The organism is Enterococcus sp. AZ091 (assembly GCF_051714805.1).
Taxonomy (GTDB): Bacteria; Bacillota; Bacilli; order Lactobacillales; family Enterococcaceae; genus Enterococcus_D; species Enterococcus_D gallinarum.
Genome location: NZ_JBIOSO010000001.1, coordinates 1,555,888 through 1,602,500 on the forward strand (window position 1 = coordinate 1,555,888; position 46,613 = coordinate 1,602,500).

At 39.9% G+C, this 46,613-nt stretch carries 42 protein-coding genes, 1 tRNA gene, 1 rRNA gene and 1 other RNA gene (2 of these 45 only partly in view); 31 read left to right on the forward strand and 14 right to left on the reverse strand.

The features are described from left to right. The 7 genes from IGJ28_RS07800 to IGJ28_RS07830 all read left to right on the forward strand — a co-directional run. Window positions 1-5 carry the 3' end of a hypothetical protein gene (locus IGJ28_RS07800; RefSeq protein ID WP_252712345.1) on the forward strand. Its footprint begins 559 nt before the window's first position, so the window shows 5 of its 564 coding nt (coding positions 560-564); its start codon lies beyond the left edge, outside the window; its stop codon occupies window positions 3-5. Between the two features lie 3 nt (window positions 6-8). After that, complete coding sequence (eutD, locus tag IGJ28_RS07805; RefSeq protein ID WP_025478888.1) at window positions 9-641, forward strand: ethanolamine utilization phosphate acetyltransferase EutD; 633 nt, start codon at window positions 9-11, stop codon at window positions 639-641. 14 nt (window positions 642-655) lie between these two features. Further along, window positions 656-1,276: an ethanolamine utilization protein gene (locus IGJ28_RS07810; protein WP_103301292.1), complete on the forward strand. Its 621-nt coding sequence runs from the start codon at window positions 656-658 to the stop codon at window positions 1,274-1,276. Next, window positions 1,267-1,530 (forward strand): EutN/CcmL family microcompartment protein, encoded by a 264-nt coding sequence (locus IGJ28_RS07815; protein WP_002345851.1) that lies wholly within the window; start codon window positions 1,267-1,269, stop codon window positions 1,528-1,530. Before IGJ28_RS07810 ends, IGJ28_RS07815 begins: the two co-directional genes overlap by 10 nt. A gap of 13 nt (window positions 1,531-1,543) precedes the next feature. After that, entirely contained in the window at window positions 1,544-2,644 is a 1,101-nt protein-coding gene (gene eutH, locus IGJ28_RS07820) for an ethanolamine utilization protein EutH (protein ID WP_021149532.1), read from the forward strand. Between the two features lie 12 nt (window positions 2,645-2,656). Next, entirely contained in the window at window positions 2,657-3,100 is a 444-nt protein-coding gene (locus IGJ28_RS07825; protein WP_135172239.1) for an ethanolamine utilization protein EutQ, read from the forward strand. Between the two features lie 1,091 nt (window positions 3,101-4,191). Beyond that, on the forward strand, window positions 4,192-4,443 hold the full coding sequence (locus IGJ28_RS07830; RefSeq protein ID WP_005471992.1) for a hypothetical protein: 252 nt from the start codon (window positions 4,192-4,194) through the stop codon (window positions 4,441-4,443). 298 nt (window positions 4,444-4,741) lie between these two features. On the opposite strand, the gene ssrA is transcribed toward IGJ28_RS07830, so the two are convergent. Both ssrA and IGJ28_RS07840 read right to left on the reverse strand, forming a co-directional pair. Then, window positions 4,742-5,105, reverse strand: a transfer-messenger RNA (tmRNA) gene (ssrA, locus tag IGJ28_RS07835). Window positions 5,106-5,167: 62 nt separating this feature from the next. Then, a complete protein-coding gene (locus IGJ28_RS07840) occupies window positions 5,168-5,938 on the reverse strand; it encodes a Cof-type HAD-IIB family hydrolase (RefSeq protein ID WP_103301294.1) in 771 nt (256 codons plus the stop codon). A 143-nt stretch (window positions 5,939-6,081) separates the two neighbouring features. On the opposite strand from IGJ28_RS07840, the gene IGJ28_RS07845 reads away from it, so the two are divergent. Genes IGJ28_RS07845 through IGJ28_RS07855 form a run of 3 tightly spaced genes read left to right on the forward strand, consistent with a single transcriptional unit; the run spans window position 6,082 to window position 8,586 of the window. Continuing rightward, entirely contained in the window at window positions 6,082-6,432 is a 351-nt protein-coding gene (locus IGJ28_RS07845; RefSeq protein ID WP_252712344.1) for an SdpI family protein, read from the forward strand. Continuing rightward, complete coding sequence (locus IGJ28_RS07850; protein ID WP_252712342.1) at window positions 6,413-7,126, forward strand: response regulator transcription factor; 714 nt, start codon at window positions 6,413-6,415, stop codon at window positions 7,124-7,126. Before IGJ28_RS07845 ends, IGJ28_RS07850 begins: the two co-directional genes overlap by 20 nt. Then, window positions 7,126-8,586 carry a sensor histidine kinase gene (locus tag IGJ28_RS07855; protein ID WP_060815285.1) on the forward strand — a complete coding sequence of 487 codons (1,461 nt, stop codon included), beginning with the start codon at window positions 7,126-7,128 and terminating at the stop codon, window positions 8,584-8,586. The genes IGJ28_RS07850 and IGJ28_RS07855 overlap by 1 nt, the downstream gene beginning before the upstream one ends. Window positions 8,587-8,684: 98 nt before the next feature. Here the strand turns inward: IGJ28_RS07855 and IGJ28_RS07860 are convergent, their stop codons facing one another. The 3 genes from IGJ28_RS07860 to IGJ28_RS07870 form a co-directional block, all read right to left on the reverse strand. Beyond that, window positions 8,685-9,158 (reverse strand): hypothetical protein, encoded by a 474-nt coding sequence (locus tag IGJ28_RS07860; protein ID WP_021149538.1) that lies wholly within the window; start codon window positions 9,156-9,158, stop codon window positions 8,685-8,687. Further along, window positions 9,134-9,874, reverse strand: a complete 741-nt coding sequence (locus IGJ28_RS07865) for a hypothetical protein (RefSeq protein ID WP_252712341.1) — start codon at window positions 9,872-9,874, stop codon at window positions 9,134-9,136. The genes IGJ28_RS07860 and IGJ28_RS07865 overlap by 25 nt, the downstream gene beginning before the upstream one ends. Before the next feature lie 156 nt (window positions 9,875-10,030). Continuing rightward, window positions 10,031-12,112, reverse strand: a complete 2,082-nt coding sequence (locus tag IGJ28_RS07870; RefSeq protein ID WP_081131302.1) for an LTA synthase family protein — start codon at window positions 12,110-12,112, stop codon at window positions 10,031-10,033. Window positions 12,113-12,351: 239 nt separating this feature from the next. On the opposite strand from IGJ28_RS07870, the gene IGJ28_RS07875 reads away from it, so the two are divergent. The 3 genes from IGJ28_RS07875 (at window position 12,352) to ybaK (ending at window position 14,909) form a co-directional block, all read left to right on the forward strand. After that, window positions 12,352-13,521, forward strand: a complete 1,170-nt coding sequence (locus IGJ28_RS07875; protein ID WP_438845319.1) for a class I SAM-dependent rRNA methyltransferase — start codon at window positions 12,352-12,354, stop codon at window positions 13,519-13,521. 5 nt (window positions 13,522-13,526) lie between these two features. Next, entirely contained in the window at window positions 13,527-14,288 is a 762-nt protein-coding gene (gene aroD, locus IGJ28_RS07880; RefSeq protein ID WP_252712338.1) for a type I 3-dehydroquinate dehydratase, read from the forward strand. Between the two features lie 129 nt (window positions 14,289-14,417). After that, window positions 14,418-14,909 (forward strand): Cys-tRNA(Pro) deacylase, encoded by a 492-nt coding sequence (gene ybaK / locus IGJ28_RS07885; RefSeq protein WP_252712337.1) that lies wholly within the window; start codon window positions 14,418-14,420, stop codon window positions 14,907-14,909. Between the two features lie 83 nt (window positions 14,910-14,992). Here ybaK and IGJ28_RS07890 read toward each other — a convergent pair whose 3' ends face one another. Both IGJ28_RS07890 and IGJ28_RS07895 read right to left on the reverse strand, forming a co-directional pair. Then, window positions 14,993-16,030 (reverse strand): tagatose 1,6-diphosphate aldolase, encoded by a 1,038-nt coding sequence (locus IGJ28_RS07890; protein WP_003127836.1) that lies wholly within the window; start codon window positions 16,028-16,030, stop codon window positions 14,993-14,995. A 213-nt stretch (window positions 16,031-16,243) separates the two neighbouring features. Further along, on the reverse strand, window positions 16,244-17,515 hold the full coding sequence (locus IGJ28_RS07895) for an NAD(P)/FAD-dependent oxidoreductase (protein ID WP_252712336.1): 1,272 nt from the start codon (window positions 17,513-17,515) through the stop codon (window positions 16,244-16,246). A 162-nt stretch (window positions 17,516-17,677) separates the two neighbouring features. Between IGJ28_RS07895 and gdhA the strand changes: the two genes are divergently transcribed. The 3 genes from gdhA (at window position 17,678) to IGJ28_RS07910 (ending at window position 21,128) form a co-directional block, all read left to right on the forward strand. After that, the gene (gene gdhA / locus IGJ28_RS07900) at window positions 17,678-19,027 is read left to right on the forward strand and encodes an NADP-specific glutamate dehydrogenase (protein ID WP_005472006.1); all 1,350 of its coding nucleotides are present in this window, start codon (window positions 17,678-17,680) and stop codon (window positions 19,025-19,027) included. A 105-nt stretch (window positions 19,028-19,132) separates the two neighbouring features. Next, entirely contained in the window at window positions 19,133-20,479 is a 1,347-nt protein-coding gene (locus IGJ28_RS07905) for a glucose-6-phosphate isomerase (RefSeq protein ID WP_005472008.1), read from the forward strand. Between the two features lie 442 nt (window positions 20,480-20,921). Beyond that, window positions 20,922-21,128 (forward strand): hypothetical protein, encoded by a 207-nt coding sequence (locus IGJ28_RS07910; protein ID WP_113849956.1) that lies wholly within the window; start codon window positions 20,922-20,924, stop codon window positions 21,126-21,128. A 118-nt stretch (window positions 21,129-21,246) separates the two neighbouring features. On the opposite strand, the gene IGJ28_RS07915 is transcribed toward IGJ28_RS07910, so the two are convergent. The 4 genes from IGJ28_RS07915 to IGJ28_RS07930 form a co-directional block, all read right to left on the reverse strand. Then, on the reverse strand, window positions 21,247-23,049 hold the full coding sequence (locus IGJ28_RS07915; protein WP_103301304.1) for a glycerophosphoryl diester phosphodiesterase membrane domain-containing protein: 1,803 nt from the start codon (window positions 23,047-23,049) through the stop codon (window positions 21,247-21,249). Between the two features lie 126 nt (window positions 23,050-23,175). Next, window positions 23,176-23,775, reverse strand: a complete 600-nt coding sequence (locus tag IGJ28_RS07920; RefSeq protein ID WP_003127844.1) for a TVP38/TMEM64 family protein — start codon at window positions 23,773-23,775, stop codon at window positions 23,176-23,178. 249 nt (window positions 23,776-24,024) lie between these two features. After that, complete coding sequence (locus IGJ28_RS07925; protein WP_252712335.1) at window positions 24,025-24,498, reverse strand: threonine/serine exporter family protein; 474 nt, start codon at window positions 24,496-24,498, stop codon at window positions 24,025-24,027. Next, complete coding sequence (locus tag IGJ28_RS07930; protein ID WP_103301305.1) at window positions 24,495-25,253, reverse strand: threonine/serine exporter family protein; 759 nt, start codon at window positions 25,251-25,253, stop codon at window positions 24,495-24,497. Before IGJ28_RS07930 ends, IGJ28_RS07925 begins: the two co-directional genes overlap by 4 nt. A gap of 283 nt (window positions 25,254-25,536) precedes the next feature. Here IGJ28_RS07930 and IGJ28_RS07935 point away from each other — a divergent pair, with 283 nt between their 5' ends. From IGJ28_RS07935 to IGJ28_RS07945, 3 genes are all read left to right on the forward strand, one after another. Continuing rightward, the gene (locus IGJ28_RS07935; protein WP_005472096.1) at window positions 25,537-26,103 is read left to right on the forward strand and encodes a TetR/AcrR family transcriptional regulator; all 567 of its coding nucleotides are present in this window, start codon (window positions 25,537-25,539) and stop codon (window positions 26,101-26,103) included. Window positions 26,104-26,185: 82 nt separating this feature from the next. After that, window positions 26,186-26,273 (forward strand) — tRNA-Ser (locus tag IGJ28_RS07940). Between the two features lie 263 nt (window positions 26,274-26,536). Then, complete coding sequence (locus IGJ28_RS07945) at window positions 26,537-26,698, forward strand: hypothetical protein (RefSeq protein ID WP_252712334.1); 162 nt, start codon at window positions 26,537-26,539, stop codon at window positions 26,696-26,698. Window positions 26,699-26,793: 95 nt separating this feature from the next. Here IGJ28_RS07945 and IGJ28_RS07950 read toward each other — a convergent pair whose 3' ends face one another. Next, complete coding sequence (locus IGJ28_RS07950; protein ID WP_003127849.1) at window positions 26,794-26,943, reverse strand: hypothetical protein; 150 nt, start codon at window positions 26,941-26,943, stop codon at window positions 26,794-26,796. A 367-nt stretch (window positions 26,944-27,310) separates the two neighbouring features. On the opposite strand from IGJ28_RS07950, the gene asnB reads away from it, so the two are divergent. After that, window positions 27,311-29,206, forward strand: coding sequence for an asparagine synthase (glutamine-hydrolyzing) (asnB, locus tag IGJ28_RS07955; protein WP_003127850.1), 1,896 nt, complete (start codon window positions 27,311-27,313; stop codon window positions 29,204-29,206). 93 nt (window positions 29,207-29,299) lie between these two features. On the opposite strand, the gene IGJ28_RS07960 is transcribed toward asnB, so the two are convergent. Beyond that, window positions 29,300-30,103, reverse strand: a complete 804-nt coding sequence (locus IGJ28_RS07960) for a Cof-type HAD-IIB family hydrolase (protein ID WP_003127852.1) — start codon at window positions 30,101-30,103, stop codon at window positions 29,300-29,302. Window positions 30,104-30,370: 267 nt separating this feature from the next. Here IGJ28_RS07960 and IGJ28_RS07965 point away from each other — a divergent pair, with 267 nt between their 5' ends. Continuing rightward, the gene (locus IGJ28_RS07965; RefSeq protein ID WP_003127853.1) at window positions 30,371-31,810 is read left to right on the forward strand and encodes an NCS2 family permease; all 1,440 of its coding nucleotides are present in this window, start codon (window positions 30,371-30,373) and stop codon (window positions 31,808-31,810) included. A gap of 239 nt (window positions 31,811-32,049) precedes the next feature. Next, window positions 32,050-33,252, forward strand: a complete 1,203-nt coding sequence (locus IGJ28_RS07970) for a multidrug efflux MFS transporter (protein ID WP_005472097.1) — start codon at window positions 32,050-32,052, stop codon at window positions 33,250-33,252. Between the two features lie 47 nt (window positions 33,253-33,299). Here the strand turns inward: IGJ28_RS07970 and IGJ28_RS07975 are convergent, their stop codons facing one another. Further along, on the reverse strand, window positions 33,300-33,482 hold the full coding sequence (locus tag IGJ28_RS07975) for a YjzD family protein (RefSeq protein ID WP_003127855.1): 183 nt from the start codon (window positions 33,480-33,482) through the stop codon (window positions 33,300-33,302). A 149-nt stretch (window positions 33,483-33,631) separates the two neighbouring features. Between IGJ28_RS07975 and dnaE the strand changes: the two genes are divergently transcribed. From dnaE to IGJ28_RS08020, 9 genes are all read left to right on the forward strand, one after another. Next, a complete protein-coding gene (dnaE, locus tag IGJ28_RS07980; protein WP_438845320.1) occupies window positions 33,632-36,940 on the forward strand; it encodes a DNA polymerase III subunit alpha in 3,309 nt (1,102 codons plus the stop codon). A gap of 168 nt (window positions 36,941-37,108) precedes the next feature. Then, window positions 37,109-38,071 carry a 6-phosphofructokinase gene (pfkA, locus tag IGJ28_RS07985; RefSeq protein WP_003127857.1) on the forward strand — a complete coding sequence of 321 codons (963 nt, stop codon included), beginning with the start codon at window positions 37,109-37,111 and terminating at the stop codon, window positions 38,069-38,071. An 84-nt stretch (window positions 38,072-38,155) separates the two neighbouring features. After that, window positions 38,156-39,940 carry a pyruvate kinase gene (gene pyk, locus IGJ28_RS07990; RefSeq protein ID WP_438845321.1) on the forward strand — a complete coding sequence of 595 codons (1,785 nt, stop codon included), beginning with the start codon at window positions 38,156-38,158 and terminating at the stop codon, window positions 39,938-39,940. A gap of 197 nt (window positions 39,941-40,137) precedes the next feature. Continuing rightward, complete coding sequence (locus IGJ28_RS07995) at window positions 40,138-40,698, forward strand: YceD family protein (protein ID WP_005472104.1); 561 nt, start codon at window positions 40,138-40,140, stop codon at window positions 40,696-40,698. A gap of 56 nt (window positions 40,699-40,754) precedes the next feature. Continuing rightward, window positions 40,755-40,934 (forward strand): 50S ribosomal protein L32, encoded by a 180-nt coding sequence (gene rpmF, locus IGJ28_RS08000; protein ID WP_003127860.1) that lies wholly within the window; start codon window positions 40,755-40,757, stop codon window positions 40,932-40,934. A gap of 198 nt (window positions 40,935-41,132) precedes the next feature. Then, complete coding sequence (gene gndA, locus IGJ28_RS08005; protein WP_438845322.1) at window positions 41,133-42,554, forward strand: NADP-dependent phosphogluconate dehydrogenase; 1,422 nt, start codon at window positions 41,133-41,135, stop codon at window positions 42,552-42,554. 144 nt (window positions 42,555-42,698) lie between these two features. Beyond that, entirely contained in the window at window positions 42,699-43,385 is a 687-nt protein-coding gene (locus IGJ28_RS08010; RefSeq protein ID WP_003127863.1) for a response regulator transcription factor, read from the forward strand. 14 nt (window positions 43,386-43,399) lie between these two features. Next, window positions 43,400-44,899: a HAMP domain-containing sensor histidine kinase gene (locus IGJ28_RS08015; RefSeq protein WP_081132372.1), complete on the forward strand. Its 1,500-nt coding sequence runs from the start codon at window positions 43,400-43,402 to the stop codon at window positions 44,897-44,899. Window positions 44,900-45,613: 714 nt separating this feature from the next. Continuing rightward, window positions 45,614-46,613, forward strand: a 16S ribosomal RNA gene (locus IGJ28_RS08020); it runs 560 nt beyond the window's last position.

Here is a 46,613-nt window from a genome sequence, read left to right on the forward strand (position 1 = left end):
ACTAGGAGATGAACACATTGGATTCAATCAATGAAATTGTTGAAGAAGTTATCAAACGAATTCAACTACAAAATCACACATTTGAAGTAGAAGCTTCTGGACGTCACGTCCATTTGTCTCGTCGAGAAATCGATCATTTATTTGGATCAGGGTATCAGTTAACGAAAGTAAAAGATTTGTCACAACCTGGTCAATATGTATGTAAAGAACGAATCACTGTTGCAGGACCAAAAGGACTGTTCCAAAATGTCGTGATTTTAGGTCCTGAACGTAAGGAAGCACAAGTCGAAGTGTCAATGACAGATACCCGAATTTTAGGTATTAACGCGCCAGTTAGAGAAAGTGGAAAGATTGAAGGAACACCAGGGGTGACATTGATGAATGGCGCAACGACTGTTTCATTAGATCGCGGATTGATCGTGGCAAAACGACACATCCATATGACACCAGAAGATGCCCTAGCAAACAATGTGACTAACGGACAAATCGTCCAAGTAAAAGTACTAGGCACGCGACCATTGATTTTTGATGATGTAGTGATACGTGTCAGTCCTCATTTCGCGACGTATATGCATATTGATTATGATGAAGCAAACGCTTGTGGTTTATCAAAAGGTGTTCATGGTTACATCATTAAGTAAGAGGAGGTTGGACAATGAAAGTTTCTGAAATAGAAGAACTGGTTCAACAAATTACTGATCGTATCTGTCAGCAACTCCCAAAGCCTACCCTTGCTCTTGCTTTTTCGCAAGAGAAAAAAGAGATTCCTGCCGAATTATATACCCAGTTTCCCACTGTTCAGTGGAGAACCGGTGAAGATCAAGAGTCGGCTGGAATGATTGTGAAACAACTAACGATTTCTCAAATGTCCAGTATTGCTTTACTGCAAGAAAACGATCTATTGACCCGAAGAATACTTTCATTTTTGTTACAAGGAAAACCGATTCTTGTTTTAGAAACTTTGCCAGCAATTCCGAAAGAAACACCGCTTAAATATCAAGTGAAAAAGACAATTCAAGAATATCGAGACAAATGTCAGCAGTTTGGTCTGACATTCTATCGCTCCCCGCAAGACTATGCTGATTTTTGGAAATCCTGTCAGAAAAAATCAGTGCCTAAGGCATTGCCTAAGCGGACCTTCATCACCGAAAAACAATTGAAAAAAATGCTAGAATACCGCATTCCTCCAATAAAGAATGCGCAATTGACACCATTAGCACAAGATTATGCGCGCACTCAAAAGTTGCTTATAAAGGGGGAAAAAGCATGCTTTTAGGAAAAGTTACCGGCAGTTTGTGGTCTACAAGAAAAGACGAGAAATTAAACGGGTGGAAATTTATGATGGTAGACATTTTGAATCAAGAAGAACAAAAACAAGGCTTTATTATTGCAGCGGATAATGCTGGCGCAGGAATTGGCGATAAAGTATTGATCAGTCAAGGCAATGCTGCTCGAATTTCTGCTGAAAATCCAGAAGTACCTATTGACGCAATGATCGTTGGCGTCATCGATGCTGCAGAGGAAGAATAAGGAGGTTGAATCTATGAGCATTAATGAAATTATTATGTATATTATGGTTCTTTTTATGATCATTGGAGGCATTGATAAATGCATCGGGAATAAATTAGGACTTGGAAAACAATTTGAAGAAGGTATCATGGCGATGGGGTCTTTAGCGTTATCAATGGTGGGGATCATCACGTTAGCCCCGGTCTTGGCGAATCTTTTAAGTCCTATCGTTGTTCCCGTCTATGAATTGCTGGGTGCTGATCCGGCAATGTTCGCGACAACACTACTAGCAAATGATATGGGGGGATTTGCTCTGGCACAGCAATTAGCAAATGATCCCCAAGCAGGGTTATTTGCTGGAGCAATCCTTGGGGCTATGATGGGACCAACAATTGTTTTCACCATTCCTGTTGCGTTGGGGATTATTCAAAAAGAAGATCAACAGTTTTTAGCCACAGGGGTGTTAAGTGGAATTATTACCATTCCTTTCGGGTTATTGGCCGGTGGTTTAACCGCAGGAATGCCAATGTCTATGATCCTTCCTAACTTGCTACCTATCATTATCGTTGCTGCATTGATCATCGTGGGATTATGGTTGGCACCAAACGGTATGATCAAAGGATTCCAGATTTTTGGTCAAGGTGTTGTCATCGTTGCGATTATCGGTTTGATTGTCGGAGCGATTCAGTTACTTGTGGGAATTACAGTCATTCCTGACATTGCACCTGTTACAGAAGGAATCGAAGTCGTAGGGAGCATCGCATTGACTTTAGCTGGGGCATTTTGTTTGGTTGCTGTGATTACGAAAGTGTTTAACAAACCATTAATGAAATTAGGGAAAGTTTTAGGGATGAATGAAGTGGCTGCTGCCGGTATGGTGGCAACATTAGCAAATAATATCCCAATGTTCCAAATGTTGAAAGATATGGATAACAGAGGAAAAATCATCAACATTGCTTTCGCTGTTTCTGCATCTTTTGTTTTAGGCGATCACCTAGGCTTTACGGCTGGGGTAGCAAAAGAAATGATTTTTCCTATGATCATCGGTAAATTAGTCGGTGGGATAACTGCTATTTTTGTAGCGATTTTTATGGCTAATCGTATGTTAGGGAAACCAGAAATAGAAACAAAATAATGAGGTGAAAATATGACAGAGTTTAATCGTAAAATGATCGAAACTTTGGTTCGTCAAATCGTAACTGAACAATTGATGCCAACAAAACAAGTGGATCCTAGCGGTGTTGCATCGATCAAGCTACCAGAGATCACTGTTTCTGAAGAAGATCGTTTGGATACAGGGAACCCCAATGATATTGTTTATACAAAGGATTTGTTCTCACTCGAAGAGAGTCCTCGTCTAGGTTGTGGATTGATGGTAATGAAAGAAACAACATTTGACTGGGCGCTCGATTATGATGAAATCGACTATGTTATTTCTGGCAAATTAGATATTATTATTGATGGACGGAAAGTCTCTGCCAGTGCAGGTGAGCTCATTTTAATTCCTAAAAATAGCAAAATACAGTTTTCAGTCGCAGAAGAAGCCCGCTTTGTTTATGTCACTTTCCCGGCAGATTGGCAGAATCAATAAATTTGTTGAAAACAAGACACTATATATTTTCTTAAGTTGATACGCTACATCAGGTGTTCCTTTTATTTATAGGGATGCCTTTTTTTTAAAAGACCCTTTAGTTAATTAATATACGTTTTGAAGAAAAGATGTTTTTTACAAAGCATACGTGCCGATCTGTAGGATAAAAACGAAGTTCTATGTAAGTAGACAGGACAAAACAAAAAACAATTGAATGAGCAACTCGTATCTATTGTTCGAAATAGTTGCAAAAATGGTTTATTTCAAATATCTTTAAGGAGCAACATGCATTAATCATAGAAGAGTATTAGGACAAAAGGCTTGGGGAAGACTTTTTGTAGACACCTAATACTCTTCGTTTTTGTATTTTATCATGATATCAGCTAGTTTGTATTAAATGGACGAAATTTCGTCCACCATGTTTTGATAGGTTCCTCCCATGGTGAATTCTGGCGTGATCGTACAACTCAATGTTTGTTTTGTTCAGGCTGATACGTATCTTCGATCAGTGTGTGGTCAAGCTTTTCAGTCTAAATTCAATTGCTTCATCGTAATCATTTATGACAAGAGCAATATTTTGTTTCACGATTACTCTTCCTTTATAGCGATGCAAGTATCATTCTGAGCTAAAGCCAATTATTCGCCACAATAGCGGACTAAGGGAAATCTAAAAAATTATCACTAAATAAGCCAAATAATTTTATTTAACGAGGGATGTCAGCCTTAAAATAATAGCAAAATCACTAAAAATCGGCGGGATATAGTTAAAAATAAAATGGAGAAAAACTTGCCTGCTTTACGCTCGATCTCATATCTTCGATCATTTCTATCAGTTAAAACTCGGTTAGAAATCGAGCCCAAAATAGTCCGTTAGTAATTTTAAGTAAAAAAGCAAATAGTAATAAGAAAAGGGTTCCCCTAATAAAAGATACGATCACTCCCTCACAATCTGATGAGTAAGAGCAAATGCTTGCTCTGAAAAGTTTGTTTTATCGCTATCTGTACTATTAACCTTTAGTGAATCATTTAACTTGAAAATATTTAAGGATGATCGTAAGATAGTTTTATCAAATATATAAGGAGTGTTATCTATGGCAAACTATGAAGAAAAAGAATCAAAAGCATTGTTAAAAATCGGAGAAGTTTTGGACAAGTTAGATTCTAATTTAGCAGAATTGGATTCTCTAGAAGCAGATGCTAAAAAACATAGTATGAAGAAGTGGATTGTTGAGAAAAAAGCGATTCATGAAATCAAGAAGATCGCACACGAAGCAGGTAAATACGAAACGTATGATGAGAAAGAATTACAAAAAGAGTTGGACGAAGTAGAAAAATATATGTAAGGAAGAGACGTTTTCTTTTCGTTTTTTTCTCTTATTTTAGTTAAAATAAATTTCCAGCACACTAAGGATAAATTTGCTTGATCAAAGGGAAGCCCGCTTGCTTGTTTTGTGAGTAAGGAGGCTTCTTTGCTTATACAAGCGACTAAAAGAATGCATCTGTCGCGATGCTGGTCGGCTTGACTGTTAACTGATAATCTCAGAGAAGGCAGGTTAAAAATAAAAAAGAAGCAAGATGAACCTCGTAGAAACAAGGTTCATCTCACTTTGGAAAAACTACGAAAATCTTCTCGATTTTAGTCTATGGAGATGGCGGGAGTCGAACCCGCGTCCAAACATATTGCTACCTAAAAATCTACGCTCATAGTCAGCTCATTTAAGGATTCGCTTTACAGCTTGCCGAGTGACAGGCAGTCTGTATTGCTAGTCTGATGTTCTCTTTTTTAACTTGCAGACGGAAAGTTAAAACGTATCCCACTTAGAATAGGACCCTTACTCGAGCACATGGGCGATGCTGAGAGGATCTACGCTAACTGTTTTTAGGCAGCTAAAGCGTAAGAGTTTTCGTTTTTAGCAGTTATATTTAACTGTAACGTTTTAACGTAGACGTAACCTACGAAGCGCAATTCAGGCTCAACTATGCCTGTCGAATCCGTAACATCCCCCTGATAAAAGGGGTATCGCTACCAACCATTAGTATAACATAATTTGCGCTATATGCAAAGATTTAGATCAATTCAAAATGATTCAAGGCATGCACGATGCCGCCTTCAGTATTTTTAAGAGTAACAAAATCAGCAATCTCTTTTAGTTCTGGCAAGCCATTACCCATGGCAATTTTATAGTCGCAAGCTTCTAAAAGAGCGAAGTCATTGCTACCGTCACCAAAGCCAAATGTTGGCACATCTTTGAGATTTAGTAAGTTCACCAATGTCTTAATTCCCGTTCCTTTAGAGGTGCCGCTTTTCACGACATCAATTGAAAAAGGTGTATTGCGGTAGAAAGTCAATTCAGGGAACTGTTCTTTATAGACTGTTTCATTGGCGATACCTAATACGAGCATCATATTGATCCGGTCTTTTTCATAACGGAATGGATCGATTTCTGGAAGGGGGCTGCGGACATAATTGTAAGCCTCGATCATCTCATCATTGTGTCCAGTTGCCCAGTAACCGTTCTCGTTATAATATGAAAGTTCGTCGCCATGATCTCTCACGGCTTCCAACATCCGTGCGCAGAGATTTTTATCTAATGTGTCTGAAAACACTTCTTTGCCATCGATACGAATGAATGCCCCATTCATGACAATATTTGAGGTGATCCCAGCAGCCTTGCGAATAGCAAGAACTTCTGTTTCCGTTCTGCCGGTTGCAATGATTGGTAAAACATCATTTTGGCGTAGGCGATGCATGGCCTCAGAAATTTCGGGGGTGATCTGGGAGTGTTCATCTAGTAGTGTGCCATCTAAATCAAAAAATGCTAAAGCTTTATAATTCATACAGTTTTCTCCTACTCTTATTGACAGTTACAAAATCAATCTTAACAAAGATTGCTAAAAACGCAAACCTTTATGAAGAAACCGTGAAGTTGTTGGTAGATAGGAGGTTTTCGAGTATACTAGAGAAAGAATGGAGTGGGAATATGATTTTTTTAGTGATTGGAGCGATTTTCTTTTTGATCGGTTTTGTTTTTTTGATTCTCCCTTCAAAGAAAATCAATTTTATCTACGGCTATCGTTCTTATTTAGCAAAACAGAATGAACGAAATTGGCAGTATGCACAAAAGATCTGTACGCGGTATTTTCTGCTGTTTGGGGGAGTCATGACATTGATAGGAATCCTACTGAAGTGGCAGGGATGGACCAATTTCTTTCTCTTAGAAATGATTGCAATTCCTTGGTTTATTGTACCGATTTTTGGTTTGATCGAAGAAAAGCTGCAACAATTTGATGAACAACATAGGGGTGAAAACAATGAATATTCTAATGATTGAAGACAATGAATCTGTTTCAGAAATGATGCAAATGTTTTTTTTGAATGAAGGTTGGGATGCGACTTTCAAATATGATGGCAAAGAGGGACTGGAAGCTTTTGCCGAAACTCCAGAAAAATGGGATATGATCACGCTGGATTTAAATTTGCCTACCATGGATGGAATGATCGTTGCCAGAGAGATTCGCAAGATTTCTAATACAGTGCCCATTATTATGCTGACTGCCCGTGATTCAGAAAGTGATCAAGTGATTGGGCTGGAAATGGGCGCGGATGATTATGTGACGAAACCATTTAGTCCATTAACATTGATTGCTCGTATCAAAGCCCTGCATCGACGGAGTGAAATTGCTGAGAAGGCAAGTTCTGAGACTTCAGACACGACATTTGATATCGTTACCGATCACTTTAAAATGAATACCAAGACTCGGGAGGCTTATTTGAACGGCAAATTGATCGGTGGTCTGACGCCCAAAGAATTTGATTTGCTTTATACATTAGCGAAAAAACCGCGACAAGTCTTTTCCCGGGAACAATTACTAGAGTTGGTTTGGGATTATCAATATTTTGGTGACGAGCGTACCGTCGATGCGCATATCAAAAAGTTGCGGCAAAAAATTGAAAAAGTGGGACCGCAAGTGATTCAGACTGTTTGGGGAGTTGGCTACAAATTTGATGATGCAGGTGCTGCCTAATGCGGTATCTTTATCAACAATTGATTGCGTTTTTTGCTGTGATTCTAGTCATTTTGATGACGATTGGAGTAGCGTTTACCCAAATGACCAGACAGACGTTGCAAGAGCGCAATTACGAGCAATTGATGGGGTATGCCTCTTCCGTAGCAAAAATTTCCCAGATCAGTGACTCAGAATTTTTTCAGCAGAACATGACGCGAGATGAATATTTGCAGTATTCACTACATCTTGCTGAAAATATTCTGAGCAATCAAGATATTTCTTTTGCTTTTTTTAAAAGTCCGAAAGAACAAATCTATCCATTAGATACGGCGGGACGAGCGGTCGATTTTAGCATTTCAGAATCAGATTGGCAGTCATTGCAAAATGGTGGTCGATTACAAATGACTTCGAATACCAATTTATTCGGCGAACGAGAGTTGACTTCCTATGTGTTGATTCCTTTTTCTGTTAATCGGACGGATTTTTATGGCGTGATGGTGGTTTCACAATCTGCCAGCAATATTTTGAATCTAGTCAGTGCTTTTAATCAGAACTTATTCAAAGTCTTCTTGATTTCGATCATTGTTTCGCTATTGATCAGTTATCTATTCGCGACTTTCCAAGTTCGGCGGATCAATCGGATGAAGCGGGCAACCAAAGAAATTACGAATGGGAATTTTGACATCTCATTACCTGTTCATAATCGCGATGAATTTGATGAATTGGCAGAAGACTTTAACCAAATGTCACAGTCATTGAAAGAGTCGCATGAAGAAATTGAGCGTCAGGAAGAACGACGACGGCAATTTATGGCTGATGCTTCCCATGAAATGCGTACGCCTTTAACCACTATCAATGGGTTGCTAGAAGGATTAGAATACCATGCAATTCCAGAGAATCAGCGAGACAATGCGATCCGCTTGATGAAAAATGAGACCAATCGTTTGATTCGTTTAGTGAATGAAAATCTGGATTATGAAAAAATCAGAACCAATCAGATTTCTATGGTCATTAAGAAGTTTGATGCGACCAAGACAATGACCAATTTGTTGACGCAATTGGAAAGCAAAGCAGAAGTCGCAAACGATCGTTTGATTCTGGAAACAGAGGAGTCGATTGACGTCTATGCCGACTATGACCGGTTTGTTCAAATTATGGTTAACATACTCCAAAATGCGATTCAATTCACACAAGATGGTGAGATCCGCGTGCGAATCGAAAAAGGCTATCTAGAAACGATCATTGAGATTTCAGATACAGGAATCGGTATGTCCGAAGAACAAGTCAAAAATATTTGGGATCGCTACTATAAAGTTGATCCTTCTCGAAAAAATCGACAATTTGGTGAATCGGGATTAGGGTTATCGATAGTGGAACAGTTGGTTCGCCTCCACAAAGGTAAAATCGAAGTCGATAGCGAATTGGGGCAAGGAACGACCTTCAAAGTGACTTTTCCCGATATCGAAATAGAAGAATAAGCTAGAAACATACAGTATGTTTTTTTGCAGTGATAGACAAAAAGGAAACCATCGTCATCGATGGTTTCCTTTTTGTGTACCTATAAAATAGAAAAGTCTCATTGTTTTGTGATATAGGGGGTATGAGCCAAGCGTTCATCTTCATTCATTAAATAGATCGATAGCTGAAATTGTTTTGCTAGTTGACTGCATAAAGGCAGAAGGGCTTGGATGTCGGCGGTATGTAAATTTTTTGAAAGAGTCTCTAAAACTATGACCGGTTTTTCCAATAAAAGTGCCAGTAACAATTGTACTTTAACTTCTTCTAAAGAAGTGAGTTCATCTAAGGATCTTTTCAAAAAAGTCGGTTCTAAATGAACGGCAGTTAACAGCTCTTCCAAAGGTTTTTCTTTTTTATTGGCTAAGGAAAGATTATCTTTCAATGATAGAAAGGGGACATACTGCCATTTTGGCTCGATGGTAACCGCTTGGTTAGTTTGCAGAAAGTGTGCCAACGTCTCTTTCGCAGCAAGGTCATTGGCTGCAAGATAGAAAAGACCTGGGATGTTTAGTTGATTTTTTGGTTTTTCCATTGCTGATCCCTCCAATAAAAACAGTGGCTGGTGACGACGACTAACGTAATGATTGAGACTGAACCAACGAGTAGGACAAAGGTTTGGCGTAAACTTTTTAGAATCATTGACAACCATTCATTGCTGTTCAATTCAACATTCTGAATGAATGCTTGGCTTGTTTGTGGAATCGTGATGCCGAAATCCGCTGTTGTTTGGTTATTGACCGACTGCCAAATCTGCAAGGAGGCATCTTCTCTGTCGAAAGTTGTGATATGACTGGTAATCATTTCTCGTTGAAAGAAAGGCTGAAATAGAATCAGCAATGCAAAGACGAGGACGATGATTGCGAGCAGTGGCAGGAGGACTTCCAAGAGCTGCATTCCTACCCATTGCCGCGAGGAAGCTCCGCTCATCAGCCATGCCTGAAATTCCTTTCTTTTCATTCGTTGGTAAAAAATAATGAAACCTGTGAAAACCAATAGGAAACTGATGAAAATCAACAGAAAAAGATTCTGATAAATAGATGCAATCGGTTGGATCTCTTGTGCGATTTTTGCCGGCATTTCTTCACCAATCAAATAATCTTTGGCTTGTGTAAATAATTGGTTCAATGAGTGGAGAAGAGTATCACTAATGATTAAACCAATCACGGCAAAAAAGGTCAACAATCCATAGAGGATCAATGCTTTTTTATGATAATGAATGCTGGCTACAGCAAAACGAAAAGTTTTCATTCAATTCACCTCATTCTACTATCTAGTATAAAAGGGGAGTTTGAATAAAGTATGAAGTTCTTGTACAAAAAAAAGAAAGTCAGCGGAGACTTCTTGATTTTTTGTGCAAAAAAGTACCGCGAGCGATCAAACGCTAGCGGTACTTTTGATTGAAGCTTATTTATCGGTCTCTTTGACCATTTCTTCGTATTCTTTATAGGTCTTCGTATGATACAAATCGACGGTCGATTTCTCACCATTTTTTGAGAAGACACTCGTTGAATCGGCACCGAGTTCTTTTTCTTTGGCGCTCAATTTTTGTAAGGCATTTTTGTAATCATAGTTATCTGGATCGACTTCTTTCAATCCGCTTTTCGCATAGAAGCGCAACAGATCTCCATTATTGATTTGATCAGAGACCGACAGTTGCTTATCGACTTTGGCTTTCCATTCATCTACTTGCTTTTGTAAGCTTGCTGAAGGACTTGGGATCGCCATGCCAGTACTGTTACTGTAAAGGACGCCTCCGTAATAAGTATACTCTGGTGTAACAAAGTCACCGTCTCTAAATGCAACGAGCTGTTCGTTTTGTTTCGAGAACAAATCTTGTCCTAATTGGATATATTTCGAAGTATCTACACCTAACAGATGAAGTAAGGTTGGTAAAGCATCCACTTGACCACCGTACGTATGATTGATTCCGCCCTTCGATTGTCCAGGAATATGGATCATGTAAGGGACACGCTGTAAGGCTGCATTATCAAAATTAGACCAGCTAGCGCTGTCTTTACCAAGCAATTCTGCTAAGTTTTTGTTTCGCGAATTTGAAATACCATAGTGGTCACCGTATAAGACGATCACAGAATTATCATACAGACCAGATTCTTTCAAGTAGTTGAAGAATTCTTCAACTGCTCGATCCAAGTAGTTGGCAGTAGCAAAGTACCCGTTGATCGTTTCATCAGAAGTTGTTGCTAACGGGAAGCCACCTTCATCATTGGTAAATTCAGAGTATGGGTAGTGATTAGAGACAGCGATAAATTTGGCGTAAAATGGTTGTTGCAACCGTTCCAAGTATTGCGCTGATTGTTCAAAAAATGGTTTGTCATGCAACCCATATTGGAATGAGTTATCTTCGTTGACATCATAGTAAGAAGCATCAAAGAAGTAATCATAGCCAAAGCGTTTATAAGTCTCGTTTCGGTTCCAGAAGGTACCAGTGTTTCCATGAAAAACGGCTGATGTATAGCCTTGTGTTTGTCCTAAAATATCTGGTGCTGCTTCAAAGGTATTCTTCCCGCCAAGTTGCGTGAAGAGAGCCCCTTGATTCAAACCAAAGAGTGAATTCTCAAAAAGTGTTTCCGCGTCACTGGTTTTTCCAGCTTTGACTTGATGGAAGAAATTATCAAAGCTAAATGTGCTTTTACTGTGATACAAACTATTAATGAATGGCATCACTTCATGTTCTACGCCATTCTCATCTTTTAATTTATAATCGATCAGAAATTGTTGTGTACTTTCTAAATGGACATAAATGACATTTTTTCCTTTAGCGATCCCGAACATGTCGTCATTAGGTTCTGCATAATGCTGCTTGACATAACTTTCGACTTCGTTCATATCATTGGGACTAGCTTCTGCTCGAACTTGAGAAGCTTGATAAGTCTGCACGCCATCATAAACAGTAAATGCATTGATCCCTAAATATTTGACCAGGTAATCACGAGAAAAAGTTCTAGTCAATAATTCTGGACGATCTGCTTCGGCTAAGAATAAATTTCCTGAGAAGATCATTACTGCTAATGTTGAAATGGCAAAAGCCATCCGAGCTTTAACGGGACGCTGATCCATTTTGATTTTCTTCATAACGAGAGCGGCAATCAAAATGACGAAGTCCACGAAGTACAATAAATCGTAAGGTCTGAAAAGACGAATCGCACTTTCTCCCAGACCACTAGCAACTTTTCCGGCACCAAGCATCGTATTGATGGTAATGAAATCCGTGAACTCTCGATAATAACTGACATTTGAGAACAGTAGCAGTGTCATCAAGAAATAGATGGCGATCATGGTGATATAGGCTGCTTTTGTTCGTCTCACATACAGTGCGATCGAAAGTAAAAATAAAGTTGTTGCGATTGGATTGATAAATAAGATGAAGTATTGCACAGTGCTTTCAATCCCAAGGTGGAAGTCCACCAAATAAGCAAAGATATTTTTTAACCAAAATAATAGGGCCAATATGAAAAAAAAGCCCATTCTTGTATTCACAAAAGTGGATACTCTATTTTTTTTCAAAGGAATCTTCCTCTCTCTTTCCAGCTTAAACGAATAAGATTCGAATTTACATCATCCTATATTCTACTAGTCCATCGAAACAGTGTCAATCGAATTCCCTGTCGTGGTGCGGAATTAAGTATTTCTTTACTTTCAAGATTACAGACAAAGAAACAGGTTTTTGCTATACTTATCAATAGAATGAATGGAGCAGATAAACGATGAAAATGAATTTAAGCAAAAAAGGAATCAAAAAATTCCATAAAAAAAACCCATTGATCCAAGAAGATGATCTCCTGCAAGTCAAAGATACACAGGATTGGGTCTCTTTTGTCGATTCGCAAGGGAAAATTGTCGGAACCGGCTATTTAGGGAAACAGAATAAAGGCATCGGCTGGGTATTGGCTTTTGAAGATCGTCCGATCAACAAGGACTTTTTTGAAGCAGCTTTTGCAAAAGCCAAAGCCAAAAGAAGTGCTTACTATGCCAGCGAAGAAACAGATGCTTTTCGTATCGTTAATGGAGAAGGTGACCGCTTAGGTGGATTAACGATTGATCTCTATCGAGAATTTGCCGTATTTTCTTGGTATAACGAAACATTGTACCAAAATAAATCTCTATTGATCCAAGCGTTCCAACAAGTTTTTCCAGAAGTCAAAGGAGCGGTTGAAAAAATCCGCTTTGACTCTGATCTGCCAGAATCAGCAGCCGTCTATGGAGATGAGGCGCCCGAACCGCTGATTGTGAAAGAAAATGGCGTTCACTATGCTACCTATCTTAATGAGGGACTGATGACCGGGATTTTCCTTGATCAAAAGGAAGTACGCGGACAACTCGCCGAAGGGCTGTCAGCAGGCATGACAGTGCTCAATATGTTTAGTTATACCGGTGCTTTTTCTGTTGCGGCTGCGATGGGCGGTGCGACAAAGACAACGAGTGTTGATCTTGCCAAGCGCAGTTTGGAGAAGACCAAAGAGCAGTTTGCAATCAATGGCTTTGATCCAGAAAAACAGAAGATTCATGTGATGGATGTTTTTGGCTATTTTAAGTATGCTAAGAAAAAAGAGCTGACCTTTGATATGATCATTTTAGATCCGCCTAGTTTTGCCCGCAACAAGAAAAAAGTCTTTTCTGTTGCAAAAAATTATGGTGAACTGGTTAAGGATAGTTTGGCGATTATGAACGAGGAAGGCTTGTTGATTGCTTCAACGAATGCTGCCAACCTTTCCCAAAAGAAGTTTCAACAAATGATCGAAGAAGCAATGGATCAGGCACAAGTCACATATCAATGTATACAAGAATATCGACTACCAAGTGATTTTGCAGTTGATCCTAACTTTTTAGAAGGGAATTACTTAAAAGTATTCTTTTACCAAATCAAAAAGGAGTGAGACGGATGGTTCAAGTAAAGTCGATCGAGTTGGATGGCAAGCACCCGCGCATTTGTGTGCCGCTGACCGGAACAACTAATGAGGAGATTATCAAGCAAGCCCTAGCCGCAGAAACTTCGGATGCAGAGATCATTGAGTGGCGGGCTGATTATTATAAAAAAGTCGATAGTTTATCCGACGTTCTGGATGTACTTTCTCACGTTCGGACCACTCTAAAATCAAAAGTTTTTCTGTTTACGTTTCGAACCATCGAAGAAGGGGGACAAATCCCTTTCACTTTGACACAATATAAACATTTATGTCTAGGCGTTGCAGAATCTGGATTGATCGATATGATTGATGTGGAACTGGAAAAAGCTGAGTTTTTAGGCAGAAACTTTATTCAGAAAATCAAAGAACATCAAGTGAAATTGGTGTTAAGTAGTCACGATTTCGACAAAACACCAGAAGATGCTGTGTTGATCTTAAAAATCGGGATTATGAATCAATTTGGCGCTGATATCGGAAAACTAGCAATGATGCCTCACAATGTGCAGGACGTTTTGCGTTTGATGGGTATTATCAATAAAGCGCGGGGATTCAATCAATTACCTTTAGCAGTCATGTCAATGGGAAATCTAGGCAAAATCAGCCGCGTCAGTGGTAGTCTGATCGATTCAGTCATGACTTTTGCTGCGCTGGATCAAGCTTCTGCCTCTGGTCAGATTCCAGTGGAGCGGATGAAAGATTATTTAGCTGAGTTTTCAATCGAAACAATGAAAAATTAAACAATCGGGAACATAAACAGAAAAAAATGGGGCAGACTAGTCCTATAGTTTCGAGCAGTCTTAAATGAGACTCTTAAAATTGAAGTCGTAAAGAAAGAACCAGAAGTTTGGATAAATGAGGAATGCGTCATGGCAAAAGTAAAAAAAACAAATGCGATTCGGATGGTAGAACAAAAGAAACTCTCCTATCAGGAATATACGTACGAATGGTCAGAAGATCATTTGGATGCAGGGTCTGTTGCTCAGCAAATCGCTCATCCAGAAGCCATCTATAAAACGCTGGTAGCAGTTGGCAATAAAACGGGTCCCATCGTCGCAGTCATCCCTGGAGATCACGAATTAGATTTGAAGAAAATTGCTAAAGCCAGCGGCAACAAAAAAGTAGAAATGTTGCACTTAAGAGACCTAGAAGAGACCACAGGGTATATTCGCGGTGGATGTTCACCGATCGGCATGAAGAAGCTCTTTCCAACCTATATTGATGAAAGTGCGCGACATTTGGAAGAAATCATCATCTCAGCAGGAAAGCGTGGTTTACAAATAGGACTGTCTCCAACAGATTTGAGCAAATTAATCCGCGGACAGTTTGTCTCGCTGACTGCTATTTCTGAAGTTGACTAAACAGGAACAGACAAAACAACAGAGCCGCTGCATTGAAGTAGGATACTTCAATGCAGCGGCTCTGTTGTTTGTTCTATAGACAATTATTCCATAACGGAAATATCAAAGACTTCAATGTTATCTAATCCACCATAAAATTCATACCATGGGGTAGCATATTCTTTTAGAATAGCATTCAGTTCTTCGACATTTTCCCGGCCTTGCGTATCTAACCAATCAAGCAGTGCTTTTTCCCCTTGTTTTCCATAGATTTCCACGCTGTCTCGCCAAGTTGCACGTCCGCCAAGAATACCAGAGAACTTTGCCCCATGTTCGCCGGCAAAGCGTAACTCTTCTCGGAAGATGTTTGCGGGAACCCCTGCACTTAAGTAAATGAAAGGACGAGTAGCGGCATCGCTAGCTTCTCTAAAGTAGTTGGCAGCTTCTTCTTGGGTATACACAGCTTCTAAGCCTTCTTTTTGAAACCCTTCAACCAAATCAAATTGTACGGGTACTTCAACTTTTAAAATATCGATATGGTATTTGTCTTTGGTCAATTCTTGAATCGTACGAATGACTTTTCCAGGTTTGATTTTAGCGAAAGCCGGTGATTTATCGTCGGTGATTTCATCGTCATAGACGATTGGTTCGACAAAAATTGGGATATCGGCTGCTTGTGCTTCCGTACCTAAACGTTCTAGAAAAGCATGTTTCGTATCAAGAATCTCTTGCGGTTCATCAGGATTGTAATAAACCAGCACTTTAGCTGCGTCAGCTCCTTTTTGGACTAGACGTTGCAGAGACTCATTTGGCAACAGCTCCGGCAATCGTCCTGGAGTATTGACATCATAACCGGTTTTTTCATAAGACAGAATCAACCCAGCGTTAGGATTTTTCGCTTCGATGCCTTGAAATCCATATTCTTCATCCAATAAAATGCTGCTGACATACTTCGTCAATTCTTGTGAAACCAACCGTTTGAAGTCATAAATTTGTTCCATTTTGAAATTATCGGGCCCTGTGGCAGCTTTCATCATTTTTTTCATTGATCCTCGCTGATCAATGGCCAATGCCGCAATCACCCCATCTTCATTTGAAAGTTTCTGCATTTTTTCAAATTTGCCTCTTGAAATACGTTTCATTTGTCCAGCCTCCTTTAAGTTCTCTTTCAGTCTACGCCTTCTCACAAAAATCGCCAACTAATAAGCAATTTCTAGAAATGCAAACAAAAAAACGAAGCTTTGTCACTACCCCGCTAGCAATGGGATGTGACAGAAACTTTACTCAGATGCAAGTCTGCGAAAGATTCGAAATTCCTTGTATTTCATTGTGTCAGATCGTTAAGAGAATAAAGACTATCCTTGTGAATAGTGGAAATAGCTCGCCATTTCTGCCGCATGCTTGCCAGCGACATGACCAGTACAAAAGGCAGCAGTGATATTGAATCCACCGGTATAACCGTTGATATCGAGTAATTCGCCGCCGAAATAAAGGCCATTGATGCACTTACTTTCCATTGTCTTGGGATTCACTTCTTTTAAATGAATCCCTCCACCCGTCACAAAAGATTTTTCCAGCGGAAATGTTTTAGAAATTGTGACAGAAAAGCCTTTCATGATAGCTGCTAAAGCCTGTAGCTGGTCTTCAGTTGTTTGCTCAGCCACCAGATCAGAAAGTGCCAGTCGATGGATAAAGAACTCTAGCAGACGTTCCGGCAAGATGCCGCTCAGTGCATTGACTAATTTTTTCTTCGAATGGGCTGCCACTGTTAGCTCATTCACCAATTCATTCGCTGTTTTTTCTGGAAAACAATCCAGCATCACTGTGACAGGTGTATGACTCTTCAATTCTTGATTGACAAAAGAAGAGCAGCGCAGTGCAGCTGGACCCGAAAGCCCGAAATGCGTGAACAAGAGATCCATGGTATGAGAGACAACGGTTTTTCCTGTAGAATCCAAAACAGATAAAGCAATATCTTGTAAAGAGATGCCTTGCAGTGTGCGTGCTTTGATAAATGGCTCCTCTGATATGAGGGGAGACTCGGTAGGGTAAAGCGGTGTGATGGTATGCCCTACTTTTTTGGCCATTTTGTAGCCGTCTCCAGTTGCTCCAGTCGAAGGGTAAGTTCGACCACCAGTCGTCAGGATCACACAGGGCGCAGTAAATTCTTCGAATTCTGTTCGAACGCCTTGGATCTGAGTCCCATCATGAAGTAATTTAGTGACGCTTGTATTGGTCAATAAAGTGACTTGTTTCTCATGGAGCGCCTGTAATAAGCCTTCAACGATCGTTTTCGATTTGTCTGTGACAGGAAACATCCGTCCGTGATCTTCTTCTTTCAGAGGGACACCATGGGATTCAAAAAAGGTCATCACATCGAAATTATTGAATTGCGAGAATGTACTATATAAAAATTTTCCGTTGCCGGGAATATGGGCGATCAAATCATCGACAGAGCGATGATTGGTCACGTTACAACGACCGCCGCCGGTCATAAGCAATTTTTTGCCAACTTTTTTATTTTTTTCTATAAGTAATACGTCTGCACCGTTTTCGGCTGCTGAAATAGCGGCCATCATGCCACTGGTCCCAGCACCAATCACGATCACATCATAGGATTTCTTCATCTTCCTTCACCTCTTTGTGGATTGTACCATATTGCAGGAACAAGCGGGGAGAAAGCTGTTTGTTCAATGAATCGAAAAAAAATTCTGACAACTTCGTAAAAAATAGATGCAATTTCTGAAATTTTCTATAAAATAGAATTTAACTAAAGGAGGTAATGCCTGATGACAAATGCTTCAGAGTATGTAAAAGCGATCCAAGAGAAACTGCACGAAAAAGATCAGAACCAAACGGAATTTTTACAAGCGATAGATGAATTTTTACCAACAATCATTCCTTTCTTAGAAAAACATCCAGAATACATTGAATCGAATTTGGTTGATTTATTAACAGAACCAGAGCGATTTATTCAATTTCGTGTGCCATGGCAAGATGACCAAGGCAATTGGCAAGTCAACCGCGGTTATCGGATCCAATTTAATTCTGCATTAGGGCCTTACAAAGGCGGCCTGCGTTTTCATCCCAGCGTCAACTTAAGTATCTTGAAATTTTTGGCTTTTGAGCAGATTTTCAAGAACAGTTTGACTGGATTACCGATTGGTGGCGGCAAAGGCGGAAGTGACTTTGATCCAAAAGGAAAATCAGATGGAGAAGTCATGCGTTTTTGTCAAAGTTTCATGACGGAATTAGCAAAACATATCGGACCTGACTTAGATGTGCCCGCGGGGGACATTGGTGTTGGTGGCCGTGAAATTGGCTATCTCTTTGGGGCTTACAAACGTCTGAAACAATATGATGCTGGTGTCCTTACAGGAAAACCATTGGACTTTTGGGGAAGTAAAAATCGGACGGAAGCTACCGGTTACGGGGCAGTCTATTTTGTTAAGCATCTGTTGAAAGATTTAAAGGAAAACTTCCAAGGGAAACAGGCAATTGTATCTGGAAGCGGCAATGTAGCCATTTATGCGATTGAAAAATTGCATGAGTTGGGCGCAAAAGCCATCACTTGCTCTGATTCTTCTGGCTTCATTTATGACAAAGAAGGTATCGATCTGGCATTATTGAAAGAAATCAAAGAAGTGAAACGGGAACGTTTGACAGCATATGCCAACGCACGCCCCTCAGCAGAGTACCATGAAGGAGCTTCTGTCTGGGACTTCGATGTTCAAGCGGAATTAGCCTTCCCTTGTGCGACTCAAAATGAAATCAATCTAGAACAAGCCAAACGGGCAAAAGCGAATGGTGTCCGGATTGTTTCTGAAGGTGCCAATATGCCAAGCTCTCTTGAAGCGGCAGAATATTTTATTGCGCAAGGAATCTACTATTGTCCTGGGAAAGCGGCTAATGCGGGTGGCGTAGCGGTTTCTGCTTTAGAAATGAGTCAAAACTCACAACGTTTGCAGTGGGAGCAGGCAGAAGTCGATCAAAAATTGGATGAGATCATGAAGAATATTTATGATGCTTGCCGTGACACTGCAGAAGAATTTGATCAAAAAAATAATTTCATGCTAGGAGCAAATGTGGCTGGATTTGAAAAAGTTGCTAAAGCAATGTTTTCTCAAGGACTTGTCTAACTCTGCCAGATAGGCGATATAATAAGGAATTACTTGAAAAAAGTTCAAAAAAAACGTAAAGTAGTACTTGTATGAAAAACTAATTTTTTTCAAGGAGGACAAATCATGTCACACATCAAATTTGACTATTCAAAAGTAGCACCATTCGTGAATGAATACGAATTAAGCTACATGCAAAGTCAAGTTACAGCAGCAGATAAACTCTTACGCGAAGGTACTGGTGCAGGTAACGACTTTTTAGGCTGGATCGACTTGCCTAAAAATTATGATAAAGAAGAATTTGCACGAATCAAAAAAGCAGCAGAAAAAATCCAATCGGACTCAGAAGTATTAGTTGTTATCGGTATCGGTGGTTCTTATTTAGGGGCAAAAGCTGCGATTGATTTCTTAAACCATTCATTCTATAACTTGCTTTCATCAGATGAACGGAAAGCACCACAAATCTTTTTTGCCGGAAACTCAATTTCTTCGACTTATTTAGCTGATTTGATCGAAATCATCGGTGATCGTGATTTCTCTGTCAATGTCATTTCTAAGTCAGGAACGACGACAGAACCTGCGATCGCATTCCGTGTCTTCAAAGAACGCTTGATCGAAAAATATGGCAAAGAAGAAGCAAACAAACGTATCTATGCAACGACAGATAAAGCAAAAGGTGCCGTTAAAGTTGAAGCAGATGCTGAAAATTGGGAAACATTCGTAATTCCTGATGATGTTGGCGGACGTTTCTCTGTCTTGACAGCTGTAGGTCTATTGCCAATCGCTGCAAGCGGTGCGGATATCGATGCTTTGATGCAAGGTGCAGCAGACGCTAGTGAAGCATATGCCAGTGATGACCTTGAAAAAAATGAAGCGTATCAATATGCAGCAATGCGTAACATCCTTTACCGCAAAGGAAAAGTAACCGAATTGCTGATCAATTATGAACCAGGAATGCAATACTTCTCTGAATGGTGGAAACAATTATTTGGAGAATCAGAAGGAAAAGACCAAAAGGGAATCTACCCTTCAAGTGCTAACTTCTCAACTGATTTGCATTCATTGGGTCAATATATCCAAGAAGGCCGCCGCAACATCTTTGAAACTGTTGTTAAAGTTGAAAAACCACGTAAATCAATCACAATTCCTACGCAAGAAGCTGACCTTGATGGACTTGGCTACTTACAAGGAAAAGAAGTTGATTTTGTAAATACCAAAGCCTTCGAAGGAACGTTATTGGCTCACACAGATGGCGATGTACCAAACTTATTGGTTAAGATCCCAACGATGGATGCCTACACATTAGGTTATACAATGTATTTCTTCGAAATCGCTGTAGGCATTTCTGGTTACTTGAATGGTGTGAATCCATTTGACCAACCTGGCGTGGAAGCTTATAAGAAAAACATGTTCGCCTTACTTGGCAAACCAGGTTTTGAAGAGCTTGCAAAAGAATTGAACGAACGTCTATAATTTATCGTTCTAACTAAAAAGAACCAGTCCTCCGATCATTCTTCTGAGGGCTGGTTTTTCATTTATATAAGCGGATGGTTCAGAATAAGGACGCTTATTCATTTAACCATAAAATGACCGTCACAATAGGACATTGATTTGTGGTCTTTAGGAACAGTTAACCAATCAAGGAGTCATCAACGATTTTCCTTTAAACCAATCAATAATGCGACTGTCAAGAGACCAAAAATACATGTTTGGATTACTGGCATTCTGTTCATCTCCTTTCCTTTATGTTACTAGGACTTTCTGGAAGATGCACGAACACATCAGTCATAAGAAGCGAACGATTTTGTCATCTTGTCTGCGGAAATAAGTAGGTGCCAAATTTATCATAAAAGCGCTTGCATAAATCGGTATTTTTGTTATTATATTTTTAGAAAAGAAGTTCTGAGGTGGTAAGATGCTAGATATTGAAATTGGAAATGCCTATGTGTGTCAACCTGTTGGGGCAAAAAAATCGCTAGTCGGTGTAATTGAGAAGCTGTATGAGCATACGGCTCTTGTGAAAGTGACCGATTATGAGATGGAGGATCAATCCATTGTATTGGAATGCAATCAGCGGATGTTGGTAAAATTTGATAAGATTACCGCAGTGGCTGTGGCTTAATAAAAACAAGACTGGAACTCGCTAATAAAAATGTATTATGTCAGCATGCTGAAAAGTCAGCTTGTAGGCACTGATTCATCTTTATTGACTAGAGTCCAGTCTTTCTAGCTGGCGTGAATTAGCCGACGCCGATCACAAAGTTCAGTAGCTTATCTGAGTAAGTCATTTCATCGGTGGACTCACTGAGGGTTTGGTTCAAAATATCCATCCGATCGGTAATGATGCCGTCCACACCGTAGAACTGCATCCGACTGATCTCGGCATCATCATTTGGAGTCCAGACAAAGACATCTTTATGATCCGTTTTAGCAGATGAAACAAAGTTGCGGTTGATCGTACTATATTCCATCGTTAAAAAATCAGCACTTGTTAATGGAGGGCCAACGATGTTGAAGGGCATGATATACCCAGCAGTTAGTTCCGGAGCCTCTTGTTTCAATTCTTCCACTACATTATAGGTCAAGCTTTGTAGAATATGTTCATGTTCGGCTAGATTTTCACGGTAGCGTTCAAGAAATGAATGGACTAATGCTGTCGTATCTTTTTGTTGTGTCTTGATTTCTACTAGCAATTTCTGATTCAACGAATTCGCTAAGGATAAATAGTCATCAAATGTAGCAATCGGAGCCGTTTGTCCATTTTCAGAGACGGTTAATTTTTGTGCTTGTGCCAAAGTTGATTGCTCTGGTTTCTGATTGAAGCCAGTCAACGCTTTAAATGAAAAATCGTGATAAACAATGAAATGACCATCGCTAGTTTGTTGAACATCCATTTCAACGTAATCAGGATGGTAGTTCTCACTAGTGAAGCGCAGTGCTTCTAATGAATTTTGAACGCCTTGACCATTGCTGACGCCGCGATGTGAGATCGTCAATGGTCGAGTATTAGCGGCAGAGGTCAGATAATTCATGTTGTATAAACTTACTCCTACCCCGAAGAAGACGGCTACTACAGTAATCAAAGAGGCTTTTAGTCGTTGAAAATTTCTTGCTGGCAATGGTTCTTCACTGAACCATTGTGGTATCTCAGGTAAGAAACCTTCATCGTCCATAAAATCAACAATGATATAGAAGATGGCAACGGTAGACAAAATGATATTCAACAACAAAACGAGTTGAAGGAGCGTCATAATGAAGACTGCTGAATACAGCGCATAGTCAGCGAAAAGTTCTTCAATGATCGCTTGCAGGATAATCAAAAAAGTAAATCCTACTGTTGAAATGAATAAGATCGCGCCGCCAATAAAGACAAATTGGCCAACAATCGCAAAGAAACGGCGTTTCGTTGTCTGCAAACTTTCTCGAATGGCCTGTCGAAAAGGAAGGTCACGTAAGATCATTTCTGGTAAAGCAAAAATCACACGAATCCCTAGATAAATCAAAAGTAAGTAGCCAAGAACCACGGCTCCGATAATCAATACACGATTCGTAAAGATGAAATCCATGATAAAAGCAGGGATTTTCACTTTAGAGAGCAAATCTGAGTTAAAACTTAGCCCGCCAATTGGCAAAATCAAAAAGAAATAAAACAAGAAAAACAAAAAGGTCATGGGGCGTAATTTGCGAATTTGTAAAAATGTCATTCGCAACAGCTGTCGCAATCGGACCGGCTGCTTTTTCTTGATGAAATAGACACTCAGAAGCAGGAATGTAAACTCAAAAAAAACTGCTAATAAAATCAATAACAAGATTAGAGAGAGCGAGAATAGAACCATTGGATGCTCTGTAAAAATACTACCTATATTGTCGAAAGATAAATAGGCTAATCCCCCACGACGCAGGATAAATTTTGTTGAAGAAGAAAGCAGTGGGATAACCAAAAAAAGCAAGAAACCATGCATTAGCAGAACATCTCGAAAATAAGCATCGCTTGCCTTTAGAAAATCCCAAGTGTTGATCAAACTATTTTTTAGATATTTCATGTTGTTCATCCTAACTCTAGACTATAAAAAACCGAACTATCGTGTTTGATTCCTGTAATGAAAGGAATGACCACCATCTATAGTTCGGGAATTTCCTGTATTTATTTTTGCTATTAAGCCCGGCACTTAGCCGCCTAATAGCCCTGTTAAAAACGTACCGCCATAAATCAATGCCATACTATATAAGAAAATCGATAATGGTTTTGCCAATAAAATGATCAAAGTGAATTTCTTGACTGAAATATTCGTTAGTCCAGCCATCAAACACAAGGCATCATCCGGTGCTACCGGTAAAAAGATAGCAAGTGCAAAGAGTTTTTCAAATCGACTTTGGTTATCCAACCAGCCAATATATTTATCATATGTTTTATCACTGATCATACTGAGGATAAATGGTTTACCATATCTTCTGCCAAGCAAGAAGATGATCACTGAACCAATACTAATGCCAACATAATTGTAGACAAATCCAAGATATGGTCCAAAAATCAAGACGCCAGCCGCACTGGATATCCCACCAGGAATGATCGGAATTACAACTTGTAAAATTTGTAGCAGCATGAAGATGATTGGTCCCAAAATAACAGAGTTGCCTACCAAACCACGCAGTGCATTAATATCTTTAAAGACACCTAGATTAATGAAGTAAATCGTTAAGGCAATAGATAGCCCTAATCCTATAATTGATATCGTATTAATGATACGACGAGAAGTGGCGATACTCACAGACTTTCATCTCCTTTATTCGTTTCTAATTCCACTATACGTGGTGTAATTAGAAAAATCCAGCAAAATAAATGACATTCGTCAAACAAATTTGTAAGATTTGATACCCTTATTATAAAAGAAGAATAGCAAGAAGGCATTGTACTAAAGTCTGAAATAAGAAAAATTTAGCAATTCATGTACAAATTATCACGAGTGATCGATAGGCAAGTTGTTTTCATCCTTAGTTATTGCTTTCATTTTTTATATTTATTTCCTAGTTGTCTCCTCTTTATCAAGTCGTGCTCTTCGTTTGTTTTGCCAACTTGCGATGGTCTTTTCAACGACACTCGTCATCATAAACCCGCCCGCGATTGCTCCTGCAGTGATCAAAACAATCATGAGGTTCTCTAATCCCAAAAGGTTATCTCCCAAGGCAAATTCACGAACAGCTTTATAAGCCGGACCACCGGGGACCAAGGGAACTAAACTAGGAATATTGAAGATGATCATGGGCATTTTCTTGCGTCGTGAAAAAAAGATGCTGACACAGCCAACCGCAAAGGCAGCATAAAAATTGGCACTACCAATGCCATGACCCATTTCATGCAGCCGCCAATAAATCATCCATCCAACAGTTCCAGCGATCCCGGTTGCAATCAATGCACGTTTCGGTATATTTGTTAATATGCCAAAGGTGACGGTACTTAAAAAACTAAAACAGACATGAATCAAAATGGTCATGATAACCCTCCAAACAAGGTGAAGACTGTAGCGATTCCTACGCCGATTGCGGCTGCAGTAAAGATAGCTTCAGTTCCTCGCGCAGTTCCACTGATCAGATGGCCAGCTAGAATATCACGAAATGAATTTGTGATGGCCACTCCAGGAACTAACGGCATCACGGCACCAATGATCAGGTTGTCAACATTTCCCGCCAAACCCCCGCGAACAGATAGGATCGCTAAGCAGCCAATCACTAAAGAGGCGACGAACATATCCAAAAAGCGGATATCAATCGCTTTTTTCACCCAGAGACCTGTAATGAACCCGATGCTGCCAATGAAAAAAGTAACAATGAAATCAGACCAATTGCCGCCAAAAATAATCATTAATGTACTGCTGACCACTCCAGCACTCAATACTTGTAACCAGAGAGGAAAGCTTGGTGTGACTTGATTGATCTCTTTAAGAGATGCATACAACTGCGGTAATGTGATCTGTTTTTCTGCGAACGACCGGGAAAGCCGATTGACGGCCACTATTTTCTCCAAATTGATCACACGATCATGAACATTTTCAACTTGAGCGTAGTGACTGCTTCGTAATCCCATAAAGATGCCTGTAGCGGTCACATAACTGATACTATTGGCTTCGCCAGCGTTAGCAGCGATACGATTCATGGTATCTTCGACTCGATAAACTTCGGAACCATTCTCCATCATGATTTTTCCTGCCAAGAGGCAAGTTTCTAACAATAACTCATTTGTTTCTTGCATTTTAACGCCTCTCTATCTTGAAAAGTAATCCTCCTTTAGTTTACCTTTTTCATTCCAATTCAACAAGAGAAGTATCCGGTGAGTTAAATAACTAATAATAAAGAAAATATCTTATTTTTTGAAAGCAACCATTTTATTTAAATTGGTAAAAAACTTCACAAATAGCGGTGTGGATATAATTGTAGAACAATTCAGACAGTTATAAGATAACGAAATGAGTATATTGTTTTTCAATTTGGAAAATCTCGGTTACAATTAGATAAAGGAAAAGGGGGATTTATTGATGCGAAGAAAGGTCTATACAAGAGAACATATTTTGAAGGCCGCGTATGAGTTGATCAATAAAGAAGGATTTGGCAACTTTACCGCCCGAAATATAGCAAAGCAAATGGGGATTTCAACACAACCGATTTATTTGGAATTTGAAAACATGCAGGATTTGAAAAACACTTTAGTTGAAGCGGTCTTCAAAGATCTTTCAGAAAACGTGTTTCCTGTTGAACGGACTGGTGATAAAGTCATTGATTTAGGATTAAACTACATTCACTTCGCACAAGAAAAACACAACTTGTATATTGCTCTTTTCGTAGATGACTATGGCGGAGGGAAATTGATGCACGATTTTTCGTCTGATTATTTCAAAAAATTGATCAAGTCCGAACCAAAGTATGCGGATCTATCGGAAGAAGCGATTACAGCCTTGCACAATGGTGCTTGGATCGTTGTTACCGGCATTGCTTCATTGATGTCAGCTGGAATCATTACGCCAACGGAGGAACAAATCATTAAGGTGATCGAGGAAACGATCACTGGGATTTTAGATAGAACAGACATTTTTATCTTTCAATAATAACGAATCTGCAACCATTTTTTCGGATGGATTGCAGATTTTTTCTTGACTTTTTCTGAAAAAAGTAGAAAATAAACGTTATGGAGAGTTGGCAGAGTGGTAATGCAGCGGACTCGAAATCCGCCGACCCGGTTCATCCCGGCGCGCAGGTTCAAATCCTGTACTCTCCTTACAGTAACGCTTTGAAGCGTTTGGCCTATCCTTGGTGATAGGCTTTTTTGTTTTGTAAGTAAAGACATGGGGAGGAGGGGCCCGAGGTATGAGAAAAGCATCGTACACGACTCATAAAATTTAATTAATGAGTTGATTAGTTGATTCAGGCAGCATCGAGAGCTTAGGAAACGAGTTTTGATAATGTCATGCCATTGCTTCTTTTTTTGAACGAAATCGATTAAACTAGAAGAAAGAGAACAAGAAAGCAGAAGGTGATAAAATGGCTGAGTTTGAAAAAGATTATGTCATGCGCCAAACGAAATTAGCTGTTAAGGGACTATCCGTTTTTTTGAAGGATGAATCAGTAGATGAGATCATGCAGTTGGATGAACAGCAGAGGGGACAAAAGAAAGAGCCAGAAGAGGAAAAGCAGTTGGAGTAGCTGTTTAATTTCATAACAAAACAAGAAAGCACCTGCTATTAGTCTTAGCGAGGTGCTTTCAGTACGAATCGGTATCCTTCATTTGGATGAACTCCTTATGCAGTTTTAGTCAATTCTTGTACAGCTTGTTCGATCGTCACACCAGTTGCAAAACGGTTAGCATCTTTTTTATCAAAAACGATAAAAAGGTTCAGTTTTGTATCTAGAGTAACTCGATATTGTAGTTCTGTGTTATAGAATGTCATAGTCATTCTCCTTTCAGTGTTATTCGTAACGAAAGGCAACGGTTAAGTTGATAACGAAATTCCATGATCAGAATAACACGTTGCTTGGCGTCTGTCCAATAATAACTGAATGGTAGAGGAAGTTTACTAAAAATTTATTAAGGAGAACAGAAGTTATCTAAAAAAATCAAATAACAAATTTGTAAGGAAGCTCCTCTAGTGTCTGAGTAAAAAGCGGTATGAAGCGGTTTTGCTTGAAAAACTCTTTTTGTTGGGTTAAATAATTAATTTATTATATTTTTTTTAAATTTAATTTTACTCAATTTATGGTAAGATAAGATTTGTTTCAGGGAAAATGAAAAAGGAAAATGAAAATGGATGTGAAAATATGTGCGGAATTGTAGGTTTCGTTAATACTAAAGACCAAAAAGCCGAAATCATTGAACAGATGATGGATCGAATCATTCATCGCGGTCCTAATAGTTCTGGAAAATTCATTGATGACCAAGTTGCTCTTGGCTTTCGGCGTTTATCGATTATTGACTTAGAAGGCGGTACGCAGCCTATTTATAATGAAGATGGAACGAAAGTAATCATTTTTAATGGTGAAATCTATAACTTTCAATCTTTAAGAGAAGAATTGATCCAAGCTGGACATGTCTTTACGACTCATGCAGATACTGAGGTTCTTCTTCATGGGTATGAAGAGTGGGGAACTGATTTATTGCAAAGAGTTCGCGGCATGTTTGCTTTTGCCATTTGGGATCGCGAAAAGCAAGAACTCTTTGGGGCAAGAGATCATTTCGGAATCAAACCTTATTATTACGCGGAAATGAATGGTACATTCATGTTTGGTTCAGAAATCAAGAGTTTTTTACCACATCCAGATTTTGAAAAAGAATTGAATAAGGATGCCTTAAAACCCTATTTGACTTTTCAATATTCGCCACTAAATGGCGAGACTTTCTTTAAAGGCGTTTATCGCTTACAAGAAGGTCACTATTTTACTTATAAAAATGGCGTCATGGACATTCATGAATATTGGGATGCAGACTACAGTCATAAAGAAAACTATAGCAAAGAAGATTGGGTCCAAAAAATCGATGATACCGTTCAAGAATCGATTGCTGCACACAAAATCAGTGATGTAGAAGTAGGGTCATTTTTATCAAGCGGTGTCGACTCAAGTTATGTTGCCGCTGTTCTGCGTCCAGATCATTCTTTCTCAATTGGATTCGATGACAAGACCTATAATGAAGCAATTGAAGCTAGAAAATTGACCAAGATGCTGGGATTGAACAATACAGCAGCGGTGATTGATGGCGAGATGTCCTTCAACGCTTTTCCACTGATCCAGTATCATTTGGATGAGCCTGACTCCAATCCGAGTTGTGTCCCGCTCTACTTTTTAGCTAATCTCGCATCGCAACATGTTCGTGTTGTACAATCTGGTGAAGGTGCAGATGAATTATTTGCCGGCTATGCTGCTTATGGTTGGCATACGAACTCCAAGATGATTCGTGTATTTGCTCAAGGATTGAAAAAATTACCTAAGAATATTCGATTCAAATTAGGCCGGACAATTGGTAATATGAGAAACTTCCATGGACGAATTCATCTCTATGAAGCCACCGCACCTGCAAAAGATTTCTTTATCGGGCAAGCACTGGTCTTTGAAGAGCAAGAAGCCACTGAGATATTGCATCCAGACTATACTAGTGGTCCATCAGTGGCGGAAATCGTTGCCCCATACTATGAAAAAGTCAAAGATCTTGATGAAGAAGTCAACAAAATGCAGTATTTGGATGTTCATCAATGGATGCCCAAAGACATCTTATTAAAAGCAGATAAGATGTCAATGGCTAGTTCTTTGGAATTACGGGTGCCATTACTTGATATTGAAGTCATGAAAGTAGCACAGACGATTCCGACAAAATATTTGATCAATCAGTACAATACGAAAGATGTCTTTCGTCAAGCAGCAAATCGTCACCTCCCAACAGAATGGGCCAATCGGGAAAAATTAGGTTTTCCGGTCCCTATTCGAGCATGGCTGAAAGAAGGGACTGGTTACAAAACCGTCAAAGAACTATTTACAGCGGATTTTGCTGCAGAATTCTTTGACCAAGAAAAGATTTTGCAATTATTGGCTGATCATCGCGCCGGTAAACAAGGACTTCAACGGAAAATCTGGACGATCTACACTTTCTTGACCTGGTATAAAGTATTCTTCATTGATGAAAAAATTCCTAAGGCAGAAACAATCATTTACGAAACAATTTAAAAACACGAGGACAGATGTAGTCCCTCTAAAGTCCATTTTCATACAGACTTTGGAGAGGAGAGACATCGAATCCTCGTGTTTCTTTTTGTCTTTTTATAGGGCTAATAAATTTTCCAAGTAGTCAGCTAAGCCGTCCTCGGCATTGGTTTTATCCGTTACATCATTGGCAATAGATTTTAATTGTGCGGTTCCATTTGCCATAGCTACACCCCAGCCGGCATATTCCAACATTTCTAGATCATTGTGTTCATCGCCAAAGGCAATAATATTTTTGGGATCAATCTTCAGATAATCGGAAATCACTGATAGACCTAATGCTTTATGGACCCCTTTTGGAACAATCTCCAAAATTGCATGAGGACCGCCCCATGTACGGACATCAACCGTGTCATTGAATTGATCGTTGATTCGTAAAGCAACAGACTCAGCGAATTCATTTTGTGTTTTGACCAATAAAGAAGTCGGATCAGATTTCATGTTCTTCAATAAGTTTTCTTCAGTAATACTATCGGAAGAAAAGAAACGCTGATCAAAGCCTTCAAGTTGATCGATAAAAAAGGTTTCCCGATTTTCTGCAGCAACAAAATCTAAGTTCAGGTTCTCTTTTTGAGCCATTAGTTCAAAAGCGATTTCTTTTGACACAGAGAATTCTGTTTCATTTGCCCATACTTGACGAGGTTTGTGTACCAAACCTCCATTAAAATTGATCATAGGTGTTTTTAGGGCTAATTGACGATAAAACTGATCACTCATTCGAAAAGGACGACCGGTTGCGATGGTCACATAATGTCCAGCTTTCGTTGCTCGTGTCAAAACATCAAATGTCCGCTTTGAAATTTGGGACTCTGTATTTAAAGTAGTGCCGTCTAGATCGATGGCAATTAGTTTTTTGTTCACTCGACTCGCTCCATTCTCTTTTTCTAGTTGTTTAAGTGTAACACATTTTACTGATTTCACAAGAGATGAAAGGGGGATGGTAAGTTTCTGGAAAAAATCAGCTTCTTGATAAAACACGAACGTTCGGATAAAATATTTGGTTTTTGTTAATTTTTTTATTGTGGAATAGAGGGGATTCGCCTATAATTTGTAATTGTTCGATGGAAAGTGCAATTATTCTTTTCTTTTCAGAAACACTAACTAATCTTGTAGGAGTGAACGATTTACATGGAAAAGTTTTTCAAATTAAAAGAAAATAAAACAACTGTTTCAACAGAAGTGATGGCTGGGGTAACCACCTTCTTTGCAATGAGCTACATTCTTTTTGTTAATCCTTCGATTCTTTCCGCATCTGGTATGCCTTTTCAAGCAGTCTTTCTGGCAACCATCATTGCCTCTGTCATTGGAACGCTGGTCATGGGACTCTTTGCAAACGTACCGTATGCGCAAGCACCAGGAATGGGATTGAATGCCTTCTTTACCTTTACAGTTGTCTTTGGGTTAGGCTATTCTTGGCAACAAGCATTAGCTATGGTCTTTATCTGTGGTGTGATCAATATTTTGATCACGATCACTAAAATTCGTAAATTGATTATTCACGCCATTCCAGAGAGCATGCAACATGCCATCGGTGGTGGGATTGGGATCTTCGTTGCTTACGTTGGGTTGAAAAATGCCAATCTATTAAGTTTCAGCGCGGATACTGCAGCAGTTACTGGATCAACTGTTGATGGTGATACGATTGTTAGTGCTTCATTTAATGGAGGCATCGTGCCGGCACTCGCTAACTTTAATAATGCACCAGTTATCTTGGCAATCATTGGCTTGGTTTTAACAACGTTATTAGTGGTTAAAAACGTCCGAGGAGCAATTATTATCGGTATCTTAGGGACAACGATCATTGGTATTTTGATGGGTGTGGTCGATTTAAGCACGATTGATTGGCAAGGAAACTCTTTGGGAAGTTCAATTAATGAACTTGGAACAACTTTTGGCGCTGCGTTTGGCCCAGAGGGAATGGGTTCATTGTTTAGTGATTCTGCTAAAATTCCTCAAGTGATCATGACGATTATTGCCTTTAGTCTTTCAGATACATTTGATACTATCGGCACATTTATTGGAACAGGGCGCCGTACTGGAATCTTTTCTCAAAAAGACGAAGAAGCGTTGGAAGATAGTAAAGGGTTCAATACAAAGATGGACAAAGCCCTTTTTGCCGATGCAATTGCAACTTCGATCGGTGCGATCTTTGGAACATCTAATACCACTACTTATGTTGAATCAGCTGCCGGGATCGGTGCTGGGGGACGAACAGGATTGACTTCAGTGGTAGTAGCAGCTTTGTTTGCCATTAGTAGTTTCTTTTCACCATTGATTTCCGTGGTCCCTGCTCAAGCAACAGCGCCGGCATTGATTTTAGTCGGTGTGATGATGCTCGCTTCATTTGCGGATATCAATTGGTCGGATCTTGAAGAAGCAGTTCCAGCATTCTTTGCTTCGATCTTTATGGGACTTTGTTACAGCATTTCTTATGGAATCGCAGCTGGTTTTATCTTTTACGCAATCGTTAAAGTCGTAAAAGGAAAATTCCGCGAAGTATCTCCAATTTTGTGGGTCGTAAATATTCTCTTTATTTTGAACTTCATTATTTTAGCTGTGATCAGCTAGTACCAATCAATAAAGAGCACTGATTTCTGGTCGTGCTTTTGACAATGAACTATCCAAACTATAACGGATTCTTTCTTTGGTCGATGAGCTGCTTTATGTGGGCTGTAAAGAACAAAGAAGGCGAAATCAGTTGTAGTGGGGATAGTTTTATTTTGCAGACAGATCACACAATCTTCTGTCTTTTTTAATTTTACTATTTTAAAAAATGCGGTATAGTTTAAGAGAAAGAGGGTTTTGACATGAAAATTGATTGGAAACGAAATCTCCTAATTTCTTGGATTGGCTGTTTTTTTACTGGTGCAAGTTTTAGTTTAGTTATGCCGTTTATTCCGCTATATATTGAAGAGTTGGGGGCGCCAAAAAGCCAAATCGAGCTGTTTTCAGGTCTGGCAATCTCAGTGACCGCGTTTGCAGCTGCAATCATTGCGCCGGTTTGGGGGAATTTAGCAGATCAGAAAGGTCGCAGATTGATGATGATTCGGGCGGCTGCTGGTATGACAGTCACCATGGGCTCATTAGCCTTTGTACCGAATGTCTACTGGCTATTGATTATGCGCTTCTTTACGGGGATCCTTTCGGGTTATATTCCAAATGCGACAGCATTGATTGCTTCTCAAGCCCCGAAAGAAAAGAGCGGCTGGGCACTAGGAACATTAGCAACCGGAGCTATCGCCGGAAACTTGATCGGGCCTTCTATGGGTGGTGCTTTAGCACAGTGGTTTGGTATGAAGAATGTATTTATCATCACAGGGGTCGTTCTTTTGATCACATTGCTGCTAACGATCTTTTTGGTTCAAGAAGATTTCGCACCTGTTGAAAAAGGGGACCTTCTATCTGTCAAAGAAATTTTTGGACAAATCAAAAACCTACAACTATTGATTGGCTTATTTATTACTTCATTGATCCTGCAACTTGGTGTAACAAGTATTAGTCCAATTTTGACTTTATATATCCGTGATCTAAGCGGCAATACAGGAAACCTTTTATTTGTCAGCGGGTTGATCGTATCGATTGCCGGTGTTTCAGCTATTATTTCTTCGCCAATATTAGGTAAAGTAGGGGACCGCTACGGAAATCATAAAGTGTTATTAGGAGGACTACTGCTTTCATTCCTTTGCTTTATTCCAATGGGCTTTGTTACGTCACCATTCCAATTGGGCGTTCTACGCTTTCTTTTGGGCTTCTCTACTGGTGCGTTAATGCCATCGATCAATACGTTGATCAGTAAAATCACCCCAATGGAAGGTGTTAGTCGAATTTATAGTTACAACCAAATGTTTTCTAACTTTGGACAAGTGCTTGGTCCAATGGTCGGTTCAACCGTTGCCCATAGTTTTGGCTACCCAGCCGTGTTTTGGGTAACCAGTGCGTTTGTCTTTTTGAATATTTGTCTTTCTACATTTAATTTCCGTAAAAATTTTCATAAGCACGATCTCAGTTGAAAAGAAAAATAAACCAGTTACAATGAAGGTAACTGGTTTTTCTTCTATTAATGACTTGTCTTTTTTGGCGAAGGTGCAATCAAACCAAGAAGGATAATTAGTACACCTGCTACCAAAGAGATGATTGAGGTCAATTGGAAATCATAAGTAGCTCCCGCTAGTGAGCTGCCTAGATAGCCGACAACTTGGCCTAAGATAAATGTCCAAAATAATGTTGCTAAGTAGCGCATGACGACACCTCTTTTCTGCGTATCTTGCTTTTCGACTTTAGTTTATCACAAAAAATTTCAATGTAAAGATTTTCACATTTTCATTTATTCTTTTCAAATTAGAAATAAAGCAGAAACAAACGGAATTATCATTTTCGGAGGGATTTTCTATGTATCATCAATTGACAACCTTAAGCGCGTATTCCTTACTTCAAAGTACGATCAAAATTCCTCGTTATATTGCTGCTGCCAAAAAAGCTGGTTATAAAGTTTTGGGGCTGGCAGATCACAATGTGTTATATGGAGCCTTAGAATTTTATCAGCAATGCCAAAATGCCGGAATCAAACCTGTGATTGGTGTATTATTCGATTGCACGTTTGGCACGTCCACTATGCGTTTTCCATTGTATCTTTTTGCAAAGAATCTATCAGGCTACCGATTATTGATGCGCCTTTCCAGTGAGAAAATGATCAACGGTCACTTGGATCTATCTGAATACTTAACGTTACCAGATCTGTTTGGTATTTTGCCGCAAGGGCAAGGTTTCTCTCCAGATCAATCGGAAAACTTGGCACAGCTTTCTCGAGCATTGACAGACTTTGTCGCTCGTTTTGATCAAAAGAGTCTTTTCCTGGGTGTTCAAAAAGCAGCGGCAACGCCAGAAAGAGAGTGGTTTCAACAGCATGGTCTTGAGCTGTGCGCTTATCAACCCGTAGCAGCATTGGAACAAGCAGAACTATTTGCTGTTCAAGTCATGGAACATATTAAGAACGGTACTCAGATCGAAGATTTTCGTAAAGCGAAGGAACAATCTTCCGAAACGTATTATTTAGAACAGCCTGCGGAACTGATTCAGGCATTTGGAGAGAATTCAGAAGCATTGGTAAATAATCAGCGAATTGCAGAAGAATGTACTCTGACGATTCCTCTCCATCAACGTTTGCTCCCGCATTTCCCTTTAGAAGAAGGGGAAAATGCGGCTGATTTTCTTAGAAAACTGTGTTTTGAAAAGTTGTCTGAACGTATTACGCAGGTCACAGATATTTACCGTCAGCGTTTGGATTATGAACTATCCGTTATTCATACAATGGGATTTGACGATTACTTTTTGATCATTTGGGATGTGATGGATTTTGCTCACAAGAACGAAATTGTTACCGGCGCAGGGCGGGGCTCAGCAGCAGGTTCATTAGTAGCTTTCGTATTAGCCATCACCGATGTCGATCCAATTGAATATGACTTGCTGTTTGAGCGTTTCTTGAATCCCGAACGCTATACTATGCCCGATATCGATTTAGATATTCCTGATAACAGACGTGATGAGATTTTGCATTATGTCCGTCAAAAATATGGTCAGGAGTACATGGCGCAAATTGCTACTTTTGGAACGATGGCGGCCAAAATGGTGCTGCGGGATGTTTCACGAGTGTTTGGTTTGTCACAAAGCGAAGCCAATCGCTGGTCAAAAGCCATTCCTAACGCATTAAAAATGACATTGGCTTTAGCTTATGAACAATCCAATCAATTACGAGAACTGGCTACCTTCAATGAACGAAATGAAACGATGTTTGCAGTGGCTAAGGTACTGGAAGGATTGCCTCGACATGTTTCCACCCATGCAGCTGGTGTGGTGATCAGCGACAAGAATCTCTTGGACCTAGTCCCCCTTCAACAAGGAAGTGATGAGATCCTCTTGACTCAGTTCACAATGAATGATGTGGAAACAGTGGGATTGTTAAAAATGGATTTTTTAGGATTACGGAATCTTTCAATCATTGACAATACTTTAAGAGGGATCAAGCGAGTTACAAATGAAACAGTTACCCAGAAAGCTATTCCTTTAAATGACCCAGCTGTGCTGCGACTATTTCAGCAAGGCGATACTGCCGGAATCTTTCAGTTTGAGTCAGCGGGGATCAGAAATGTTTTGCGAAAACTTGGACCTGAAAGTATCGAAGATATCGCAGCCGTCAATGCGTTGTATCGGCCAGGACCTATGCAAAATATCGATACGTTTATTCGACGGAAAAAAGGACAGGAAAAAGTCGTTTATCCGGATGCTGCTTTAGTGCCGATTTTACAAAATACCTATGGAATCATTGTTTATCAAGAACAAATCATGCAAGTTGCTTCTAAAATGGCAGGCTTTTCTCTTGGTCAAGCAGATATCTTGCGGCGAGCCATCAGCAAAAAGAAAAAAGACGTCCTAGATGAAGAACGGCGCCATTTTGTTGAAGGAGCCGTAGCCAACCATTTTTCCGCGGAGAAAGCAGAAGAAGTTTACGATTATATTGAGCGTTTTGCCAATTACGGGTTCAATCGTTCTCATGCGTTTGCCTACTCATTTATCGGCTTCCAAATGGCGTATTTAAAGGTACATTATCCAGGACCATTTTTTGCTGCATTATTGCACTCGGTTAGGAATAATCCAGGTAAATTAAAAGAATATTTGAATGAAGCGACTCGGTATGGTGTAGCAATCTTACCGCCGTCCATCAACAAGAGTGGCTATAGTTTCTATCTTCAATCGGAAAAACAGATTCGTTTTGGCTTTAGCAGTGTTAAAGGAATACGTAGAGACCTGATTCAAGATATTTTAGATGAACGAAAGGAGAATGGAACATTCTCCTCCTTAGATCAATTCCTGTTGCGCTTGCATCAAAAGAATAACAAATGGCTGAAAGAAGATTATATCCGTCCGTTGTTAAGTATTGGTGCGTTTGATGAATTGGTCACTAATCGGAAGCAAGCACTTATCCAATTAGAAGGGAAAATCCAAAATATCACCTATAGTGGCGGCAGTCTCGATTTGTTAGAGACAATGGCTCTCAAAGAAGCCGAAGTCGCTGATTATGACTTAGAGCAAAAGTTAGCGTTGGAAGAAGAATATCTAGGGGTTTATTTATCAGGTCATCCTGTCCAACAATATCAGAAGCTGCAACAGTTGAAGCAGACGATAGCAATCGCTGACTTAGTTCCCAACGAACGTGTCCGGATACTATTTTATGTGCGTCAAATTCGAGAAATCCGTACAAAAAAAGGAGAGCAAATGGCGTTTCTTGAAGGGACAGATGCTAGTAAAGAAGTCTCAATCACTGTTTTTCCCACATTGTATCGTCACATACGATCTGACGTTGCAGAAAACGCCGTCTTGTATGTTGAAGGAAAAGTGGAAGTAAGTCGTTACAATGGTGAAATACAACTGATTGCTGATAAAATAGAGCTAGCTGAAAAAGCGCAAGCACAGCTAACAGATCAAACGTGTTATCTGAAGATCACACGTGATGTTGAGACGAACCATTTGCAAGAATTGTCGCAGTTGCTGAGAAAGCATCGAGGCCGGGTTCCTGTGGTGTTGTTCTATGAAAGCAACGGGAAAAAAGTGTTGCTGACGGAAGAGAACTGGCTAAAAAAAGACGAAGAAATGGAAAGAAAGCTTGGGCACTTGTTGGGAGAGGAAAATGTTATTTTCAAGTAATTTTCCGAAAACGTTAAATTTTACTTACACTTTTTTCAACTTTTTCCCACTATTTCAAGACATTTCTCTGGAATAATGGTAAAATACTACTCGTGGTTATTACTTGAAAAGTATCAAATAAGGGAGTTCCAATTCCCTAAACAAATCTACTAATGAGGTGAATGGATAATGAAACGCATTGGAATTCTAACCAGTGGCGGCGATGCGCCGGGGATGAACGCAGCGGTTCGGGCAGTTGTAAGAAAGGCTATCTTTGATGGGCTGGAAGTATATGGAATCAATTACGGCTATGCTGGTTTGGTAGCTGGAGATATTCGCCGTCTTGATGTGGCAGATGTAGGTGACAAGATCCAACGAGGCGGTACATTCTTGTACTCTGCGCGCTATCCTGAATTTGCGACACAAGAAGGTCAGTTGAAAGGGATTGAACAACTGAAAAAATTCGGTATTGAAGGGTTGGTCGTTATTGGTGGCGACGGCTCTTATCATGGTGCGATGGCTCTAACACGCCATGGTTTTCCGGCGATCGGTATTCCAGGAACGATTGACAATGATATTCCTGGGACGGACTTTACTATCGGTTTTGATACAGCAATCAATACAGTATTGGAATCAATCGACCGAATTCGTGACACTGCAACTTCTCACGTCCGGACATTCGTAATCGAAGTAATGGGTCGTGGTGCAGGTGACATTGCGCTTTGGTCAGGAGTTGCCGGTGGGGCAGATGAGATCATCATCCCAGAACATGACTTTGATATGGCCGTTGTTGCGAACCGAATTCGTGAAGGACGGGACCGCGGTAAGAAACACTGCTTGATCGTCTTAGCAGAAGGCGTGATGGGCGGAAACGAATTTGCTGATAAATTATCTGAATATGGCGATTTCCACACGCGGGTATCGATTTTAGGACACGTTGTTCGTGGCGGATCACCAAGCGCAAGAGACCGCGTTCTAGCAAGTAAATTTGGTGCTTACGCAGTTGAGTTGCTTCAACAAGGCAAAGGCGGATTGTGCATCGGTATCGAAAACAACCAGATGGTTGCTGCAGATATCATCGAAACGCTTGAAAACAATCGTCACAAACCAGATATTTCTTTATACGACTTGAACAAGGAAATTTCCTTTTAAGTTTAGGAAGTATGAAACGCAACAGTAATTTTGTAAAAAAAGCTTATTAAGCTATTTTAAATAAATGAATAGGAGCGTTTAGTAATGAAAAAAACAAAAATCGTCAGCACATTAGGACCAGCAAGTAATAGTGTAGAAATTATTTCTGAACTGATCGAAGCCGGTGCAAATGTCTTCCGTTTCAATTTTTCTCATGGAGATCATGAAGAACAATTAGGACGTATGACAATGGTGCGTGAAGCGGTCAAGAAAACTGGTAAAGATGTAGGGATTCTTTTAGATACTAAAGGAGCAGAAATCCGTACAACCGTTCAAGACACAACTGAAGCAGATTATGGTCGTGCCGGCTATATCCAATTCAACGTTGGTGACCAAACACGTATCTCAATGGACCCAGAACACAAAGGAACAAAAGAAAAGATTGCAGTGACCTATCCTGGATTATTTGATGATGTATATGTAGGCGGCCATATCTTATTTGATGATGGTTTGATCGATATGGAGATCATCGAAAAAGACGAAGCAGCACGTGAATTAGTTGTTGTTGTTAAAAATGCAGGAATGTTGGGTTCTCGTAAAGGGGTCAATGCACCTGGCGTATCAATCAGCTTGCCTGGTATTACTGAAAAAGATGCTGACGATATTCGTTTTGGATTAGACAATGATATCGACTTCATCGCAGCTTCATTCGTACGTAAAGCTCAAGACGTTTTAGAAATTCGTGAAATTCTTGAAGAAAAGAACATGACTCATGTACAAATCTTCTCTAAAATCGAATCTCAAGAAGGTATCGACAACATTGATGAAATCATCAAAGTTTCTGACGGTATCATGGTTGCTCGTGGAGACATGGGTGTTGAGATTCCAGCAGAAGAAGTACCAATGGTTCAAAAACGAATCATCAAAAAATGTAATGCGGTAGGTAAATCAGTTATCACTGCAACTCAAATGTTAGAATCAATGCAACAAAATCCTCGTCCAACACGCGCAGAAGCTTCTGACGTTGCCAATGCAGTCTTTGACGGAACAGATGCAACCATGTTATCTGGAGAATCAGCAAACGGAGACTATCCTGTACAAGCTGTTGCAACGATGGCTCGTATCGATATCGAAGCAGAAAATGCTTTAGCAGAAATGAGTACTTTCCAAATCAACCAATTTGATAAAACTGATGTAACAGAAACAATTGGTCTTTCTGTGGCACGTGCAGCTAAAAATCTTGGTGTAAAAACAATCGTTGCTGCAACTGAATCTGGCTATACTGCGAAAATGATTTCAAAATATCGTCCAGATGCAGATATCTTGGCAGTAACTTTCGACGAACGTACAAAACGTGGTTTGATGTTAAACTGGGGTGTTTATCCAACAGTTGCTGAAAAAACTTCAACAACTGACGAAATGTTCGAATTAGCAGCTAAACAAGCTGTGGATCTTGGTTTTGCCAAAGAAGGCGATTTGATTTTGATCACTGCTGGTGTGCCAGTTGGAGAACGTGGAACAACGAACGTGATGAAAATTCAAATGATCGGTTCTAAATTGCTTGAAGCACAAGGAATCGGTGAAAAATCAATCGTTTCTAATGCCGTTGTAGCCAACAGTGCAGAAGAAGCAATTGCTAAAGCAAAAGATGGCATGATCTTAGTTGTTCCAACAACAGATAAAGAATATATGCCTGCAATCGAGAAAGCAGCAGCACTTGTTGTTGAAGACGGCGGTTTGACTTCTCATGCAGCAGTTGTCGGCATTGCGAAAGACCTTCCAGTGATCGTTGGGGCAAAAGATGCCACAACAACGATCAAAGATGGTGAATTGATTACTGTGGATTCTCGTCGTGGAATCGTCTACCGTGGAGAAACAACAGCTATCTAATCTTCTTTCGAAAGATTGATTAATGGAGGCAACAGGCTCGTGCATAAGTAGCGAGTCTGTTGTTTTTTTCTCTAAAAGCAATCACTTTTTTGTGCGTAAAATTACAGCTGTAGAAATGAAAAAGGTGTCAAGAAAATTTCATTGACAAAGGGAAATAACCCCTGTATAATTGCTTTTGTTGCTTAGGGGTGATAAAAATGAAATGGTCTTTATTGGAATTAAAAAAATACCAAGAGACACCGCTAATGTTCGACGAAACGTTGAACTTAAAAAATCAATTGATAAAACGCGATGGACAGATCATTGATTTGTCTCCTGTGAAAATCACTGGTATGATGTCTGTTGGAAAACATGAATATCTCCTACATTATCGAGTGGAGACAACGATTACGTTACCTTCAACACGCTCATTGACTCCAGTTGCTTTGCCAATGGATTTTACAGTGGATGAACTCTTCATGACACCAGAGCAATTTCAGCGGCGAGATGAAATGATTCCAGAAGAAGATGTCTTGATCATTGAAGGTCAGACGATCAGTTTGGATGATTCAGTTGCTGATAACCTATTACTTGCGATTCCCATGCAAGTCCTTACTGAGGAAGAAAAAAATAGCACAGAAATGCCGTCAGGAAATGACTGGGCTGTTTTATCAGAAGAAGACTATGCAAACCAAAAAGAAGCGCAAGCCCAACAAATTGATCCTCGTCTTGCAAAATTATCGGAACTGTTCAATGATTCAGAAGATGATAACGCGTAGGATTGGAATAAATTGCAGCCTCAAGGTTGCTTTCATTTACAAGGAGGTGTAGCAAAATGGCAGTACCAGCAAGAAGAACTTCTAAAGCGAAAAAAGCAAAACGTCGTACTCATTACAAATTGACAATCAACGGTTTGAACGAATGTGCAAACTGTGGTGAAATGAAAAAAAGCCACCATGTATGCTCAAACTGTGGTCATTACGATGGAAAAGATGTAGCAACAAAAGAAGCATAATCCTTTTTTACAGAAAAATGGATTTCAAAATCCTAAGGCTAACCATGGAGCCTTAGGATTTTTCTTTTTGTTTCAGATTAGTTTCATGAAAACTAGAACTTTTCTGAAATAATTCTTACTCTTTGAAAGAGAATAGTTCAAAACAACTATCTTTTGCGCTATAATGAAACAGATAACTGAATCTTAGGAGGATGAGTGATGACAAAACAACAAATCGGCGTTGTCGGTATGGCAGTCATGGGAAAAAACTTAGCGTTGAACATTGAAAGCCGCGGTTATTCAGTTGCCCTATTCAACCGTACAGGATCTAAAACAGAAGAAGTAGTAAAAGAACATCCAGATAAAAACTTTAAAGCAACCTATACGATTGAAGAGTTCGTACAATCGATCGAAAGACCACGACGCATTCTTTTGATGGTCAAAGCGGGTTTTGCGACAGACGCAACCATCCAAGAATTATTGCCTCATCTTGAAAAAGGGGACATCTTGATCGATGGAGGAAACACATTCTTCAAAGATACAATCCGTCGTAATGAAGAATTAGCAAATTCTGGTATCAACTTTATCGGTACCGGAGTTTCTGGTGGAGAAGAAGGCGCATTGAAAGGCCCGTCAATCATGCCTGGCGGACAAAAAGAAGCGTATGAGTTAGTGGCTCCTATTTTGGAACAAATCTCAGCAAAAGCAGAAGATGGCACTCCTTGTGTTACCTACATTGGACCAAATGGTGCAGGACACTATGTAAAAATGGTTCACAATGGTATCGAGTATGGAGATATGCAGCTAATTGCTGAATCCTATGATTTGATGCAAAAAATTCTAGGGCTATCTGTTTCTGAAATGGCGGAGATCTTCTCTGAATGGAATAAAGGCGAATTAGATAGCTACTTGATCGAAATCACAGCAGACATCTTAACACGCAAAGACGATTTAGATACTGGGAAACCAATCGTTGATGTGATTTTAGATGCTGCCGGCAACAAAGGAACGGGGAAATGGACGAGTCAAAGTGCATTAGATCTTGGTGTTCCACTGCCGTTGATCACAGAGTCTGTCTTTGCGCGTTATATTTCTGCTTATAAAGAAGAACGAGTGAATGCTAGCCAAGTCTTACCAAAACCTAAAGGATTCGAATTTACAGGAGACAAACAAGAATTTGTTGAGAAAATTCGGGAAGCATTGTATTTCAGCAAAATCATGAGCTATGCACAAGGTTTTGCGCAATTACGGACCGCATCAAAAGAGTATGATTGGCAACTGCCATTTGGTGAAATTGCTAAAATCTGGCGTGCAGGTTGTATCATTCGTGCGCAATTCTTGCAAAAAATCACCGATGCTTATGAAAAAGATACGGATATCGAAAACTTATTGCTTGATGACTATTTCAAGGAAATCACAAAACGCTATCAACAATCCGTTCGTGACGTCGTAGCATTGGCAGTCCAAGCTGGCGTACCAGTCCCAACATTCTCTTCAGCAATTGCTTATTTTGATTCTTATCGCTCAGATCGTTTGCCTGCAAACTTGATCCAAGCACAGCGGGATTATTTCGGTGCCCATACGTATGAACGTACGGACAAAGAAGGAATTTACCACTACTCTTGGTATGAGGAAGAATAAGTCGAACAATTGAGAACAAATTAAGAGAATGACCGAACAGTGAGAACTTTCGGTCAATCTCTTTTTTATTTTTTAGATACATGATAAAATAAAGCAGATAGTGTCTAACTATATGCAGAATAACCGATAAAGGAGCTCTAACTAATGAGTAATATTCTAATCATTGAAGATGAAAAGAACTTAGCTCGATTCGTGGAATTAGAATTAAAGCATGAAGGCTATAATACCGAAGTACATTATAATGGCAGAACTGGATTGGATGCAGCGTTGAACAATGAATGGGATGCCATCTTACTTGATTTGATGCTACCAGAACTAAACGGATTAGAAGTTTGCCGTCGTGTGCGCCAGACCAAAAATACGCCAATCATTATGATGACAGCAAGAGATTCAGTGATCGATCGGGTCTCAGGGCTAGATCACGGAGCAGACGATTATATCGTGAAACCCTTTGCGATTGAAGAGCTACTAGCTCGTTTGCGTGCGCTGTTACGTCGAATCGACATTGAAGGAGACAAAAATGTTGCCAAACAAACGACGATCACTTATCGTGATTTAACCATCGAGAAAGAAAACCGTGTGGTGCGTCGAGGCAGTGATGTCATTGAATTGACGAAGCGTGAGTACGAGTTGCTTCTTACTTTGATGGAGAACGTCAATGTCGTCTTAGCCCGTGATGTTCTGCTGAACAAAGTTTGGGGTTATGAAACAGAAGTAGAAACCAACGTAGTCGATGTGTATATTCGTTATCTACGGAATAAGATCGACGTACCTGGAGAAGAGAGCTATATCCAAACTGTTCGGGGGACAGGATACGTGATGCGTTCGTGAGCTTAAAAAAAAGAATGAAAAAACTAAAAGAACTGAAGGGGCCTTCTTTGACTGTGAAGTGGGCCTTCGCAAGTTCTTTCTTTATATTTGTTGTTTTTACAATTTTTGCAGTCATCACTTACAAAACGTCTATCAACCTGCTTGTGGCTAAAGAAGAAAATAACGTGGAGCGTACGATGTCGGAAGTAGCTTCTAGGTTAGCCAATTCAGACCAAGAATTGACATTGGTGCGTACCTATCGCAATTTAACTAAGAACGATAGTGGTGATACGAGCATCTACGACCGAACTTCAACAATTGATGGGAACTTAATGAAGATCGACTCGTTTATTTCCGAGTTAGGCCAGTCTCCTTTGAGCTTATTTGTTTATAATCTGAATCAGGAATTGATTTTCAAAACCCATGAAAATAATCTTTCTCTGATCGATGTGCAGCGAAAGCCGCCCACGATCGTGACATTGGACAATATTACAGGCTTTTTGTCGATCCAGCCAATCTACTCAAAAGAAACGAGAGAAAAAATTGGTTATGCTCAGACATTTTATGAACTGACCTCATTTTATGAAATTCGCAGTAAGCTCTTGTTAACGCTAATCATACTTGAAGTCGTTTCCTTGATTCTCAGTAGCGTTTTAGGTTTTTTCTTATCTGCTTATTTCTTGCAGCCACTGAAAGTTTTGCGGGATACAATGGAAACCGTTCGAAAGAATCCCCAATCGACCGTGCATATGCCTGAACTGAATACAAATGATGAATTATCTGATTTGGCAGACATCTTTAATGAGATGCTCGACCGTATGCGGCTATATATCGAGCAGCAAGAACGGTTTGTAGAGGACGTTTCTCATGAATTACGGACGCCAGTGGCAATCATTGAAGGACATATGAGCCTGTTGCAGCGCTGGGGCAAGGACGATCCAGAAGTATTAGATGAATCGCTTGCAGCCAGCATGCAAGAAATCAGTCGAATGAAGACACTTGTGCAGGAAATGCTCGACCTTTCCAGAGCTGAGCAAGTAGATGTCCACTATGCGAATGAAACGACAAAAGCCAAAGAAGTCGTATACCAAGTATTTAATAATTTTAAAATTCTTTACCCGGAATTTGTTTTCACATTGGATGATGATCTTTACCACGAATTGACTTTAAAAATTTATCGGAATCATTTCGAACAAATTATTATTATCATCTTAGATAATGCCGTCAAGTACTCCACAGATCGCAAAGAGGTCCATTTATCTATTTCTTCTGATCGACAAACGTTTGAGATTGCAATTCAGGATTTTGGTGAAGGAATCAGCAAAGATGACTTGGATAAAATTTTCAATCGATTTTATCGAGTGGATAAGGCGAGAGCAAGAACCAAAGGGGGAAATGGGTTAGGACTATCCATTGCTAAGCAATTATTGGAAAGTTATAAAGGGCGCATTACTGCAGAAAGTGTGATTGGGCAAGGAACGATTTTTAGAATATATATTCCTGTGGTTCAATCTAGTAAGGATGTTTTGAAATAGCGCAGATCCTCTGCGAAGAAACCAGATGGTTGTTGTAGGTTAGCGACAATCAGCTGGTTTTTTCTTTATAAGGGATCTTACTTAATGGACAGCGTTTCTGCTTGTTCATATAAACAGGAACGATTGAGGAACACGAATAGTTATAAAACGCAATTATTGCTATAAAAGCGAACGATGAGATAAAGAATAGAAGAAAGATTCGGCTAAAAAAAATGTTGAGAAAAAGCTTTGTTTTTTGTTGATTTTTCGCAGTAGAATTGCTATATTAGTATTTGTCTTTGTGATAGTCACTGTTTAAATCTTTCAAATATTTTTTCAAAATAAATGTTGACGAAGATCAAGACAGATGTTATTATAACAAAGTCGTCAGAAAGCATTAGGTAAAAAAACTTAAAAAGTTAGAAAAAACTTTCAAAAAAGTTGTTGACACAAAGCTTTCGAGATGATAAGATATAAAAGTCGCTGAGAGATAAAGAGTGATTAAATAACAATCGCTTGAAAAAACTTTTAAAAAAAGAGTTGACATTCACTTGTTGATCTGATATGATTTAAAAGTTGCTAACGCAGCGCAGTAGACCTTTGAAAACTGAACAAAGCAAGCAAACGAACCAATGTGTAGGGCGCTTCATTATATGAAGCAAAATACATTCAAGCAATAGCTAGCAAAGTTAATTTTATTTGAGCTTAACGATCCTATGGATCGTTCAAACAAATCATTATGAGAGTTTGATCCTGGCTCAGGACGAACGCTGGCGGCGTGCCTAATACATGCAAGTCGAACGCTTTTTCTTTCACCGGAGCTTGCTCCACCGAAAGAAAAAGAGTGGCGAACGGGTGAGTAACACGTGGGTAACCTGCCCATCAGAAGGGGATAACACTTGGAAACAGGTGCTAATACCGTATAACACTATTTTCCGCATGGAAGAAAGTTGAAAGGCGCTTTTGCGTCACTGATGGATGGACCCGCGGTGCATTAGCTAGTTGGTGAGGTAACGGCTCACCAAGGCCACGATGCATAGCCGACCTGAGAGGGTGATCGGCCACACTGGGACTGAGACACGGCCCAGACTCCTACGGGAGGCAGCAGTAGGGAATCTTCGGCAATGGACGAAAGTCTGACCGAGCAACGCCGCGTGAGTGAAGAAGGTTTTCGGATCGTAAAACTCTGTTGTTAGAGAAGAACAAGGATGAGAGTAAAATGTTCATCCCTTGACGGTATCTAACCAGAAAGCCACGGCTAACTACGTGCCAGCAGCCGCGGTAATACGTAGGTGGCAAGCGTTGTCCGGATTTATTGGGCGTAAAGCGAGCGCAGGCGGTTTCTTAAGTCTGATGTGAAAGCCCCCGGCTCAACCGGGGAGGGTCATTGGAAACTGGGAGACTTGAGTGCAGAAGAGGAGAGTGGAATTCCATGTGTAGCGGTGAAATGCGTAGATATATGGAGGAACACCAGTGGCGAAGGCGGCTCTCTGGTCTGTAACTGACGCTGAGGCTCGAAAGCGTGGGGAGCGAACAGGATTAGATACCCTGGTAGTCCACGCCGTAAACGATGAGTGCTAAGTGTTGGAGGGTTTCCGCCCTTCAGTGCTGCAGCAAACGCATTAAGCACTCCGCCTGGGGAGTACGACCGCAAGGTTGAAACTCAAAGGAATTGACGGGGGCCCGCACAAGCGGTGGAGCATGTGGTTTAATTCGAAGCAACGCGAAGAACCTT

Bases quoted from the DNA above. Each gene is read 5' to 3' on its own strand.
- pfkA (WP_003127857.1), top strand. From the start codon at position 37,109: ATGAAACGCATTGGAATTCTAACCAGTGGCGGCGATGCGCCGGGGATG.
- IGJ28_RS07840 (WP_103301294.1), bottom strand. From the start codon at position 5,938: ATGAATTATAAAGCTTTAGCATTTTTTGATTTAGATGGCACACTACTA.
- rpmF (WP_003127860.1), top strand. From the start codon at position 40,755: ATGGCAGTACCAGCAAGAAGAACTTCTAAAGCGAAAAAAGCAAAACGT.
- IGJ28_RS07950 (WP_003127849.1), bottom strand. From the start codon at position 26,943: ATGACATTCTATAACACAGAACTACAATATCGAGTTACTCTAGATACA.
- IGJ28_RS07995 (WP_005472104.1), top strand. From the start codon at position 40,138: ATGAAATGGTCTTTATTGGAATTAAAAAAATACCAAGAGACACCGCTA.
- IGJ28_RS07905 (WP_005472008.1), top strand. From the start codon at position 19,133: ATGTCACACATCAAATTTGACTATTCAAAAGTAGCACCATTCGTGAAT.
- IGJ28_RS07930 (WP_103301305.1), bottom strand. From the start codon at position 25,253: ATGCAAGAAACAAATGAGTTATTGTTAGAAACTTGCCTCTTGGCAGGA.
- aroD (WP_252712338.1), top strand. From the start codon at position 13,527: ATGGTTCAAGTAAAGTCGATCGAGTTGGATGGCAAGCACCCGCGCATT.
- IGJ28_RS07970 (WP_005472097.1), top strand. From the start codon at position 32,050: ATGAAAATTGATTGGAAACGAAATCTCCTAATTTCTTGGATTGGCTGT.
- IGJ28_RS07850 (WP_252712342.1), top strand. From the start codon at position 6,413: ATGAATATTCTAATGATTGAAGACAATGAATCTGTTTCAGAAATGATG.
- IGJ28_RS07875 (WP_438845319.1), top strand. From the start codon at position 12,352: ATGAAAATGAATTTAAGCAAAAAAGGAATCAAAAAATTCCATAAAAAA.
- IGJ28_RS07975 (WP_003127855.1), bottom strand. From the start codon at position 33,482: ATGCGCTACTTAGCAACATTATTTTGGACATTTATCTTAGGCCAAGTT.
- IGJ28_RS07830 (WP_005471992.1), top strand. From the start codon at position 4,192: ATGGCAAACTATGAAGAAAAAGAATCAAAAGCATTGTTAAAAATCGGA.
- IGJ28_RS07815 (WP_002345851.1), top strand. From the start codon at position 1,267: ATGCTTTTAGGAAAAGTTACCGGCAGTTTGTGGTCTACAAGAAAAGAC.
- IGJ28_RS07810 (WP_103301292.1), top strand. From the start codon at position 656: ATGAAAGTTTCTGAAATAGAAGAACTGGTTCAACAAATTACTGATCGT.
- IGJ28_RS08010 (WP_003127863.1), top strand. From the start codon at position 42,699: ATGAGTAATATTCTAATCATTGAAGATGAAAAGAACTTAGCTCGATTC.
- IGJ28_RS08015 (WP_081132372.1), top strand. From the start codon at position 43,400: ATGAAAAAACTAAAAGAACTGAAGGGGCCTTCTTTGACTGTGAAGTGG.
- IGJ28_RS07825 (WP_135172239.1), top strand. From the start codon at position 2,657: ATGACAGAGTTTAATCGTAAAATGATCGAAACTTTGGTTCGTCAAATC.
- IGJ28_RS07965 (WP_003127853.1), top strand. From the start codon at position 30,371: ATGGAAAAGTTTTTCAAATTAAAAGAAAATAAAACAACTGTTTCAACA.
- IGJ28_RS07895 (WP_252712336.1), bottom strand. From the start codon at position 17,515: ATGAAGAAATCCTATGATGTGATCGTGATTGGTGCTGGGACCAGTGGC.
- IGJ28_RS07945 (WP_252712334.1), top strand. From the start codon at position 26,537: ATGGCTGAGTTTGAAAAAGATTATGTCATGCGCCAAACGAAATTAGCT.
- IGJ28_RS07845 (WP_252712344.1), top strand. From the start codon at position 6,082: ATGATTTTTTTAGTGATTGGAGCGATTTTCTTTTTGATCGGTTTTGTT.
- IGJ28_RS07915 (WP_103301304.1), bottom strand. From the start codon at position 23,049: ATGAAATATCTAAAAAATAGTTTGATCAACACTTGGGATTTTCTAAAG.
- eutH (WP_021149532.1), top strand. From the start codon at position 1,544: ATGAGCATTAATGAAATTATTATGTATATTATGGTTCTTTTTATGATC.
- IGJ28_RS07860 (WP_021149538.1), bottom strand. From the start codon at position 9,158: ATGGAAAAACCAAAAAATCAACTAAACATCCCAGGTCTTTTCTATCTT.
- IGJ28_RS07870 (WP_081131302.1), bottom strand. From the start codon at position 12,112: ATGGGCTTTTTTTTCATATTGGCCCTATTATTTTGGTTAAAAAATATC.
- IGJ28_RS07865 (WP_252712341.1), bottom strand. From the start codon at position 9,874: ATGAAAACTTTTCGTTTTGCTGTAGCCAGCATTCATTATCATAAAAAA.
- eutD (WP_025478888.1), top strand. From the start codon at position 9: ATGAACACATTGGATTCAATCAATGAAATTGTTGAAGAAGTTATCAAA.
- IGJ28_RS07935 (WP_005472096.1), top strand. From the start codon at position 25,537: ATGCGAAGAAAGGTCTATACAAGAGAACATATTTTGAAGGCCGCGTAT.
- gndA (WP_438845322.1), top strand. From the start codon at position 41,133: ATGACAAAACAACAAATCGGCGTTGTCGGTATGGCAGTCATGGGAAAA.
- IGJ28_RS07855 (WP_060815285.1), top strand. From the start codon at position 7,126: ATGCGGTATCTTTATCAACAATTGATTGCGTTTTTTGCTGTGATTCTA.
- IGJ28_RS07925 (WP_252712335.1), bottom strand. From the start codon at position 24,498: ATGACCATTTTGATTCATGTCTGTTTTAGTTTTTTAAGTACCGTCACC.
- dnaE (WP_438845320.1), top strand. From the start codon at position 33,632: ATGTATCATCAATTGACAACCTTAAGCGCGTATTCCTTACTTCAAAGT.
- pyk (WP_438845321.1), top strand. From the start codon at position 38,156: ATGAAAAAAACAAAAATCGTCAGCACATTAGGACCAGCAAGTAATAGT.
- asnB (WP_003127850.1), top strand. From the start codon at position 27,311: ATGTGCGGAATTGTAGGTTTCGTTAATACTAAAGACCAAAAAGCCGAA.
- ybaK (WP_252712337.1), top strand. From the start codon at position 14,418: ATGGCAAAAGTAAAAAAAACAAATGCGATTCGGATGGTAGAACAAAAG.
- gdhA (WP_005472006.1), top strand. From the start codon at position 17,678: ATGACAAATGCTTCAGAGTATGTAAAAGCGATCCAAGAGAAACTGCAC.
- IGJ28_RS07890 (WP_003127836.1), bottom strand. From the start codon at position 16,030: ATGAAACGTATTTCAAGAGGCAAATTTGAAAAAATGCAGAAACTTTCA.
- IGJ28_RS07910 (WP_113849956.1), top strand. From the start codon at position 20,922: ATGCTAGATATTGAAATTGGAAATGCCTATGTGTGTCAACCTGTTGGG.